This window comes from Micromonospora sp. WMMA1998 (assembly GCF_027497375.1).
Taxonomy (GTDB): Bacteria; Actinomycetota; Actinomycetes; order Mycobacteriales; family Micromonosporaceae; genus Micromonospora; species Micromonospora sediminicola.
This window is the reverse complement of sequence record NZ_CP114911.1, coordinates 150001-207671: the sequence shown is the minus strand read 5'-3', so window position 1 is coordinate 207671 and position 57671 is coordinate 150001. Positions and strand designations below refer to the sequence as shown.

Genomic DNA, 57671 nt, shown 5'->3' with positions numbered 1-57671 from the left:
CGAGTGGCCACCGGTTGCCGCGCGGGCCGGCGTTAGCGCCGCCACCAGACGGGTAGCCGACGACCCACGCGGAGCGGCAGCGAGGAGGCACGGGTGACGTCGATCGACGCCTTCTTCGACCGTCTGCGCCGTAACGGCGCAGACGACCGGCTCGTCAAGGTCAGTGGCAGCGTGCGGTTCGACATCCACGACGACCGGGGTGTGCGCCACTGGCGGCTCGACATCGACCGCGGGCGGCTGCGGGTCACCGAGGACGACAACCCGGCCTCGACGGTGATCAGGATGTCCCAACAGACGGCCGAGGCGCTGGCGACAGGCGAGATGAACGGACTGGCGGCGATCAACCGGGGCGAGATCATGGTCGACGGGGACCTCGCGCTGGCGCTGCGGCTCGGGCGGCTGCTACCCGCGCCGGCGACGGCGAACGGCCGGCACGGTGGAGGCGGCGCGTGAGGGACGTGCCCGGGACGGTGTCGTGCATCGACGGCAACACGTTCATCGTCTCCGACAGCAGTGGGGACATCGAGGCGTCGTCGGCCGCGCCGGTGGGTCTGTTCGCCGCCGACACGCGATACCTGTCGCGCTGGGTGCTCACCGTCGACGGCGAGCGGATGACCGCCCTCTCCGTGGACGACAGCCAGTACTTCGAGGTGGCGTTCTTCCTCGTGCCCGGCGGCCGGATGGACTACGTGGAGGCCGACGTGTCCGCGATCCGACGACGCCGCATCGGCGCCGACCTCGTGGAGGTCGTCACCGTCTTCAACTACGGCGAATCGGATCTGGACCTGTCCGTACGTCTCGAGGTGGGCGCCGACTTCGCCGACATCTTCGAGATCAAGTTCGATGCCGACACGAAGGTGGGCGAGCGCTACGCCCACGCCGCGCCGGACGAGCTGCGGCTGGGCTACCGTCGGGGCACCTTCCAGCGGGAGATCGTCCTCACGGCCAGCGAACCGGCGACCTTCACACCGGAACACCTCCACTTCCCGATCCGGCTGGCCGCCGGGTCCAGTTGGACCGTCGAGGTACGTGCCGAGATGAGGGCGCTGCGGCCCGACGGCGTCGACCTGCGGTCCGGGCCCCGGGCCCTCCGACCCGACGCGTCGACCCTGCCGGACAGCGCACGGGCCTGGGTGGCGGCGGCGCCGACGCTGGACACCGACAGCCCGGTGTTGCGACAGGTCTACGAGCGCAGCCTGGTGGACCTGGCGGCGTTGCGGTTCGCGCCGCTCTCGCTCGGCGGCGCGACCGTGCCCGCCGCCGGGCTGCCCTGGTTCATGACCCTCTTCGGCCGGGACAGTCTGCTGACCTGCCTCCAGGCGCTACCGTTCACGCCGTCCCTGGCACCGACGACCCTGCGGATCCTCGCCTCGCTGCAAGGGGCGCGCACCGACGACGTGCTGGAGGAGGATCCCGGCCGGATCCTGCACGAACTGCGGTACGGCGAGTCCGCGGCCTTCGAGGAACAACCGCACTCGCCGTACTACGGGACCGTGGACGCCACCCCGCTGTTCCTGGTGCTGCTCGACGAGTACGAGCGGTGGAGCGGCGACGCGGCCCTGGTGTGCGAGCTGGAGCAGGAGGCGCGCGCCGCCCTCGACTGGCTGGACCGCTACGCCGACCTGACCGGCACCGGCTACGTCTCGTACGAACGCCGCAACCGGACCACAGGCCTGGAAAACCAGTGCTGGAAGGACTCCTGGGACAGCATCTCCTACGCCGACGGCCGGCTGCCTGGCTTCCCCAGAGCGACCTGTGAGACCCAGGGCTACGCCTACGACGCCAAGATCCGCACAGCCCGGCTGGCGCGCACCTTCTGGGGTGACCCGGCCCTGGCCGAGCGACTGGAGGGCGAGGCGGCGGCGTTGTACGACCGGTTCAACCGGGACTTCTGGTTGGCGGATCGCGGCTACTACGCGCTCGCGCTCGACGGCGACGGCACCCCGGTGGACAGCCTGTCCTCCAACATCGGACACCTCCTGTGGAGCGGCATCGTCCCACCGGAGCGCGCCGGACGCGTCGCCGAACACCTGATGAGTCCGGCGCTCTTCTCCGGCTGGGGCGTCCGCACGCTGGCCGAGGGGCAGCGCCGCTACAACCCGCTCGGCTACCACACCGGCACCGTCTGGCCCTTCGACAACTCCTTCATCGCCTGGGGCCTGCGCCGCTACGGCCTGACCGACGAGGCGGGGCGCATCGCCGAGGGCATCATCCAGGCAGCGGGCTACTTCGAGGGCCGGCTGCCCGAGGCGTTCGGCGGTTTCGACCGCCGGACCACCCGGTACCCGGTGCGCTACCCGACCGCCGGCAGTCCGCAGGCCTGGTCCAGCGGCGCGTCGCTGCTCCTCATCCGGGCGATGCTCGGTCTGGAGCCGCACGAGGACCACCTCGCCACCACTCCGGCGCTCCCACCCGCCTTCGAACGGATCACCCTGCTCGACATTCCCGGCCGCTGGGGCCGGCTCGACGCGTTCGCGCGCCACCGGCCGGGTCGTGTGGAGTCGTGACCGGGCAGCGCAGTCCCGGAATCGGCGGACGTCGCGTCCTAGCCCAGACTCAGGTTGTGCTGCTCGAGCGCGTGCTGGATGGTCCGTAGCGCCTTCGGCCCGATGCCGTGCAGCGTGGCCAACTCCGCGCGCGGCACCCCGGCCAGCTCACGCAGGGCCGTGTAGCCGGCGTCGTGCAACGCGCGCGTCGCCGGCGCACCGATCTTCGGCAGCGTGTCCAGGGGAGAACTCACGCTCTCCATGATGGCCGACGAGGAGGTCACGTACGCGTTCCTGATTCAGTCGTCCGGCGAACCGGGGCTGACCAGGCCCGTCTCGTAGGCGACCACGACGGCCTGGACCCGGTCGCGCAGACCGAGCTGACCCTGCTGCTCCTCGCGGTGGCCGCACTCGGTGTGCTCAACATGCTCGTCCTCGACCTGCGCGACCGGGTCCACGACCTCGGCGTCCACAAGGCACTCGGAATGACGCCGGGCCAGACGATCGCGATGGTGGTCGCGTCCGTCGCCGGGGTGGGGCTGCTCGGCGGGCTGCTCGGCGTACCCACCGGCATGGCGATGCACCGGCTCGTCGTCCCCCGCCATGGCCGCCAGCGGCGGACTGCGCCTGCCGGAGACGCTGCTCGACGTGTACGGGCCGGTCCTGCTGACGGCGTTGGCGCTGGGCGGGCCGGTGACGGCCCTGCTCGGAGCGCTGCTGCCCGCCGGATGGGCGGCCCGGACCCGAACGGCGACGGCGCTGCGCACCGAGTAGCGGGATCGTCCAGGATCGGGGGCGCCGCGACGCGGGTCAGCCGAGGCCGGGCCAGGCGGCGAGGTAGCCGCCGCCGGTGCCGAGGGACGGGCCGGGCCCGCGCCAGAAGCCGGCCCGGTCCACCTGCGCCGCCGCCGCCGCGACGCCGCCGGCCACGGCCACCCCGCGCACGACGCCGGCGCCGCCGTCGGTGAACACCACCCAGGTCAGCCGCCGCCGCAGGTCGGCCGAGAGCACCAGCACCCAGGCGTCACCACCGGCGTACGGGGCCAGCCGCCGGCCGCCGAGCGTCACCTGGGCGCGGCCGGCGATCTGGTACGCGGACACCCCGCCGGCGTAGATCCGACCGGACTCGTCGGCGGTGACCGCGAGCGGCGTGATGGTGTTGCCCCGGTCGCCCTTGCTGTCGATGCGGCTGATCACCACCTGACCGGCGAGCTGGCGTCCCGAGGCGGGATCGAAGCGCGCGAGGTAGGTGTAGTGCGCGTTTCCGGTGTTGCTGGCCCGGCTGAAGTCGTCGGTGACCACGTTCGGCGCGGGGCGCCCCGGGTCGGCGGCCGAGCGCGCGAAGACCGTGTTCCCGCCGGCGGTCTCCCCCGCCACGTACAACCGCCCGTCCCGGCCCATCGCCACGCGGTCGGCGCGGCTGTCCGCGCACAGGTCACCCAGCCGGTCCACGGGATGGTCGTAGGCACGCCAGCGCAGCGTGCCCCGCCGGTCGTAGGCGTGCACGTACGCGATCTGCACGGGCACGCACCGCGCGCCGCCGGTCTGCCGGAAACCGCTGACGAAGACCAGGCCGCTGCGGTCGTCCACGGCGACGTCGCTGACCGTGCGGCCACCCAGCGCGACCCGGGCCAGCGTCGCGCCGCCCAGGTCGTACACCGTGACCGTGGAGCCGGTCAGGGCCGCGACCGTGCCGGCGGATCCGACCGCGACCCGGCTGGTCGGCCCGCCGCGCTGCCAGCGCGCCCGCCCGGCGGCCGCGTCCAGCAGCACGGCGCCGCGGTCGGTCGCCACGGCGATCTCCCCGCCGCCGCGGCGTACCTCCAGGTCCTCGACCGCGCCGGCCAGCCGGACGGTACGCAGCAGCCGGCGGCCGGTGCCGTCGAGCAGCAACAGCGCGCCGGCGCCACCCCGACCGATCGTCGTCGTCGGCCCGCCCGGCAGGCCGGTGAACCGGCCACCGACCACGATCTGGCATGCCGGGGTGACGTCCACGGCGGTCGCCGTGCCGCCGGCGCGCCCCAGGTAGGACCCGCCGGTCGGGCTGAGCCGGTTCGACGACCGGGGCGCCGGCCCGGGCCGCGGGCAGTCGACCGACGCGGGTCCCAGCCCGGCCCGGCCCGCGGACGGGATCGAGGGCGGGGCGACCTGGTCCGAGTTGACCGACGTGGGCGCAGGCGTGCCGGTGCGGGCCGGCGGGTCCGCGCCGCACCCGGACGCCAGGAGCACCAGGACGACGCCGAGCGCCATCCGTCGTCGGGGCTGGGGGATCGCGCGCACGCCACTTCCTCCATCGGCCACGGCAACACGTCGGACGCTCCGGCGGCGACGCGCAGAGTAGCAATCCCCCGATGGCGGGTCCGGGCCGGCAGTCGGCGAGCCTCATCGCGGTCCGTTCCGCCAGAGGCGAGGGCGCCGGCGACGTCGCGAGCGCCTACGGCTTGCGGGCGAGCAGTCCGACGAAGGTGTGGTAGGTGTCGGTCTGCTTCGGCGCGGACGTGCCCGAATCCGGACGCCACTCGGCCAACGGCACCAGCCCCGGCTCCAGCAGCGTCAACCCGTCGGCGAAGGAGAGGATCTCCTCGTCGGTCCGCCACCGGCCGGTGCCCAGCGACTCGTTGAAGACCCGCTCGACCTCGCGGGCCTTCCGGGAGCCCTCCGGGTCCCGCTCCCCCGGATCACGGAAGTGCGAGATCGCCACGTAACTGCCCGACGGCAGCGCGTCGATCAGCTCCGCGGACACGGCTCGCGGCTCCTCGTCGTCGCCGAGATGGTGCAGGATCGCGAAGAGCAGCAACCCGATCGGCCGGTCGAAGTCGAGGAACCGGCGGACGTCGGGATCGTCGAGGATCTCCTGCGGGCGTCGGATGTCGGCCTGGATCACCGTCGTCGTGCCCTCCGCGGCGAGCAGGGCCCGCCCGTGCGCCAGGACGATCGGGTCGTTGTCCACGTAGACCACCCGGGCGCTCGGGTCGTGCGCGGTGGCGACCTCGTGCACGTTGCCCTGGGTGGGCAGCCCGGACCCGACGTCCAGGAACTGGTCGATGCCGGCCTCGCTGACGAGGAAGCGCACCACGCGGCGCAGGAAGGCCCGGTTGGCCTGACCGGCGGCCGGCCCGTCCGGCGTGATCTTCAGGGCGTGCTCGGCGACCTGCCGGTCGACCTCGAAGTTGTCCTTGCCACCCAGGAAGTAGTCGTACACCCGGGCCACGCTGGGGACCGTGCGGTCGATGCCGGGGGGTGCGGCCTTGTCGCCGGTCAATGGCCTCTCCATCCGATTCTGGTCAGCGCACGGGGCGCTGAGGACGGCTCCGGGCTTCGTCCCGGAGTCTAGCGACCGGACGATGTGGAGCGTCGCCCCGCTGGTACCGCTCCCAACGGATCGGCGGCTCCGTCCCGCCAGCGGTAGAGGTCGCGCAGCAGGGCGATCTCGGCGCCGTGATGGATCAGCTCCCGGTTGACGTGCAGGACGATGCCCTCCATGGGAAACCGCTCGGGTCCCACCGTGGGCGGACTCTCCAGGTCAGCGTCCGAGAGTTCGCGGACCCCCGCGTTCCATCTCCCGTACATCTCGTCGAGCTGCTTCAGCGCCTCGTCAGCGGTCCCCGCGTAGGCGAAGGTCCGGGAGTCGACGTCGTGGCCGCCGAAGTGCCATGCGACCCGATAGCCCAGGCAGGAGACGATGATGTGCGCCAGCCGCCAGGCAATCGTGGTCACCGGCACCGGCACCGGGGCGGGGGACGCGACGTCCATCGCCCACTCCCGCGGACGTGCCGAGTTCGGCGCGGCCGACGTGTCACGTGGGCGGACGCTCCAGCAGCCGCGCACCGGCTCCCAAAAGTACTCCGCATCGGCAAGCCCGTGCAGCCGCGGCCGCAGATTCTTCTGCCAGTGCCGGTCCAACTGGTCCGCGAGCCGCTCGCTTCTTGCCAATTCCGCACCCTACCTCGACCGAGCCCGGGCATGATCACGACCGCGGTCGCCTGACCTCCTGATCCCCCGCGTGCGGCACCACTGCCGCGCCGTCACCGGCACGGCCCTGTTCGCCGGTCCGCTCGCCGTCCGCCTCGCTCGGGACGGCCGCCGCCCGCTGTCCGGGAACGGAGCCCGCGCGCGGGGCACGGCGGATCCGGCGCAGCACGCCGTGCCAGTTCGGGACCTCGGCGCTGTCGTCGAACGCCCGGGCGACCACCACGTCGGTCGAGGAGTGGGCCAGGATGGAGATGACGATGGTCAACGCGACGAGGTGGAACACCTCGTCGGCGGCGCCGATGCCGGCCTCCAGCACGAGCAGCCCGTAGACCACCGAGGCGAAGCCCTTCGGGCCGAACCACATCGCCGCGGCCTGCTCGCGCAGGCTCAGCCCGGAGCGCAGGAACGACACCCACAGCGCGACCGGCCGGGCCACCACGATCGCCAGCACCGCGAACACCCAGCCGGTCCAGGGAATCTCGCCGAGGAACCCAGGGGAGATCAGCGCCCCGAACACCAGCAGCGCGGCCAGCTTCAGCAGCTCCGCGACGTTCTCCCCGAAGTGCTCGAACGCGGCCCGCTCCCGGGGCCCGAAGGTCGCCACCGTGATGCCGGCAGCGAACGCGGCCAGGAACAGGTTGCCGTGGGTGGCCTTGCCCAGCGCCAGCACCAGCAACCCGATGGCCACCCCGTTCAGCGGCGCGTACGCCGCCGACGCGGCGAAGAACCGGGTCCGCTCCAGCGCGATCGCGGCCAGCGGCACGAGCACCCCGATCGCCAGCCCGACGCCCAGTTCGGTCGCCAACTCGCCCAGGTGCAGGTCGTCGGAGCCGGCCGCAACGGCCAGCAGCACCACCACGAACGGCAGCGCCAGCCCGTCGTTCACGCCCGATTCCACGTTGAGCAGGTGCCGCAGCCGGGCGGGCACCTTGTCGTTGCCGACCAGCGCGGCGGCGAACACCGGATCGGTCGGCGCCAGGATCGCACCGACCAGCAGCGCCTCGGGCCAGTCCAGGCCGGCCACGTAGTGCGCCAGCACGGCGGTGACCAGCAGGGTCAGCGGCAGCCCCCACCCCAGCGCCCGGCCGGGCAGCCGCCACGCGCTGCGCAGGTCCGCCCAGCCCACCCGCATCCCGTCGGTGAACAGCACCGCGAACAGCGCCAGCTCCGCCAACTGCGCCACGATCGGCGACTCGGCCTGCAGATGCAGTACCCCGGTGGTGCCCTCACCGAGGGCGAAGCCGGCGACCAGGAACAGCGCCGCGGTCGACAGGATCGTCCGCTTGGCCAGCGCCGACACCAGCACGGCGGCGAGCAGGACGGCGGCGAAGGAGAGCAGCAGCACGGGAACCTCCGGAGGACACGGCGAAGCAGGGTGCCGACCAGACTTCACGGCGCTCCACGGATCCGGCCGATCATATCGGTCCCGTGTCCGAGGTGCCTTGCACGTGGACGGGGGCGGCTTCCGCGCCCGCCGGATCGTGAGTACGGTTACCGCTGGTGTGCCGGGAAGCCTGGTCGGCGTTCGTGATCGTCGTCGACCGGAAGGCCCCTGATGACCGCACCTGCCATCCGCACCGACCAGCTCACCAAACGCTACGGCCGGCTCCTCGCCCTGGACGGGCTGGACCTGACCGTCGACGCCGGTGAGGTGTTCGGGTTCCTCGGCCCCAACGGCGCCGGCAAGTCCACCACCATCCGGTTGCTGCTCGGCCTGGCCCGACCCACCGCCGGCCGGGCCCGCATCTTCGACGTCGACGCCGGCGACGTGGCCGCCGCGCACCGACTGCTGGCGTACGTGCCCGCCGACGTCGCGCTGTGGCCGCAGCTCACCGGCGCGGAACTGCTGGACCTGCTCGCCGCCACCGGCCCGGGCGTCGACGTCGCGTACCGGGCCGACCTCGTCGCCCGCTTCGACCTCGACCTGTCCCGACCGGCCCGCACCTACTCCACCGGCAACCGGCAGAAGGTGGCGCTGGTGGCCGCGTTCGCGACCCGCGCTCCCCTGCTGGTGCTCGACGAACCCACCAGCGGCCTGGACCCGCTGATGGAACTGCAGTTCCGCCGGGCCGTCGCCGAGGCCCGCGACAACGGACAGACCGTGTTCCTCTGCTCCCACCAACTCGCCGAGGTGGAGGCGGTCTGCGACCGGGTGGCGATCCTGCGGGCCGGCCGGCTCGTCGACGTCGCGACCGTGCCCGAGCTGCGGCGGCTGCACCGCAGCGAGGTCACCGCCCAGTTCACCGGCCCCGCACCCGACCTGGCCACCGTGCCCGGCGTCGACCTGCTCGACCAGACGGACGGGACGCTGCGCTTCACCCTGGCCGGCCCGCCCGGCGCGGCGCTGCGCGTGCTCGCCACCGCCGAGGTCACCGCCCTCACCGTACGCGAACCCAGCCTGGAGGAGATCTTCCTCGACTACTACGGGCAGGCGGACCGGTGAGCGCCGCCGCGCCCACCGCGCCGGGCCGCGCGGTCACCCGCCTCGCGGCCCGTCAGGTGCGCCGCCCGGCGCTGGTCGTCGCCGCGGTGACCGTCGGCATGTCCGCCCTCGTCGTCGCCACCTACGCCCGCACCGTGGGCGACCCCGCGGCGGCGCAGGCGCTGGCCGCGCTCGCCGGAAACCCGGCCGTCCGCACCCTGTTCGGTGAACCCGTCGCCCTGGACACCGCCGGCGGGTTCGCCGTCTGGCGCACCGGCACCGTCCTCGCCGTCCTGCTCACCACCTGGGGTGCGCTGGCGACGACCCGGCTGACCCGGGGCGAGGAGGAGGCCGGCCGCTGGGACCTGCTGCTGGCCGGCCGGCTGACCCCGGCCGCCCTGTTGGGACGGCATCTCGCCGTGCTCACCCTGGCGCTGGCGTCGACCGGGCTCCTGCTCGCCGGGGCGCTCACGGCCCTCGGGACGCCGACGGGCGGGGCGCTGCTGCACGCCAGCGGACTCGCCCTGGCCGGGCTGACCGCGGTCGCGGCGGCGGCCTGCGCCGCGCAGATCTTCCCCACCCGCGCCGGCGCCACCGGCGCCACCCTGGCCTTCCTCGGCGTCGGGCTGCTGGCTCGCATGGTCGGCGACGGCGTGTCCGCGCTGGCCTGGCTGCGGTGGCTGCCCCCGTACGGCCCGCTCGCCCTGAGCCGCCCCTACCATGACGACCGCTGGTCTCCCCTGCTGACACAGGCCGTCAGCGCGGCGGCGCTGGCCTGCGTCGCGCTGGTCCTGGCCGGCAGACGCGACGTCCGGGCCGGGCTGCTGCGTCCGCCGGCCGGCCGCGCGCCCCGACGGTGGCTCCTCGGCTCCGTCGGCGCCTTCGCCGTCCGGCGCGCGGTACGCCCCCTCGCCGCTTGGTCGACGGGCATCGGCGCCTACTTCCTGCTGATCGGCCTGCTCGCCGAGTCGCTCACCGACTTCCTCACCGACAATCCTCGGTTCGCCGACCTCGCCGCCCAGGCCGGCTTCGCCGGTCTCGGCACCGTCGAGGGATACACGGCCACCCTCTTCGCCCTGCTCGCCGTTCCGGTCGGCGCCTTCGCCACCGCCCGCCTGGCCGCGTTCGCCGCCGCCGAGAACGCGGGACGGTTGACCCTGCTGCACGCCGGACCGGTCAGCCGCGCCCGCCTGCTGACCGCCGAGGTTGTCGCCACCGTCGCCGGGACCGCCGTACTCGTGGCCGTGGCCGCCGTCGCCACCTGGGCCGGCACGACGACTGTCGGCGCCGGACTACCGCTCACCGCCGCGCTGGCCGGCACCGTCAACGTCCTGCCGGTGGCGTTGCTGGGCGCCGCGGCCGCCACCCTCGCGGTCGGACTGGCGCCGCGGGCGGTGGCGACGATCGGCATGCTGCCCACCGCGGGCGGGTTCCTGCTCACCGCGACGGTCGACAGCGTCCACGCCCCGGCCTGGGTCGGCTCGCTGTCCCCGTACGCGCACCTCGCCGCCGTACCGGCCACGGCACCGAACTGGGCGGCAGCCGGCGTCATGGTCACCGGCGCCGTCGCCGTGATGTCAGCGGGAAGCTGGGCCTTTGCCCGGCGGGACCTGCGGCTCTGACGGCCGGCACGACCTCAGCGACGCCGGCCGTCCCGCCACCGGTCGATCAGGGCCGGCAGCTCCCGCCAGAGATAGTCGTAGAAGTCGCGCATCTCGGCGAGGCGGGCGCCGGCGACGCTGTCCGCGCCTGTCGCGGTGATGCCTTCGTCGGCGGCTTCCCGCATGGTTCCGATCATCGCGTTCTGACCGGACATGAGCGTCGCCCACGCGCCCTCGCGGAGCCGGAAGTGCTCCCGGCGGCTGCCGGGGGCGGGCACCCGCTCGATCAGCCCGACGGTCGACAGCGACTTGAGCGCGGTGGACACGCTGCCGGAGCTGATGGTGAGGGTGTCGGCGATCTCGCCGGCGGTCATCGTCTCCCGCTCGGTGAACAACAGCGCCGCCAGCACGCGGGCGGTCATCCGTTGCAGGCCACCCTCGGTGAGGGCCAGCGCCAGCCGCTCCGCCGGATCGCTCAGTGCCATCCGCGTCCTCCCCTCCTCGATCAGCCGAGATCTTAACATCTCGCACTCTTCAGAATTCTTTGAAACTTCGATACTCTGCAAGACGTGAGCGATGTGATCCAGCTGGAGAAGCTGACCAAGACGTACGGTCGCCGCAGGGGCCTGGTGGACCTGGACCTCTGGGTGGCCGAGGGCGAGGTGTTCGGCTATCTGGGCCCGAACGGGGCCGGCAAGTCGACCACCATCCGCGTGCTGCTGGACCTGATCCGGCCGACCAGCGGACGCGCACTGCTGTTCGGACACGACCCGCGCCGGCACGCCGTGTCCCTGCACCGGCGCGTCGGCTACCTGGCCGGCGACTTCGTCGTCAACCCGCGGCAACGGGTGGCCGAGTGCCTGACCTTCCTGGCCGGCCTACGCGGTGACACACCGAAGGCCCGCATCGACGAGCTGGCCGGTCGGCTGGAGCTGGACCTGACGGCGCGCATCGGCACCCTGTCGAAGGGCAACCGGCAGAAGGTCGGCCTGGTGCAGGCGTTCATGCACCGCCCGGCCCTGCTGATCCTGGACGAGCCGACGTCAGGGCTGGACCCCCTGGCGCAACAGACCTTCCTCGACCTGGTCCGCGAGGCCAGAGCCGCCGGACAGACGGTGTTCATGTCGTCGCACATCATGAGCGAGGTCGAGGCGGTCGCCGACCGGGTCGGCATCATCCGCGACGGCCGTCTCGTCGCGCTCGACACGGTGGCTCGACTCCGCGACCGCAGCGTGCACGAGTTCCAGGTCACCTTCAGCGGCCCGATCGACAGATCCGCGCTCGCCGCCCTGCCGGAGGTGTCCGGCCTGACCGTCGACGGACCGACCGCGAGATTCCAGCTCGCCGGCAGCCCCGACGGACTCATCCGCGTCCTCGCGCGGCACCGGGTCGCCGCGCTGCGCGCCACCGAACCCGACCTGGAACAGCTGTTCCTCACCTACTACCAGGCCGACGCCGCGAGCAGGGAGACCACGCATGCCTGACGTCCTGACCAAGACCCTGTGGGACGGCCGGCGCGGCCTGGCCGGTTTCGCCGCCGGCACCGCCCTGATCGGCGCCGCGTACGCCGGTTTCTACCCGCAGGTCGCCGAAGGCGCGATGGGACAGACCGTCCAGGGCTTCTCCCCCGCGCTACGCGAGGCGCTGCGGATGGACGACCTCGCCTCCGCCGCCGGTTATCTCGGCTCCAGCGTCTTCGGCATCATCGTGCCCCTGGTCGCCGTCATCTTCGGCATCACCACCGGCACCCGCGCGATCGCCGGCGACGAGGAGGCCGGCTACCTCGACCTGCTCCTCGCCCACCCGGTCAGCCGAACCCGACTGCTGCTGCACCGCTTCGCCGCGCTCACCGCCGGCGCCGCCCTCATCGCCGGAGTGGTCCTGCTGGCCATGCTCGCCGTCCGGCCCGGCGCCCGGCTCGACAGCATCAGCGTCGGCCAGTTCACCGCCCAGTGCCTCGCCCTGGCGCTGCTGATCGTCGTCTTCGGAACGATCGCGATCACCATCGGCGCGGCCACGGGCAGCCGGCCCGCCGCACTCGCGGGCACCGCAGGCGTCGCCGTCCTCACCTACGCCGCCGGCACCGCAGCCACCCAGCTCAACGCCGGCGCCCTCCGTTACGCCTCCCCCTTCCACTACTACATCGGCGGAGAACCGCTCCGTAACGGCTTCCAATGGACCGACCTGGGCGTCATGGCCGCAATCGTCGCGGTGCTACTGACCATCGCGGTGACCACATTCAACCGGCGCGACCTCACCAGCTGAGACGGTCGAATCACGTGGAGACCGTCCGCGTCGGCGCCTACGGTGCAGGCCGTGATCGACATACAGGTGCGGACAGAGCGAGGAGAGACCCTTGCCCGGGGAGCGCGCGGCTTCGACTGGTCGCAGGAGCTGATCGATCTCGACCCGTCGGCCTTTCCGATGCTCAGCGGCCTCTGCGCCTTTCTGGACACGATGTTCAACGAACGCCAGCTACCACTTCTGATCGACGAGTTGGACCGTTTGCCGTCCGGCGTCGCTCTGGACGACGGCAGCAGGGCGGAGATACGCCGACTCTGTGCGATCGCCCGGACGGGATCCCACCGTTATCTGTGGTTCCTGGGCGACTGACCCTGCCGCACGAATGGCGGGCAGCGGCCATCAGCGGGATGCGGCCCGCTTGACGTCCATCAGCTCAAGCACCTCGTCACTGAGTCCGTGGATCGTGATGTCGTCACGGTGGCTCTCCCACCGTTCGCGGTCGAGCACCAGGTTGGTCTGCTCCTGACGGGCACCGTCGAAAGCCCGGATCGTGGTGCCGTTCGACTGATAGCCAAGCGACCACGAGACGCCCAGCGACGGTGCGTTGGTGGACCAGGCGGCGGACTCGGCGCGATCCGCTCCCAGCCCGGCGAACGCGAGGTGCAGGCTGGCGCCCCGCATCTCCTTGCCGTAACCACGCCGCTGGAACCGCCGCGCGATCCATGACCCCGTCGAGACGGTCTTGGTGATCCCGAAGTCCTGCGCACCGATCTCCTGCACCCCGACGCACACGCCATCGACCTTCACCGCCATCACCAGGTTCCATCTGCTCGGCCGCCAGTCCGCCAGGGATGCCCAGTAGTACCGCAGGAACGACCACTCGGCCTGGGGAGACGGTCCCGACTCCCATCCCGCTACGGGCGAACGCGCCAGAAAGCGGCTCTGCGGATCGTAGATGCCGGCTGCCGCACGGATCGCCAGTTCGGCAAGCTCGTCCTCGCCCGGCACAGCCAGCTCGAGCACGGACGTCGTCACCCGCAGACGGCGCACGGGCCAGACCTCGGCCAATGTCATCCGAGCATCATGCCGTGTCCTGCCGCCTGCCGTCGCCCGAAGGTACCGAGGTCTCCGCACAGGCGGGCGAGTCTCGACGGTCCGACCTTCGCCACGCGCGGCTTCGTCTCCTATATAGCCACTGGCTCTCCAGCCCGACAGATCGTGCGCAACGGATCCCTGACGAGTGGTGTCGCCAGTGGGGAAGCTACCCGAGGTGCGGGCGCCGGCCGACGATCGGTCAGCCGAGGCGGTGGGCTCGGCGTTGGAGGTATCGCTGCTCGACCTGGTTGTGGGTCAGGGCGGCTGCTTCGCGGTACAACGCCGCCGCGCCGGCCGTGTCACCGGTCATCTCGAGCAGATGTGCGCGGATCGCGCGTTCGCGTTGCCGGGTCAGCGGTTCCTCGTTCAGGTGGTAGCCCCGGTTGAGGTCGTCGAGCAGGGCCAACCCCCGGGCCGGCCCGTACGCGTGCGCGACTGCGACCACCCGGCTCAGCCGTACCGGCGCGGTCGGACTGAGCCGTTCCAGTCCCAGGTACAGCGCCGCGATCTGGGGCCAGTCCGTCCGGTCCGGCGCCGTAGCCGCAGCATGCACGGCCGCGATCGCCGCCTGCAGCTGGTACGCGCCGACCTCGCGCCGCCGCCAGACGCTGTCGATGAGCTCCGTGCCCTCGCGGATCAGCTCGGGATCCCACCGTGTCCGGTCCTGCTCGTCCAGCGGCACCAGTTCGTCGCCGTCGGTACGGGCAGCGCGCCGCGACTCGGTGAGCAGCATCAGGGCGAGCAGCCCGGTCACCTCGGGGTCGTCCGGCAGGGAGTCGCGGAGCATGCGGGTCAGCCGGATCGCCTCGCGGGTCAGGTCCACGCGGGTGAGTGCGTCTCCGGTGGAGGCGGTGTAGCCCTCGTTGAAGATCAGGTAGAGCACCTGCATGACGGCGTTCATCCTGCTGTCGCGGTCGGCGTCGGTCGGCGGGGTGAACCGGGCGCCGGCGCGGGCCAGTTGCTTCTTGGCGCGGCTGATCCGGGCGCCCATGGTGTTCTCGGTCGTCCCGTGCGCGTGTGCGATCTCCGCCGTTGTCAGGCCGCCGACCGCGCGCAGCGTGAGCGCCGCCTGGGAGGTGGGGCTCAGCGCGGGGTGACAGCACAGCAGCAGAAGCGTGAGACTGTCGTCGGTCTCCAGCGCAGGGCCCGCCTGGCGGGTCGGGTCCCGCATCGCCAGCTCGCTCATCCCGGCGTGCCGCTCACGGCGGCGTCGGGCCTGGTCGGTACGGAGCAGGTCGACCATCCGCCGGTACCCGATCCGGATCAGCCAGGTGCGCGGGTTCTCCGGCACACCGTCCGTGGGCCACACCCGGCTCGCGACGAGCAGTGCCTCCTGTACCGCGTCCTCGGCGATGTCGAAGCGGCCGAAGCGCCGCACCAGCGCACCGAGAACCTGCGGCGCCTCGGTGCGCAGCAGGTGCTCTACGTTCGGCGTCACGCCGGTACTGCCGTTCGGGTGCCCTCCCGGCCTGCCGCCGTCCGGCGAGGCTGGACGCGGCGGGTCATGCCGCGAAGTCCGCGCCCATTATCGGCCGGATCTCCATCGGCTCGCCCAGAACCTCGACCATCCGCGAGACGATCTCGACGGCGCGCTCCTGGTTGTCCACGTCGATCACGGCAAAGCTGGCCAGGACCTCCTTGAGCTCGACGAACGGGCCGTCGGTCGCCACCACGCCGATCGAGGTCCTGCGGACCGTGGTGCTGACCGCCGGGTGACCGAGTCCCTCGCTGCTGACGAACTCGCCGGTCTCGATCAGCTCCTGCTCGAACCGCTGGTACGCGGCGAACGCGGCCAGCGCCTCCTCGGACGGGGTGTCGGCGGTCGCGGCGTCCCAGGCGGCGGCCGGCGTGTAGCTGAGCAGCAGATACTTCATGATCATCCTTGTGTTCGCGGGCTCGGGTCACGCTACGCCGATCGGCTCGAACGGCGCAGGGAGAGGGCGACGACCGTCGTCCAGGTGAAGGCGACCAGGCCGTTCACCGCGATCTGGATGCTCATGTGGCTCGGCGACATCGGCATCAGCAGGACGAGCGCGGCGAGGCCGTTCAGCGCCGCCGGCAGGGCGGCCCGACGGCGGACGTACCGGATGGTCAGCACGATGGCGGCGACGGCCAGCGCGGTGAAGGCGATGGCCGCCGCCGCCGAGTGCGCGATGCTGTGCCAGGACATCTCGTCGACGGGCCCGTCAGGGGCCCCTACCAGAAAGCCGTACTCCGGATCCATCGTGAACACCCCGGCCGCGACGAGCCCGGCACCGAAGATCCCGATGAAGAGCGGCAGCACACGCCGACCGGTGCCCTCGGTGAGCGTACGCCGGACGCCGACGGCGAGGGCGATCCCGCCGAGGCCGGCGAGCACGAACGTGGTGATCTGGATCCAGCCGAGACTTCCGGTGGCCAACTGGCTGATCGGGTGCCGCGTGATGTCGTAGCCCTCCCGCGTGAGCATCTGCGTCACGGCCGAGGCGAAGAAGACCGGTCCGGCGAGGCCGCCGGCGAGGAGCAGGCGGTCGGACGAGCGGCGGGCAGCGGGAACGGTGGCGGCGACGGTGGCCATGACTTCCTCCTTGGTGGGTGCTTGCCGTTACCTCGTGGCCGCACCGCGAACTTTGACGTTCTACGGCGTGAGCTGGATCACGCGACGTCGAAGTCAAGGCTCGGACGTCGCCTCCGAGGTACCGGCCGAACACCTACCGAGGAGGACACGATGTCTGAGAACACCCGGCCGAGCGCCGAACTGACCGCTCTGGACCGTCTGGTCGGCACCTGGTCGGTGGCCGGCGGCGCCGAGGGAACCGTGCGGTACGAGTGGATGGCCGGCCGGTTCTTCCTGCTCCAGCACGTCGAACTGAGCCAGTTCGGCCAACCCGTCACGGGTCTGGAGGTAATCGGCAATCTGCACCCGTTCGGTGAGCCGGTCGGCGGGGACGTGGTGTCGCGGTTCTACGACACGGCCGGCAACACCTTCGACTACGTCTACGAACTCGTCGGTGACAAGCTGACCATCTGGGCCGGTGCGAAAGGCAGCCCCGCCTACTACGAGGGCACATTCAGCACCGACGACACCACGGTCACCGGCGAATGGACCTACCCCGGCGGAGGCGGCTACGCCTCCACGATGACCCGGATCTGAGAACGGAAAACCACATCGACCCGAACGGCCGGAGCGCGGTGCCTCATCGAGGAGACACCGCGCTCCGGCCGTGTCGTCCTACCATTGCGGACCTCGCGGTCCGCACACTGGTGCACCTGGCCCGGACGTCCGGATCTGCCGCCGACAGCGCGTGCGCGCTCATGCCGCGCAAACCAGATAGCCCCGTACCGGGTGGTCGAATAGCTTGTTCCCTAGCTGGTGTGCCCACGTCGTAGGAGTTCGTGTGTTCGACTCGGTCCCTGGTCTGGATCCGGACCGGGCTGCACGGCTCACCGCCCTGGTTCAGGAGTGCCGGCCGCTGTGGAACCGGGGAGAAGGCATGGTTGCCGTTCAGCGGCGCCTGGGTGACCAGAACATCGGTGTCATCGACGCCATCCTCATCACTCGGGAACTGCTGGGCGCCGGACCAGGCACTCTCGGACAGGCCAAGGCGGTCGTGCTCACCAGTCCCGGTCGCGTCTACGCCTTGCGGTCACACCAGCAGCTCGTGGACATCCTCGAACGCGCACAGGACGTCGCCGAGGCCGCGCACGGCGTTGCCCGCGCCGACGGGACGACCATCATCGCCATCGACGGCCCGGGCGGATCAGGCAAGACGACGCTGGCGGCGAGCGTCGCGGAACTGCTCAGTGGCGCGACGATCGTCCACGGGGAGGACTTCTACCGACCCATGCCAGAACATGAACGTAGTCGACTCGACCCGCAGCAGGGCTACCAGCGTTACTTCGACTGGCAACGCCTCCGCGACCAGGTCCTCATGCCGTTGCGCACCCATCAGACGGCGCGCTACCAGAGCTACGACTGGGCCACCGGACAGCTCGCCACGTGGAATGAGGTGAGGCCAGGGGCCGCAGTCATCGTGGAAGGCGTCTACTCCGCCCGTCCGGAGTTGAGCCCCTACCATCACCTCACCGCCTATGTCGACACACCCCGTGAGATCTGCCTGCAACGGATGCGAGCCCGAGGCGAGAACAGCGAGGAATGGATCGGCCGGTGGCGCGCCGCCGAGGAATTCTACCTCCGTACGACATGGCCTCAGACCAGAGTCGAACTCCTCGTCCGCGGCTACTGAGGCAGAGGTACGTAGACGCGCCCGAAGGCCGAAACGCACAGCCTGAGCGCCCACTTCTGCTGCGGAGGGCTCGCCTCGCCGAAGAGCTCATCGACGGCCACGCACCGGCGCAACCAGCACCAGCCGACACACTGCTCGCCGCGCCCTCATGACAGCTGCGGTTTATCTCACCTCGGCAGAAACCGGATCGAGCAGGAAGAGGTCTTGGTCCCCGGTATAGCCCTCTACCTCAGCAGTGATGCGACGCTTCTGCCCCACGCCAATGGTGTCGGGGATGTTCGAGCCCGTCAGGCCCAGATCGCTGGTGATGTTGACGTCATTGAACTGGAAGTTGGGCCCGGTCACTCCCGACTCGATGCGATCTCCGGCGAAGACCAGGATGTCGTACCGCGTCTTGTCATCGCCGTGATGGTTCATCGCAGCGACCGCCTGCTCAGGTCACGACGCGGACGCCGGGCCAGCGTTCGGTTGGCCGGTGACGGGTCAATCGCTGCCGGGAGATTCGCGGGCTGACCCTGGTGGGGTTGCGCCGCCAAACCCCGTCGAGCAGGTCGTCGAGGCCGCGCGGCGCACAGACCGCGATCCGGTCGTACGCGTCGAGGCGTACCGCTACGGCGGTGGCGTACTCGGGCCAGGTGGCAACGGCATCGGCGATGCTTCGCAACGGGGCCACCGGGCCGCCGCCGAAGGTGGCCGGGTACCAGGTGTGCACGGCGGCCTGGTTTTTTGCCTCCCACGGCGGCTCCGGCCAGGCCGCCACCAGCCGCCGGGTGGCTCGGTCGTCGTTGTCGCGGCTCAGGTCCGCCGCGTCGAGGAAGACGACGTCAACGTCACGCACCGATGACGGGTCGAAGCCGTCGCCGTACCGCTCGCTCCAGACCAGGTCGCGGATGGCGCCAGCGCCGATCCAGGCGTCCGGCAGGCCGGAGTCCCGGACGACGCCGAGCGCCCGCATCAGCCACGGGCTGCGCCGGAGAAGGTCCCGCAGTTCGTCTTCCCGCATTGTTTCCCCCGGTTGCCGCACTGTTGGGATTCCTGTTCAGTCGAACATCCGGCCCACGAGGGCGCCTTGTCCGGCCTGCAGGACGTGAGCGGCCCCTAACGGTATCCAGAAGCACTCGAACCGGGTGGGTTCCTGCTCGCCGTCGTGGTCTTCCTGGCTCGCCCACCGCTCGGGCGTCGCCCCGTGCAGCGCCAGCTCGAAGACGTGGCGACGTTGGATCTCGAAGCGCAGCGGGCTGATGTCGTATTCGATCTCCCCGAGCTTGCGCACGACGGCGAACCCCAGGAGTCCGGTCTCTTCGCGGGCCTCGCGCAGCGCCGCGTCCGCTGGGTCCTCACCCGGGCGGACGCTGCCGCCCGGCACCTGGATGCCCACCTCCTCGTAGCTGTAGTCGGTGTGCCGGAAGACGAGCAGGTGCCCTTCCCGCACGACGTAGCAGAGAACCTTATTGGTGATCGCCTTCTCGGGCATGGCGCCTTCGTCCACTCATTCCTGGTGCGTCTGCCCCGGGGTTGGCTGGTGCGGATCGGGCAGGCCGAAGATGGCATCCTCGGCCGCTCGGGCTAGGCGGTGTCTTCAAAGGATCTTGGTATCGGATGAGGTCACCACAGGTCCCCCGTTGATCACACGTGATGAAGTCGCCGAACTGTAGAGACCCGGATCAGCAAATGTAAAGATCCCTCACAGACCGTGAGGACGAATCGGGCAATGAGCTTCGCGACCGGCAGGCGTCTCACCTACCGTGAGCAACCGGCAGCGTCGGTGGACCGGCGATCACCGCCCCCTCAGCAGGTCGTGCATACTGCCCGCCGAAAGCCGCACCGAACGCCTCCCAGGAGCCCCGCCTTGCCGACGACCCTGCCCGTCGCCGCTCTCCGCCAGCCCGGCGGCGTGCCGCCCGTCTGCGTCAGACACGCCATCCCCGCCACCCGACGAAAGCCCGTGCTGTTCCGCTCGACCCCGCCTACCTGGTCGTTCCTCCTCATCCTGCTCGGCGTGCTGCCCTTCGTGATCGTCGCCACGATCATGCAAAAACGCGTCACCGTGCCGAACTGGCCGTTCTGCCGCGCCTGCACACACCTGCGCATCCGACGGCTGCTCGGCGGAATCGGAATGGCCGTGCTGGGTTTCATCGCCGTCATCGGCTTCTCCGCGACCATGCCACCCTCGAGCAGCCTGACCGCGGTCGTCGTCACACTCAGCTTCGCCGTACTCCTCGCTGGTGTGGTGTTCGCCAGCACCAGTGGATGGGCCACCATCGCCGCGGCGAAGCTCACCTCCGACGGCACCAGCCTCCGCCTGCGCAAGGCGCACCCAACGCTCAGCATGGAGACTGACTGACACACCCGGAGAGCCGGCCGGCGTGCACTGTCAAAACCGATGCACAGATTGGGGCTGCAGCGTGTCAAGGGCCGTTACATCTGGCAACCACCAACGCGCATGCAGCCCTACGGTCAGCGTTCCGATCGCCGGCCGCCCGCCTCGGCAACCGGGTGCAGGAGGCAAGCCGTACGCTCTGCGCCGCAGAAACCGACTTGATCAGCCTCTCGGACGCGACGTCATGACGAACATTCCCAGCAAGCCGCGGCGAGCAGCAGGCATTGCTGTCACGATGCTGTGCGCCGCGCTGCCCCTGACCGCCGGGTGCGGCAGCTCGGAACCCGAAGTGCCGCCGGCGCCGGCGGCTGCGGCACCGCTCACCCGTCCTGCGGTCGAGCGAGTGGGTGGAGCAAGCCAGATGAGTTGCGGAATCAGGATGTAACAAGCTCTTCAATCATGAAGGCGGGGCGTGGGCGCCGGGCTCGCCTGGCGGGGCGTCGAGGGCCAGCCTCAGCGCCGCCTCGACCGGATAGACCGGGCAGTACAGCGGAGTGTCCGCGGCCGGCGGGGCCGCGTCCTTCGCCTCGAACGCCTTGCGGGCCCGGCCGAGGTCCGCGAGCAGGTCGGCCACTGACGGTTCCTTCTTCGGCTCCGAGGGCGCCGCCTCGACGGGTGCCTCCGTCTCCGGCGCCGTGATCGAGACGCCGAGCGCCGCCGCAGCGGCGTTGAGCCCGTCCTTCGGCATCGCGGCGGCCAGCGCCGAGAGGCGGCCGACGGCCTGGTCGGCGTACGCGGCGTCGACCGGCACCGCCGGCAGCTCGAACCGGGTTCCGGTCTGAGCGCCGAACGGGGCGTCGCGGAACACCCGGTCGCGGTTCTCGGCGTCGACGAGCACGTGGCGGCCGTCGTGGAGGTCGGCGTACAGGTTGGCGGCGAGCACGTTCCCGTCGAGCAGCAGGTTCTGGTCGGGCACGGTCGCGCGGACGGCGATGCTGTCGGCGAAGGCGAGCACGTTGGCTTCGACCCGCATGACACCCCGGCCGGAGATGTCCAGCAGGCAGCCGGTCGTGGACTGCCCGGTCGAGGCGCGGCCGGTGGGGTCGGCGGCGAACAGGACCGTGTTGCCGCGGATGGTCCAGGGGCCCGCGCCGGGTGCCTGGATACGGACGGCGGTGCCGCTCGTGTTGACGACCACGTTGTTCTCGAACGTCCCGTACGCCGCACTGAGCTGCACGGCGCAGTACGCCGCGTTGGCGAAGACGCAGTTGCGCACGGTGATGCCACCGCTGCCGCCGCGCAGGTCGAGCAGCGCCGCCGACTGGGAATGGCCCGCGTCGAGGGCGCCGCTGTCGGCGTACGCGTTGTAGGTCGCCCCGTCGAACATGAACCCGTCAAGGACGAGGCCCTCCCCCGAGTCCTCGCCGGTCAGCACCGGATCGCCGAAGATGCCCTTCGCCTTGGTCTCCGGAGTGAGCACGAAGCGCACGGGTTGTCGCCAGGGGTCGCGCGCGGCGAACTCGGCGTCCCACCCGCCCAGCAGCGTCAGGTTGCGAACGGGGATGCGCCACGTGCCCGACCGCAGGCGGCCCGTGTACTCACCTGCGGCGACGAGGATGCGGTCGCCCTCGGCGGCCTTCTCGAGGGCCTGGAACGGGTCGCGGAACGGCGCCTCGCGGCTGCCGTCCCCGCCAGAGGATCCGGCCCGCACGAACCAGTCGCGGCCGGCCGGCCGGGGCGGATCGGGGGCCGTGACGTCGAGCACGGGCGCGAGGGAGTCGACGACGATGGTGGCGCTCTGACGCCCGCCGGGCGGCGTGAGGCGATACGTGCCGCGGAGCAGGTACGTGGACTCGACGTCGAGGCCGCGCGAATACCGTACGGCCTCCTCAGTCTGGTGATGGACGAGGCCGTAGCGCGGGGCGAGCGCCCACCACGGGCTGTTGTCGGTGCCGGGCTCGTAGACGGCGACGCCGATGTGCGTCTCCGCGAGCTCGGGGAGAATCTGCGTGTTCTGGTCGAAGCCGACCCCGGCCCGCACCTGCACCGGGGCTCCGGCGAGCGCCGGGTCGGCCTCGTAGAGCCGCGCCCAGTCGACGGCCTGGTACGCCGGACCGGCCGGGAGCTCGGTGAACGGCTCCGGCGCCGCCAGGTCGGCGGGGTGCGCGCCCGGCGCCGCGCCGACCGCGAGGGCGAGCACCTCGGCCGGGGCGAGCCGGCGCATGACGGGCCGCTGAACGTAAGGGTCTGATGTGGGCGACAGCTCGCCAAGGCCGGCCGATTTCCGCAGCGCGTTGAGGGCGGCGATCGGCGGGCACTCGTACGTGACGGCGACGTCCACCGTGTACATGTCGAGCCACGCCGCCGGGAGCCCGGTCAGCTGTGGGTCGCCGACGGTGTTGCCGGCCGCCGAGCGCAGGCCGACGTCTTCGAGCTCCGCGGCGTACTCCTCGGTGAGCTCGGCCTCCGCGCCCGACACCCGGCTGCGCACGATGTCGCGCGGTGTGGCGAAGAACAGGTTGCGGTTGATGGCGATCTGCCCGACGTCGCGCAGGCAGGAGACAGCCGCGTTGCCGCAGCCGACGAACACGTTGTCGGCGATCGCGGCAGCGCCGTCGACCCGTACGCCGACGGCCCGGTCGGCGCCGGAGCCGCGCGGCGGGTCGGAGTCGTCGTGGGCGAAGGCGAAGGTGTTGCGGCTGACCGCGGCCGGGGTCTCGGGGGCGCCGTCGCGGACGGTGAGCAGGCTGAGGCCGACGCAGTTGACGACGATGTTGTTCTCGAAGACCACAGAGTCGCCGCCGAGCTCGACGGCGCCGGAGCTGCCGTTGGCGAAGCAGCAGTCGCGGACGGTGATGCGCTCGCCGCGCAGGCTCACAAGCGGGCCGTCCCCGTAGGAGGCACGCTGCAGGCCGCCCTGCTCGTCGTAGTCGTCACGCCCGGCCCCGTCGAAGAACAGCCCGTCCAGGACGAGGCCGTCGTGGCCGCCGATGCCCTGGAGCATGTTCTGCTCGTTCGGGACGCGCAGGCCGGTCTTTGCCGCGAAGACCGTCGGTGTCTGCCAGGGGGTACGGCGGGCGAAGTCGGGGCTGTATCCGCCGAGCAGGGTCAGCTCGGGGGTGTCGACGACCCACGAGGAGCGCTCGCCACGCCCGGTATAGGTGCCCGCCGCGATGTGGATGCGGTCGCCGGGCGCAGCCTGCCGCAGCGCGAGCCACGGGTCGTGGAACGGCCGGGCCCGGGTGCCGTCGCCGACCGGACCGCCCGCCGCGACGAAGAGGTCGGTCATGACTTCTTCACCTCGTCGTCGGCTTCCTCCGTCTTGTCCGCGAGCAGCTTGAAACCCACCTTGACGGCGTCTCTGACCTGTGCGAACGCGGCGAGGCCCGTCTGCTTGTAGGGTCCCTCGGCCAGGTCCTTGACGTATTCCTCCTCGGTCGCCAGCAGCGACTCCAGGGATTCCGAGGCCTTCTCCAGCTCCTCGTTGAACTTCGCCAGCGTGCCCGGATCATCGGTCAGCTGGGCGAAGGCGTTGGTGCTCTCCTCCACGAGCGTGGGGAAGAGCTCGTCGTAGAGCTTGCTCGACTGCTCCTTGGCCGCCTCGGCCCGCGTGTCGAGCCCTCGGTCGAGGACGTTCTCCTTCATCCAGTCCCAGTCGGTGGCCCGGTAGTCGCCGGACGCGCCGATGCCGCGCCAGTTCCCCGCCGCCTCCGCGCCGCGGGCGAAGAGCTTGTCGATCCAGTCCTCGTCGAGCTGTTCGCGGGCCGCGGTCAGCAGCTTGATGTTGTCGACCACCGTCTGCTTCGCGGCACGCTTCTGCTTGGCCGCCATGAGGTTCTCCGCGGTGAGCTTCTCGAAGTTCTTGATCGCCTCGTTGGCGGCTTCCTTGGACGACGGGTCCTTCATGAAGAGGACGATCAGGCGGGCGCCCGAGGTCGGGAGGTACTTGACGAGCAGGCTCTTGACCGTGTCCTGGATGGAGCCGAAGTTCTTGAGGAGCAACTGCTCGACGATCGCGTCGTTGCTGCGCGCGTTCTTGAGGTCCTCCTCACACTTCTTGATGAGCGCGAGGTCGGCCTCCAAGACCTTGCTCATCAGCGTGGCGACCTCGGGGACGTCGAGCCGGGCGACCTGCGCCCAGATCTTGCGCTCCCCGGCGAGGAAGTCACGCGGGCCGACCGCGGTCCACCGTTCGTCGACGGACATCGCGTTGGCCTGGCTGTCCTCCAGCACCGACCGGATGTCCGACTCGAGGCGCTCCATCAGCGCCTCGGCCTGCTCGCAGTTGGTCTCCCACCGGTCGGTCAGGCCGTCATAGCCCGGTTGCTCCAGCTTGGAGACCATCTCCTCGAACAGCTTCTCCCGATCGGTGTCGAAGCGGTCCAGCAGATCCAAGACCTTGTCGAGGATGTCCTCCTCGAACCCCGTGGCGCGCATCCGCTGCTCAACGAGCTCGCGGGCGTCATCGACATCTTCCACACATCTCAGCGTAGGAGCCCTCGGTCACCCGAGGCAGTCGTGAACCCGATCCCTGCCAGATCAGGGATCCGACCTATGCCGCCGCTCGGTGAAGACTGACTCCGGAAGTCGTCGACTCTTCGGGAGTGCACCATGTCATCCCTGTTCAGCGGACCGATACTTGGTGTTCGTATGCGTCACGCAGTCGCAAGTGCTGCCCGGTCTTCGCGGTGAACCGGACGCCCTTCTGGCTCGCGTCGTTGGCGAACGCGCCAGTGACACGGCAGGCCGGGAGGGAATACCGCGGCATGGGCCGCCCCTGACCCGCTGACCGGCCGGACCGGCCCGCCGGGAACACCCTCCCCGACCGGGCCGGTCCTTTTTGTTTGTCCGGAACGCGCCTGCAACTGTCGAAATCCCGGCCCGCTCAAGGCATGCTGCCTCTGGGAGGTCCACAGTGCGAGGGCACGGGCGGACGGAAGACTGCCGTGGAGAGCTTCAGGTGCGCCTCGTGCGGGCAGGACATCAAACCCGCCGTCGTCTGCCCGCACTGCGGCGCCCATCAGCCGCAGTGGGCCGAGCACCTGGCCGACATCGAACGGTCCATCGCCGAGATGAAGGCCCGCGACCTACTACATCGCCAAGCCCGTCCAAGCCCCGGACGTGTCCGACATCCTCGAGCGACTCGGCACCAGCCGGAAGGGGCCGCAGTCACCAGCAGCACACAACGATGCACACCGATGACGAACTTGGTTGCCGTACCCCGTAAATGGGGGGTTTTCGGGGGGCGGTTCAGAACTTCATAGAAGAAAATCAAAGCCCTGACCAGCATTCTCGCTGGTCAGGGCTTCTTTGTCGGGACGGCCGGATTCGAACCGACGACCCCTTGACCCCCAGTCAAGTGCGCTACCAAGCTGCGCCACGTCCCGATGCCTCCGCGCGGTCTCCCCCGCGGCAGCCGGTACAGCTTAGCGCAGGATCTTCGCACCGTGCGCACAGGCCCCTCCCGCGCCACACCCCCTAGAGCGTCCTAGGAGGGTGGCCTGCCGGGGATGGGCCGGCAGGCCACATGCGGTGCGAGGATCAGCCGTGCGCCTTGCCTCGGCCGCCCGGGCCGAGCTTCTTGCGGGGGCGTACGGAGATGTCGATCGGGCTGCCCTCGTAGCCGAACTCCTCGCGCAGCTTGCGCTCCACGAACCGCTGGTAGCCGGCGTCCAGCGGGCCGGTGGTGAACAGCACGAACCGCGGCGGCGCCACCCCGGCCTGGGTGGCGAACAGGATGCGCGGCGCGCGCCCGCCGCGTACCGGGTGCGGGGTGGCCTGGACCAGCGCGGTGAGCCACTGGTTGAGCTGCGCGGTCGGGATGCGGGTCTCCCAGCTGGCGAGAGCCTTGCGCAGCGCGGGGGCGAGCTTGTCGACGGCGCGGCCGGTGCGCGCGGACAGGTTCAGCCGGATCGCCCAGGGGATGCGTCGCAGCTCCCGGTCGATCTCCTTGTCCAGGTAGTAGCGGCGGTCGCCGTCGACCAGGTCCCACTTGTTGAACGCGATGACCAGCGCCCGGCCGGACTCCACGACCATGCTGAGGATCCGCTGGTCCTGCTCGCTGATCACCTCGCTGGAGTCCAGCAGCACCACGGCCACCTCGGCCGCCTCGATCGCCGAGGCGGTCCGCAGGCTGGCGTAGTATTCCGTGCCGCTGGCCTTGCCGACCCGCTTGCGCAGGCCGGCCGTGTCGACCAGCTGCCAGGTCTCGCCACCGATCTCGACCAGGCTGTCCACCGGGTCGACGGTGGTGCCGGCGACCGAGTCGACCACCGCGCGCTCCTCGCCGGAGAACCGGTTGAGCAGGCTGGACTTGCCGACGTTGGGGCGACCGACCAGGGCGACCCGGCGCGGGCCACGTGGGCGGTTCTCCACGATCTTCGGCGCCTCGGGCAGCGCGTCCATGATGGCGTCGAGCAGATCGCCGGAGCCCCGGCCGTGCAACGCCGAGACCGGGAACGGCTCGCCGAGACCGAGCGACCACAGCGAGACGGCCTCCATCTCGATGGTGGTGTTGTCGGCCTTGTTGGCCACCAGGATCACCGGCTTGGCGCTGCGGCGCAGCATCTTCACCGCGGCCTCGTCCACGTCGGTCGAGCCGACCATGGCGTCCACCACGAACAGCACCACGTCGGCGGTGGCCACGGCGATCTCGGCCTGCGCCGCGATGGCGGCGGCCCGATCCTTGGCGTCGGGCTCCCAGCCGCCGGTGTCCACCACGGTGAACACCCGACCGTTCCACTGCGCGTCGTAGGGCACCCGGTCCCGGGTCACGCCGGGGACGTCCTCCACGACCGCCTGCCGGCGGCCGATGAGGCGGTTGACCAGCGTGGACTTACCCACGTTGGGGCGGCCGACGACGGCCACCACGGGCTGCGGGCCGGTCGGCTCACCGGAGTCGACCTCCGGCTCGCGCAACTCCACCCAGCCTCCGAAATCGTCGCTCATGCCACGCCCCGCTCGGTGAGCATCTGGCGCAGGCGGGCGACGACCTCGTCGATGCCCAGCTCGGTGGTGTCCAGCACCACCGCGTCGGGCGCCTGCTGGAGCGGGTTGACCTTGCGGGTCGAGTCCAGCCGGTCCCGGCGGGCCAGGTCGGCGGCGGTCGCCGCGACGTCGGCGGCGTCCTCGGCGCTGCGCCGCTGGGCGCGGGCCGTCTCGGAGGCGGTCAGGTAGACCTTCAGGTCGGCGTCGGGCGCCACCACCGAGCCGATGTCGCGGCCCTCGACCACGATCCGGCCCGCCTCGGCGATCATGCGCCGCTGCCGCTCCACGAGCAGCTCGCGGACCGCGCCCACGGCGGCCACCGCGGAGACCGCGCCGGTCACCTCGGGGCCGCGGATGTCGGTGGACACGTCGGTGCCGTCGACGGTCACCGCGTACCCCTGGGGGTCGGTGCCGAGGCGCAGGTCGGCCTCGCCGGCGACCTTGGCCACCGACTCGGCGTCGGTCAGCTCCACCCCGGAGCGCAGGACCGCCCAGGTCAGCGCCCGGTACATGGCGCCGGTGTCGAGATAGCGGGCGCCCAGGCTCACCGCCAGTCGCCGCGACACGGTGGACTTCCCCGAACCGGACGGCCCGTCCACAGCGACCACACATCGCCCGGCCGGTACGTTTTCCTCCACCGTTGTCCTCCTCAGCCCGTACCTCGCGGGTCGCCGGTGTCTCCGGCGCCGTTGAGCGGATGTCTTTCGTCGTCAATCATGCCCGCGCCGCGCGGGCGCCCCGCCGGGCGGCGCGTGCGCCGGCCCGCGGACCGCGTCGAAGCCTACCGGGAGCCGTACCCCGGTCGTCTCCGGTCAGTCACCCACGGCCTTGAACAGCGCGGCGACCTCCGCGTTGGTCAGCCGCCGCAGCCGCCCGGTGCGCAGGTCGCCGAGCTTGATCGGACCGATCGAGGTACGGATCAGCCGGGACACCGGGTGTCCCGCCTCGGCCATCAGGCGCCGGACGATGTGCTTGCGCCCCTCGTGCAGGGTCAGCTCCACCTGGGCGGTTTTGCCCAGCGTGTCGACCACCCTGAACCCGTGGACCTTCACCGGCCCGTCCTCCAGCTCGATGCCGGCGGTCAGCCGCTTGCCCAGGTTGCGCGGGATCGGCCCGGCCACCTCGGCGAGGTAGGTCTTGAGCACCTCGTACGACGGGTGCATGAGCTTGTGGGCGAGGGTGCCGTCGTTGGTGAGCAGGAGCAGGCCCTCGCTGTCGGCGTCCAGTCGGCCGACGTGGTAGACCCGCTGCTCCAGCCGCGCGCCGATGAAGTCGGCGAGCTCGGTGCGGCCCTTCTCGTCGGCCATGGTGGTGACCACGCCGCGCGGCTTGTTCATCGCCACGTAGACCAGGCGGACGTCGGCCTGGAGCCGCTCCCCGTCGACGACGATCACGTCGCGGGTCGGGTCGGCCTTGTCGCCGAGCTGCGCCACCCGCCCGTTGACAGTGACCCGCCGCCGGAAGATCAGGTCTTCACAGGCGCGCCGGGAACCCACCCCCGCGGCGGCGAGCACCTTCTGCAGGCGCTCGGCGCCCTCGTAGACGGGGGCGTCGGGCTTCGGGGCACGGTCATCGCGTCGCATCGGCAAGCTCTTCTACGTCGTCGGGAAGGAACGGGGCCAGGGGCGGCAGGTCGTCCACCGAGTTGAGCCCCAGCTTCTCCAGGAACATGGTGGTGGTCCGGTAGAGGAACGCACCGCTGTCCGCTTCGGTGCCGCACTCCTCGACCAGGCCGCGACCCACCAGGGTACGGAGCACCCCGTCGCAGTTCACACCCCGGATGGCGGAGATGCGGGAACGGGTCACCGGCTGCCGGTAGGCGACCACGGCGAGGGTTTCCAGCGCGGCCTGGGTCAGCCGGACCGACTGCCCGTCCAGTACGAACCGTTCCACGTAGGTGGCGTATTCCGGCCGGGTGTAGAGACGCCAGCCACCCGCGGCCCGACGCAGCTCGAACCCGTGCCCGGCGGCGGTGTAGCCGGCGGCGATCTCGTCGAGCATCGCGCCGACCCGCTCCGGGGCCTGTTCGAGGACCTCGGCCAGGGTCAGCTCGCTGACCGGCTGGTCGACCACCAGCAGGATGGCCTCCAGGGCGCCGCGCAGCTCCGCGTCGTCGAGCACCGGCGCGGGCGCCGGTTCCGGCGCCGCCCGCCGTCGCCCCCGCTTCGGGGGTACGCCGCCCGCTGCCGCTTCCCCGCTCCCCTGGTCCGCCGCGTCCCGCTCGGACATGCCGACGTCCGGCCGGGCGTCGTCGCCCCGCTCGGGATCGACGTCGGCGCCGGGATCGGGCTCGGCAGTGATCGCGGGCATCCCGTCGGAGCCGGTTGCCTGGCCGATGCCGGCGTCGGCCGGCGACCCGATCCACCCGTCAGCGTCACTCGTCCCGCCTCCTCCCGCGATCTTGGTACGGTCCCGCCCCTCAAGGGGCGCCCCCGTACCAAGATCCGGCCCGGTTGCGGCGATCTTGGAAGGAATTGGCCCCTCTGCGGGCCGTTCGCTTCCAAGATCTCTGGGCGGCTCGGAAGCGGAGTCGAGATCTTGAGCGGTTTCTGTTCGCGACGAATCAGAGGTGTCCGAGATCTCGGGCACCGCCTGCTCGACGGCGGAGCGGGAGTCGTCCGGGTCGGGATTGGGCGGGGACGGACGCTGCCACGGGGGGATCCAGGCAGCAGCCTGATCGGCCAGCGAGTCGTGGCGTTCCTCGTCGCTCATCCGTTCACTCCTGCGTCGGTGCGGGGTCGTCGGCGGCCTCGGTGGGCACGAGGGCATCGGCCGGCGCGGCGGGGGTGGATGTGGGCGTGGACTCGGGAGTGCCGGCGTACTCGTCGACGGTCAGCTCGGACTCCCCCTCGGCCGGGCCGGTCCAGCGCACCGTCAACTCCTCCAGCGCCTGCTCCTGCACAAACGCGACCAGCCCCTGCCGGTACAGCTCCAGCAGCGCCAGGAACCGCGCCACCACCTCCAGCGTCATCTCGCAGTCGGCGCAGAGCAGCGAGAAGGTGGCGACGCCGGCCCGGCGCAACCGGTCGGCGATGATGCCGGCGTGCTCCCGGACGCTGACCCGGACCATGTGCACGTGCGCGATGGACACCTCGGGCACCGGCTTCGGGCTCATCGCCCTCAGCGCGAGCTTGAGCAGGCGCTCCGGGCCGATGGGGAGCACCAGGTCGGGCAGCGCCTCGGCGTACCGGGGCTCCAAGGTGACCGCCCGCGGGTAGCGCCGGCCGCCGACCGCCTCCAGTTCGGCGATGTGCGCGGCGGCCTCCTTGTACGCCTTGTACTGCAGCAGCCGGGCGAAGAGCAGGTCCCGCGCCTCCAGCAGCGCCAGGTCCTCCTCGTCCTCCACCTCGGCCGACGGCAGCAGCCGGGCCGCCTTGAGGTCGAGCAGGGTGGCGGCGACCAGCAGGAACTCGCTGGTCTCGTCCAGGTCCCACTGGTCGCCCATGGCCCGCAGGTAGGCGATGAACTCGTCGGTGACCTTGTGCAGGGCGACCTCGGTGACGTCCAGCTTGTGCTTGCTGATCAGCTGGAGCAGCAGGTCGAACGGGCCGGTGAAGTTGTCCAGCCGGACGGTGAAACCGCTTGTCTCCGCGACGGTGGCCGGGTCGGGCGGCACCACACCGTCGACCTCGCCGGCCAGCTCCGCGGCGGCGGCGGGGTCGCCGGTGCCGTGCGGCGGGTCGAGGGGCGGTGCGGTCACCGGGAAACCGTAGTCGACGCGGTGGGCGGGCGGCCTGCGGCCTACCGGTCCGCCTGGGCGGCGATCACCTCTCGGGCGAGCTGGCGGTAGTTGCGCGCGCCGGAGGAGGCCGGGTCGAGGGTGGTGATGGGCGCGCCGGCCACCGTCGACTCGGGGAACTTCACCGTCTTGGTGATCACGGTCTGGTAGACCTTGTCGCCGAACGCCTCCACCACACGCTGGAGCACCTGCCGGCAGTGGGTGGTGCGACTGTCGTACATGGTGGCGAGGATGCCCTCGAGCTCCAGGTCGAAGTTGAGCCGCTCGCGCACCTTGTCGATGGTGTCCAGCAGCAGCGCGACACCGCGCAGGCTGAAGAACTCGCACTCCAGCGGAATGAGCACGCCGTGCGCGACGGTCAGCGCGTTGATCGCCAGCAGGCCCAGCGAGGGCTGGCAGTCGATCAGGATGAAGTCGTACTCCTTGCGGATGGTGCGCAGCACCCGGGCCAGGGCCATCTCCCGGGCGACCTCGTTGACCAGCTGGATCTCGGCGGCGGAGAGGTCGATGTTGGCCGGCAGCAGGTGCAGCCCGGCCACGTCGGTCTTGATCAGGACGTCCTCGGCGGTGACGTCGTCCTGCATGAGCAGGTTGTAGACCGACAGGTCGAGGTTGTGCGGGTTGACGCCCAGGCCGACGGAGAGGGCGCCCTGCGGATCGAAGTCGACGAGCAGCACCTTGCGGCCGTATTCCGCGAGCGCCGCGCCCAGGTTGATGGTGGTCGTGGTCTTGCCGACGCCACCCTTCTGGTTGGCCATCGCGATGATCCGCGCCGGGCCGTGCCGGTCGGTCGGCATCGGCTCGGGGATCGGCTTGCGCATGGTGTAGGCGGCCGGGTCGGCGGGGCCGAGGTCGGCGCCGAGCGTCGCCTGCTGCTCACGGAGCTCCGACGTCCAGGTCTCGGCACGGTCACCGTTTCCTGCCATGTCCTCGTTGCCCCCTCCCGACGACCACCCGGCGTCGGAGCCGTCCGACGTCCCTCGCGGCGCCGCTGCGCACCCCCGGTCCGTCGTACCTGGAGGCCCGCGCCGATGCCGACTGTACGCCACCGGCCAGCAGCGCGTTCGGTAGCGGGTCGGCGTGTCGGCCGCTCATGCGAGGGCGCGGGGGTGCGCGGTGGCGTACACCTCGCGCAGGCGTTCCACGGTGACCAACGTGTACACCTGGGTGGTGGTCACCGAGGCGTGGCCGAGCAGTTCCTGCACCACCCGCACGTCCGCGCCGCCGTCGAGCAGGTGGGTGGCGTAGGAGTGGCGCAGGGTGTGCGGGGAGACCGCGTCCGGGCCGTCGACCGGCAGGCCGGCCCGGGCGGCGGCGGCGCGCAGCACGCCCCAGGCGCCCTGCCGGGTGAGCCGGCCGCCACGGGCGTTGACGAACAGCGCCGGGGTGCCCCGGCCGGCGGCGAGCAGCGCCGGGCGGCCGCGGACCAGCCAGGCGCGGGTCGCGTCGGCGGCGTACCCGCCGATCGGCACCAGCCGGGCCTTGCCGCCCTTGCCGCGCAGCAGCACCGTGCCAGCGTCGGGGTCGAGGTCGTCGACGGCGGCGCCGACCGTCTCGGAGATGCGCGCGCCGGTGCCGTACAGAAATTCCAGCAGCGCCCGGTCGCGCAGCGCGCGGGGCGCGGCGTCGCCGGTGGCCCCGGCCGGGCCGGCGGCCTCCAGCAGCCGCAGGACGGCGTCGACGGGCAGCGCCCGGGGCAGCCGCCGCGGCGGCGTCGGCGGGCGGACGTCGCGGCCGGGGTCGGCGCCGGCCAGGCCCTCGCGCAGCGCGAAGCGGTGCAGGCCGCGCACCGCGCTGGCGGCGCGGGCGGTGGACGAAACGGCCAGCGGAGGGTGCGTGTCGTCGCCGGCGCGCAGCCGGGCCAGGTGCGCCTCGACCTGGGTGGCGCCGGCGGCGGCCAGGTCGGTCACCCCGACGTCGGCCAGGGTGGCGAGGTAGCGGTCCAGGTCCCGACGGTACGAGGCGAGCGTGTTCGCGGACAGTCCACGCTCGACGGTGAGGTGGTCCAGGTAGCCCCGGACCGCGCGGCGCAGGGCCGGCGCGGGTTCCGCGCCGGCCCGGTCCACCGTGGGGTCGGTCAGCTGAGCACCTCGGCCAGCGGCAGCACGTCCATGCCGTGCGCCTCCGCCACCGGGCCGTAGACGACCTTGCCGGCGTGGGTGTTCAGGCCCAGTGCCAGCGCCGGGTCGCTGCGCAGCGCCTGCTGCCAGCCCTGGTTGGCCAGTTCAAGGGCGTACGGCAGGGTGACGTTGGTCAGCGCGTAGGTGCTGGTGTTCGGCACCGCGCCGGGCATGTTCGCCACGCAGTAGAAGATCGAGTCGTGCACCTTGTAGACCGGGTCGGCGTGCGTGGTCGGCCGCGAGTCCTCGAAGCAGCCACCCTGGTCGATCGCGATGTCGACGAGCACGCTGCCCGGCTTCATCCGGGAGACCAGCTCGTTGGAGATCAGCTTCGGGGCCTTCGCGCCGGGCACCAGCACCGCGCCGATGACCAGGTCCGCGTCGAGCACGGCCCGCTCGATCTCGTACGCGTTGGAGGCGACGGTCTGCAGGTGGCCGCGGTAGATGGCGTCGGCCGAGCGGAGCCGGGCCACGTTCTTGTCCAGCAGCAGCACCTCGGACTGCAGGCCGAGCGCGATGGCGGCGGCGTTCAGGCCGGACACGCCGGCGCCGATGACCACGGTCTTGGCCGCGTACACGCCGGAGACGCCGCCGGGCAGCACGCCCCGCCCGCCGCCGGTACGCATCATGTAGAAGGCGCCCACCTGCGGGGCGAGCCGGCCGGCCACCTCGGACATCGGGGCGAGCAGCGGCAGCGACCGGTCGGGCAGCTCCACCGTCTCGTACGCGATGCCGGTGACCTTGCGGTCGACGAGCGCGTCGGTGCACTCGCGGGAGGCGGCCAGGTGCAGGTAGGTGAAGAGCACCTGCCCCTCGCGCATCCGGTGGTACTCCTCGGCGATCGGCTCCTTGACCTTGAGCACCAGCTCGGCGGTCTCCCAGACCTCGTCGGCGGTGGCCAGGATCTTCGCGCCGGCGGCGGCGAACTCGTCGTCGGTGATGCTGGAGCCGACCCCGGCGCCGGCCTCGACGAAGACCTCGTGGCCGTGGCGGGTGAACTCGTTGACGCCGGCGGGCGTGATCGCCACCCGGTACTCGTGGTTCTTGACCTCGCGGGGGATTCCGACCTTCACGATGCAGACACCTTCCTCCGGGGCGGCTCACCCCCGACTGAACGGCGCCGCGACGGCTCCGTTGCCGACGCGGTCCACCGGTCCCGCCGGCGGCAGTCTAGGCGCGTGGGAGGCCCGGGGACGCCAACACAGTGACATCCGGTGCCCGGTGGTGCTGACGATCTGTCAGGCGTGGACCGGGCTGCCCGGTGGAGACGACCTCAGCCGACAGGACAGACTTCGGTAAATATCTTCCCACCGGCGGGCGCCGATGCGGACAGGACGTGAGTGGATCACTATGGTGTCCGCTCATGACCACTCCTTACCAGCAGTACCCGCAGGGCGTCTCGGACAAGAGCAAGGTCGTCGCGGGCGTTCTCCAGATCCTCCTCGGCGGCCTCGGCGCCGGCCGGTTCTACATGGGCGACACCAAGACCGCCGTGATCCAGCTCGTCGTCTCGTTCGTGACCTGCGGCCTGGGCAGCATCTGGGGTCTGGTCGACGGGATCCTGATCCTGGTCAACGGTGGCGTCGACGGGCAGGGCCGCCCGCTGCGCGACTGAACGCCGACACACGCCAAGGGGCCGCGCGGTGCGTCACACCGCGCGGCCCCTTCGTCGTCCGTCCCGGATCAGCGCGGCAGCGGCGCCTCGGGGCGGCGCAGCTCGGTGAAGCCGGTCTCCCGCGCCCGGGCGGCGGCGAGCAGCCCGGCCACGCAGGACGCGTTGGTGATCTCGCCGACGAGCACCATCCGGACCGCCTCGTCGAGGTCGACGCGAACCACCTGCAGGTCGGCCTCCTCGTCGTGCCGGTCGTGGCGCTGCTCGGCCGGCACGTCGCCGAGGTCGCGGGCCAGGAAGACCCGGACCACCTCGTCGGAGAAACCGGGTGAGCTGTGCAGGTCGACCAGCACGTCGACGCGTCCCGCGGTGAGGTCGGCCTCCTCGGCCAGCTCCCGCGCCGCCGCGGCGGCCAGATCCTCCCCGCTGACGTCCATCAGACCCGCCGGCAGCTCCCACAGGTGCCGGCCGACCGGGTGCCGGTACTGGCGGATCAGCACCACCTGGCCGGCGTCGTCGAGCGCCACCACGGCCACCGCGCCCACGTGCCGGACGTAGTCGCGCGCGGCGGTGCCGCCGCCGGGCATGGTCACGTCGTCGCTGACCACCGAGAAGATCCGGCCGGACCAGACGTCCCGGCGCGCGGTCACCTCGTACCGGTGCTCGACCCCGCTCACGCCGACGCCTTCGCCGCGCCGCCGCGGCCGGTCTTCTTCGCCGTGCCGTCCAGGTCCACCGGGAGCTGATCGGCCTCGGAGTAGGCGACCGCGGCGCCGACGAACGCGGCGAACAGCGGGTGCGGCCGGGTCGGGCGGCTCTTCAGCTCCGGGTGCGCCTGGGTGGCCACGAAGAACGGGTGCAGCTCGCGGTCCAGCTCGACGAACTCGACCAGCCGCCCGTCGGGCGAGGTGCCGGAGATGGTCAGGCCGGCCTTGGTGAGCTGGTCGCGGTAGGCGTTGTTCACCTCGTAGCGGTGCCGGTGCCGCTCGCTGACCTCGGTGCTGCCGTACGCCTCGGCGACGATCGAACCCTCGGCCAGCTTCGCCGGATACGCCCCGAGCCGCATGGTGCCGCCCAGGTCGCCCCGGCCCGCGACGATGTCCTGCTGGTCGGCCATGGTGGCGATGACCGGGTGCACGGCCTCCTCGTCGAACTCCAGGGAGTTCGCGCCGTCCAGGCCGGCCAGGTGGCGGGCCACCTCGATGGTCATGCACTGCAGGCCGAGGCAGAGGCCGAGCAGCGGGACTCCGTTCTCCCGGGCGTACCGGGCGGTGCCGACCTTGCCCTCGATGCCGCGCACGCCGAACCCGCCGGGGATGACGATGCCGTCGACGCCGGCCAGCGCGGCGGCCGCCCCGGCCGGGGTGACGCAGTCGTCGCTGGGCACCCACTTGAGCTGCACCCGGGCGCGGTGGCCGAAGCCGGCGGCCCGGATCGCCTCGCTGACCGACAGGTACGCGTCGGGCAGGTCGACGTACTTGCCGACCAGCGCGACGGTGATCGTGTGGCGGGGCTGGTGCACCCGCTCCAGCAGGTCGTCCCAGCTGGTCCAGTCCACGTCGCGGAACGACAGGCCGAGCCGGCGCACCACGTACGCGTCGAGGCCCTCGCGGTGCAGCACCTTCGGGATGTCGTAGATGCTCGGCGCGTCCGGGGCGGCGGTGACCGCCTCCCGGTCGACGTCGCAGTACAGCGACAGCTTCTCCTTGACCTTGTCCGGGATCTCCCGGTCGCAGCGCAGCACCAGCGCGTCGGGCTGGATGCCGATGCTGCGCAGCTGCGCCACCGAGTGCTGGGTCGGCTTGGTCTTCAGCTCACCCGAGGGCGCCAGGTAGGGCACCAGCGACACGTGCAGGTAGAAGCAGTTGTCCCGGCCCAGGTCGTGGCGGATCTGCCGGATCGACTCCAGGAACGGCAGCGACTCGATGTCGCCGACCGTGCCGCCGACCTCGGTGATCACCACGTCGGGGACCTGGCCGTCGGCGTCCGGGTCGGCCATGCCGAGGATCCGGGCCTTGATCTCGTTGGTGATGTGCGGGATGACCTGGACGGTGTCGCCCAGGTATTCGCCGCGTCGCTCCTTGGCGATCACCGCCGAGTAGATCTGCCCGGTGGTGACGTTCGCCTTGCCGGAGAGGTCCCGGTCGAGGAACCGCTCGTAGTGCCCGACGTCGAGGTCGGTCTCGGCGCCGTCCTCGGTGACGAAGACCTCGCCGTGCTGGAACGGGTTCATCGTGCCGGGATCGACGTTCAGGTACGGGTCGAGCTTCTGCATCACCACGCGCAACCCGCGCGCGGTCAGCAGGTTGCCGAGGCTGGAGGCGGTGAGGCCCTTACCCAGCGAGGAGGCGACGCCCCCGGTGACGAAAATGTGCCTGGTCGTCCGTGCTGAAGGGGCCAAGGCCTGCTCCCGTGTCGTCCGTAGCGGTCGTGCGAACCGCCGTGCCGATCAGCCAAGTGATCACGCGATCCACGGGATTCCACGGTAACACCTTCCGGACGGTGAGCCGGCGTCGCACCCGCTGTCGGTGCACGTGGGGCCGCATCCGCCGCGCGTCGGGGGCCTGGCGCATGATCCACTCCGGTGCGCCGCGACGGCGGGACCGTCCGTCCCCGGATGCCGCCACCCCCGCCTAACCGCCGCCCGGGCGTGCCCCTCGGGCGTCAGCCCGCGGGGATCTCGGTGGGGGTCGCGGTCGGCTGCGTGGGCACCCGGGGGCCGGCTGAGGGCTCCTCCCCCGCCGCCGGTGAGCCGCCCGCGGCCCGCGTCGCGCTCGCGGAGGACCCGGCGGGCCGGTCCACGTCAGTGGCGGGGCCGGAAGCTCCCGACGGCACCTCGCCGCCGCCCGACGCCGCGCCACCGCCGGCCGGGCCACCGCCGGACGGGGCCGCGCCGACCTCGCCCCCGGGACGTCCGCTGTCGGGCCGGGTGCGGTCGGTGGAGTGGTCGAGCACCCGAAGCGCGGCCAGCGCCGCCATCGGCACCACCAGCGCACCCGCCGCCCCGGCCACGTCCAGCGCCGAGCCGCCCAGCACGCCGCCGAGGCCGGCCGCCACGCCGGTGCCGGCCATCGCCGCCCGGATCGCGGGGTAGATGCCGAACAGCCGCATCAGCCCGCCCCAGGGCTGGAGCAGGGCCAGCCAGACCAGCGCCGCCCCGGCCAGGGCCAGCACGGTCAACGGGCTGTTCACCAGCGTCTGGAAGTTGGAGGTGCTGGACCGGTGCACGGTGAGCCCGCCGGTGCCGTCGCCGAGCGCGGCCAGGAACCGGCCCAGGCTGCCCCGCTCCACCGCCGGACGGCCCAGGTCGACCAGCGCGAACCCGATGGTGACCGCCAGCCCGGCCATGGTGGCCCAGGCCAGACGGCTCACGGTCAGCCACCCGCCGGTGCAGATCGCGGCGGCGACGCTCACGCCGGCGGTGAGCGCGATCGCGCCGATCGAGTCGGCGCCCAGATAAGGGCTGCCGACGATCACCACCGCGACACCGCCGACCGCGACCATGACGATCGGCCGCCAGGTCCGCCGGACCCGTTGGGCCAGCCAGCCGCCGCACAGCAGCGACCCGGCGATGAACACGCCCAGCCCGACGGTGCCCAGCCCGGCGTACCGGCCGCCCTGCAGGGCGGAGTAGCCGACCACGCCGTTGAGCTGCAACCGGGAGCCGGTGAGCACGTCCACGCCGACCACCAGGGTGGCCAGCCCGGCGACCGCGCCCAGCGGCCCGAGCGTGCGGTCGTGCCCGGGGGTGAACCGGACCGCCGCCGTGCCGCCGACGATGAGCAGGGCTGTCACCGAGGCGAACCACCAACCGGCGTGGTGCCCCCGCCACCAGGGCGCGGCGTCGGCCAGCAACGCCGCCGGCACGGCCAGCGCCGCGGCGATCAGCAGCAGCTCCACCACGGCGACCACGCGCCGGGACACCGGTGCCGGACCGTGTGGGCCGGCCAGTCGGCGGGCCCGGCGCAGCAGCGGCAGCACCGCCACCGCGAGAGCCAGCTGGGCGGCGGCCAGCAGCGTGAAGAACCAGCCGGCGACCCGCCGCTGGGCGGCGGCCTCCCGGTCGGCGTCGGCGGGCGCCTCGATCGCGGTCCGCAGGTCGTCGGGCCGGTCGTCGACCGTCACGGCGGGCCGGCCCAGGAACGCCCGTTCCGGCATCGGCCGGCCGAGCGCGGCGAGCGCGGTCGGCGCCAGGTCGACCAGTTGCAGGTAGCCGGCCCGGGCGGTGCTCGCGGAGGTCAACCACCCGCCGTCCCAGCCGGGCCCGTCGGCGACCGCGACGTGCAGCCGCGCCGGCGAGTCGGTGTCGGAGACGCCGGCGACCAGCACCAGCGAGTTCGGCGGCCGGGCGGCGAGCACCCGGGCCAGCCGGGCGTCGGCCTGGCGCGCCTGGCCCGCGCGGACGGCCGGGTCGTCGTCGTCGACGGTGCCCACGTCGACGATGCTCAGCACGCAGGAGCCGAGCAGTTCCGCCGGGTCCTCGGGCAGCGCCGGCGCGTACCGGTCGACCCGGCCGAACGGCCGGGCGGCGGCCACGGCGGCGCCCGGGCCGACCGCCACCGAGCAGCGCACCGACTCGGCCAGCGCCCCGGGTGTCGCGCCCCAGGCGAGCTTGTCCTGGTTGTGCGCGACGACGGCCTCCTGGTCGGGCAGGTTGGCGCCGATCCGGTCGGGCTGCTCGACGCTCACGCCGGTGGCCGGGCAGCCGCCGCCGGTCCGGGTGCCGTTCCAGGCGGCGAAGTTCCCGGCGCCCAGGGTCAGCCACCCGTCGACCGGGCAGGTGGGGCGGTGCGCGGAGCGCACCGAGAGGGAGCCGATCGCGCCCTGCTCGGCCATCCGCCACAGCGTCGGGGTGTTCTGCGGGTCGACGTCGTCCCAGCGCAGGCCGGCGGCGCCGACCAGCACCACGAAGTCGGCGCTGCGCCGGGGCGTGCCGTCGTCCGGGCGGGCGGCCAGCGCGGTGATGCCCAGCGCCACCACCACCAGCGTCAACAGCACCGGGACGAATCGGCGCAGCATCAGCGGTTTCCCGTCGAGTGCTGGGGCGTCAGCTCCGCGTAGAGGGCGGCGAGAGCGGCCACGGTGTCGGCCTCGGTGGGCCAGGTCGCGGACCGGGCCGCGCCGCGCCGGCTCAGCTCGGCCCGGCGCGGTGGATCGTCGAGCAGCTCGCGCACCGCCGCGTCAACGGCGTCCACGTCGCCGGGCGGCACCAGGACCGCGGCGTCGCCGACCAGCTCCGGCAGGCCGCCGACCGCGGTCGCGACCAGCGGTACGCCGGCCCGCAGCGCCTCCTGCGCGAACAGCTGCCGGGCCTCCCAGTCGCTGGTGACCACGGCGAGGTCGGCGCCGGCCAGCAGGTCCGCCACGTCGGTGCGGTGCCCGAGCAGGGTCACCGGCGCCCGGGCGGCCGAGATCCGCGCGGCCAGCGGCAGGTAGGCGGGCCCGCTGCCGGCGATCACCACCGCCGGGGCGGGGGTCCGGGTCCGCCACCGGGCGGCCGCGTCGATCAGCACGTCGTACCGCTTCTGCGGGTGCAACCGGCCCACCGAGAGGATCAGCGGGCGGTCCCCGGTGACCCCGAACTCGGCCCGCACGGCGACGCGGCGGCGACGCGGCGCGGGCAGCGTGGGCGCGGCGACCGGCGCGAGCCGGGCGTCGGTGGCGCCCAGCGCGGCGGCCCGTTCGACCAGGTCGGCGGAGGCGCCCAGCGCGACCCGGACGGAGCGGGCGACGACCCGCTCGACCAGCCGGGACACGGTGCCGCGCAGCCCACCGGCGAGCACCGCGTTGTGCCAGGTCACCACCAGCGGAGCGGCGGGGCGGGCGAGCGCGGCGACCAGCCCGGCGCGCAGGCCGTGCGCGTGCACCACGTCGACCGGCGTCCGCGCGAGCGCCCGGCGCAGCGCGGTGACCGCACGCGCGTCGCCCGGGGTGGGGCTGGCCGGGATCTCCACCGGCGTGAACCGGGCGCCCGCCCCGGTGAAGTCGAACTGGTCCTGGGTGGCGGTCGGGCCGCAGACCAGCACGGCGGCACCGGCCTCGGTCAGCCCTCGGGCGACCGAGCGGACGTGCTGCCCCACCCCGCCGGTGCTGGAGGCGAGCACCAGGGCGACCGACCCGGGCCAGCGCGGTGCCGGCGAGGCGTCCGTCATGAGGAAACGGTCTCCTTTCCGTCGCCCCGCTCACCGGGGTGCTGGTCGGTCCGCGGGCCGTCGGCCCCGTCGGCCGGGCGCCGCCGGCGTATCCGGCGGGCCAGGGCCGCGAGCAGCGGCCGCAGGTCGCGGGCGTCGGTCAGCCAGGCGACGGCGAGGAACAGGACACCGACCACGACCCCGGACAGCATGCCCTGCGCGAGGGCCGCGAGTGTCGTCGGGGTCCCGTCGCCGAGCCCGGCGAGTCCCCGGGCGGTGGCCACTCCGCCAGCGGCGGCGACGGCGGCGGCCAGCAGCCCGGCGGCCCCGGCCCGGCCGACGCCGGCCAGCGCCGCCCGGCCGGCGGCCCGGCCCACGGCGGCGAGCAGCAGGCCGCCGAGCAGCACCATCCCGGCGGAGGTGGCCAGCGTCACCGCGAGCACCCGGTCGGCCAGCGGCAGCGCCTGGCCGAGCACGACCGCGAGCGCGGGCACGCTCAGCCAGCCCAGCGCGGTGGCGACGCTGGCCGCGCGGGTCTCGCCCCGCGCGTAGAGGGCCCGGGTGAGCACCGCGAACAGGCCGTAGCCGAGCAGGCCGGGAGCGAAACCGGCGATCCCGACCGCCGCGGTCCGCGCGTCGAGCGCGCCGCTGAAGAAGAAGTGCCCGACCGGGATCGCGGTGCCGACCAGCGCGGCGGCGCCGAGCAGGCTGAACAGCACGATCCCGCGCACCGCCGGCGCGAGGGTCTCCCGGTAGGCCCGTTCGTCACCGCTCGCCCGGGCCGCCACCAGCGTCGGGTACGCGGCGACCGCGAGCGGCACCGCCAGCACCGCCCAGGGCAGGAAGTAGACCGTCTGGGCCAGGTTGTAGACACCGACGTCGGCGACCCGGCCGTAGGTGACCTGGTTGAGCGTGACGGCCAGCGCGATCTGCTGGGCGGCGACGGTGACCACGCCGGCGGCCACCAGCCCGCCGACCCGGGCCCGGGCGTCGGCCGGGAACCGGTAGCCCGGCCGGATCGGCAGCCGCAGCCGGCGCAGCGGGATCAGCAGGGACAGCGACAGCACGACCACGCCGAGCGTGGTGCCGCCGGAGAGCAGCAGCTCGCCGCCGCGCCCGGCCGCGCCGATGGTGGCCAGCCGGCCCTCGACGGCGGTGAAACCGAGGTAGACCGCGATGACCGTGATGCTGGACAGCAGCGGCGCGATGACGGGCCAGGCGAACCGCCGGTGCGCTTGGAGCACGCCGGTGAGCACGATCCCCACGCCGTAGAGCGGCAGCTGGGGGGCGAAGATCCGCAGCATCCGCGCGCCGGACGCCTGCCGGACCTCGCCCAGTCCGGGCCCGAGCAGGCCCATCAGCGGGTCGGCGAACAGCGCCACCAGCACCGCCAGCGGCACCAGCAGGCTCAGCGTCCAGGTCAGCAGCGCGCCGGTGGTGGTGGCCACCGCCCGCCGGTCACCCGCCTCGACCGGGCCGGCCAGCAGCGGTACGACGAGACTGGCCAGCGCCCCGCCGGCGACGATCTCGAAGATGAAGTTCGGGACGTAGTTCGCCACCAGGTAGGCGCCACCGAGGTCGGTGGGGGCCAGCGACCAGGTGAACACGGCGGTGCGGCCGAACCCGGCAAGCCGGCTGACCACGGTGAGGACGGCGATGAGGGCGGCCGCGCCGGCGACGCGGCCGGCGGCGGCGGCGAGGGGTGCCGGTTTCGTCACGTCAGTCGGCGAGCCGGCCCAGCTCGTCGAGGTGTCGCAGCCCCGGGGTCCGCTGGATCACCTGGGTGAAGCTGACCTTCTCGCTGGCCGCGGTCAGCGCGGCGAGCACGGCCAGCACGGCGGCGCGCCCGAGCGGCCCGGTACGCGCGGCGAGGCTGACCCCGAGCACCGCGCCGAGGGCGTTGGCGCCGCTGTCGCCGAGCATCACCCGCTCGTCCAGGTCCTCGCGGACCAGGCCGGCGGCGGCGCCGACGGCGCCCGCCGCGATGCCGCCGTAGGGGCCGGTGGACAGCGGCGCGCCGAGCAGCATGCCGGACTTCAGCGCCCGGCCGGGGCGCAGGTCGAGGAGGTTGACCAGGTTGGCGGTGCCGGCCACCACGCCGGCGCCGAGCAGCACGTCGAGCCCGCGCCCGAGCGTGCCGGCCCGCTGCCGACGCGGGTGGGCGGCGACCCGCCGGTCGGCGGCGAGCAGCGCCGCGGCGCCGAGCCCGGCCGCGCCCACCCCGGCGACCTTGACCAGCCCGGCGGTGACCTGCCCCTCGCGCAGCGCGGCGAGGTGCCCGGCGAAACCCTTGGCGGCCTTCTGTTCCGGGCGGGCGCCGACCACGTCGTCGTAGAGCCCGACCGCGCCCGCGCCGACCCCGGCGAGCAGGGCGGCCGCGCCGGCCGGCGCGCTGCCGGCGCCGAGCGCGCCCGCGGTGGCGGCACCGACGGCCAGCGCCGGACCGGCGGCCAGGCTCACGGTGCGGCCCCGGTAGTTGGTGCGCTCCAGCGCGGGCGCGCTCGGCCACATCCGCACCTCGCGCAGCACGTAGCGGGCGGTCAGCACCCCCGCGCCCACGGCCAGCAGCCGACCCAGTCTCACGCGACCCCTCCGATCCGGACTCCGAACGCGGCGCGGCACGGACCGGACGGCCCGGGCGCGTTCACTGGGGCAGTTTAGGCAGCAGGCCGGCGGCGTTGTCGCCCACGCCGTACTGGCCGGTCTTCTTCTCGGTCAGCTGCTGCGCCAGTGCGAGACTGGTGACCAGCTGCCCCTGCACGGTGTTGGCGTTGTCGACGGTGGAGATGGTCTGCGACAGCACCGGGTCGCCGCGGACCACCGCGACCAGGTTGCCGCCGGTGGAGCCCATGCCGGCGACCACCAGCGCCCCCGCCCGGTCGAACTGCTCGGCGATCTTCACCACCGACTCGTCCTTCTTCGCCGAGTCCTTGTCCACGTACGGCTGGCCGGTGACCAGCACGACGGCCTCGGCGGCGCCGGAGATCTTGTCCTCCGGGGTGAGGTAGCCGGCGGTGGCGTACTGCTGGAGCACGCTGCTCCGGTCGGCCTCGCTGACCGGGGCGCTGCCCGCCGGTCGCTCCACCAGGACGTTGGCCAGCAGCGCGCTGGAGGTCTCGACGCCGTGCCCGTTGCCGGGCAGGTTGGCGGTGGGGGCGCTGTTCGGGCGGGCGGCGGTGACCGCCAGCTCCAGCAGGTTGTTGTTGCTGTCCGGGTTGATGAACTTGTCCTGCACGTCGATCCGGCCGGTGACGTCGGCCCCGGCGGTGCGGAGCATCTTGATCACGCCCTCGGTCTGGTCCCGGCCGCTGGGCAGGGTGAGCACCAGCACCCGGCGGCCGGTGAGCTTGCCGGGCAGGACGAGCTGCGCCATCTCGGCGGCGAAGTCCTCCTCGGTCTCCAGTTGCTTCTGCATGTCGTTGACCGACTGGCGCATCAGCGAGTTGTCCTTGCGCAGGCCGTTGACGTTCTCCCGGAGCGAGTCGGCGACGGGCCCGTTGAGGGCGGCCGTGCCGACCACCAGGCCGATCGCCAGCGCGAGGAAGACCGCGGTCAGGGACACCACGTGGTAGCGGAAGTTGATCACGCTTGCAGCCTCTTGATCGTCGGGGGAGCTAGAAGAGCTGGCCGAGCTGGAACACGAAATTGTCCCACCATTCGGAGACCACGCCCAAATACGCCTTGCCGACGGTGGAGACCGCCACCGCGGAGGCCATCGCGGCCACCGCCGAGAGGACCAGCAGCAGCAGCGAGGAGCCGGAGATGCTCTGCCGGTAGAGCCGGCTGACCCCCTTGGCGTCGACCAGCTTGCCGCCCACCTTCAGCCGGGTCAGGAACGTCGACGCCATGCCGCCGCGGCCCTTGTCGAGGAACTCCACCAGGGTGGCGTGGGTGCCGACGGCCACCAGCAGCGAGGCGCCCTTCTCGTCGGCCAGCAGCATGGCCAGGTCCTCGCTGGTGGCCGCCGCCGGGAACGTGATCGCGGGGACGCCCAGACCGTTGACCCGGGGCAGGCCCGGCGCGCGCCCGTCCGGGTAGGCGTGCACGATCACCTCGGCGCCGCAGCGCAGCACGTCGTCGGTGACCGAGTCCATGTCGCCGATGATCATGTCGGGGGTGTAGCCCGCCTCGACCAGCGCGTCGGCCCCGCCGTCGACGCCGATCAGCACCGGCTTGAACTCGCGGATGTAGGGCCGCAGCACGTCCAGGTCTGCCTTGTAGTCGTAGCCCCGGACCACGATCAGGCAGTGCCGGCCCTGGATCTGGGTCTGGATCTCCGGCACGCCGACGCCGTCGAGCAGCAGGTCGCGTTCCTGCTTGAGGTAGTCCATCGTGTTGGCGGCGAACGCCTCCAACTGCACCGAGAGACCCTCCCGGGCGTCGGCCATCGACTTGGCCACCGTCTCGGCGTCCTGCAGCGCGCCGTGCGCGACCGGTTCGTCGCCGACGAACACGGTGTTGCCCTCGATCCGCACCAGGTCGCCCTCGCGGACCTGTTCGAAGACGCTCTCCCCGAGGTCGTCGAGCAGCGGGATGCCCGCCGCGACAAGCACCTCGGGGCCGAGGTTGGGATAGCGGCCGGAGACCGACGGCTTGGCGTTGAGCACCGCCGCGACCCCCACCGCGACGAGCGAGTCGGCCGCCACCCGGTCCAGGTCGACGTGGTCGATGACCGCGATGTCGCCGGGACGCAGGCGGCCGACCAGCCGTTTCGTCCGGCGGTCGAGGCGCGCGGTGCCGAGGATCGAGCCCGGTTCCGCGTTCCGGTTCCGGCGCAGTGTGGGTAGACGCATCGTGACCATCCTGGCATGTGGGGCAGGTAATGCTGTCGCGACATGCCTGAGCAGGGCCGCCTACCCAGGGAAGCACACCGGGACGCGCCCCGGTGTGCTTGCGCTCACAATCGGGGCATCACGGACGCCTTTCCTTGGCCGCCACGGCCAGGAGTTCCTCGGCATGAGCGATACCCAGATCGGAATCCGGCAAACCGGCGAGCATCCTGGCCAGCTCACGGGCCCGCTCGGTGTCCTCCACCATCCGCACGCCGCTGGTGGTCACCGCGCCGCCGGTGTCCTTCGCCACCACCAGGTGCCGGTCGGCGAACGCGGCGACCTGGGGCAGGTGGGTGACCACGAGCACCTGGTGGCTGCGGGCCAGCCGGGCCAGCCGGCGGCCGATCTCCACCGCGGCCTGGCCGCCGACCCCGGCGTCGACCTCGTCGAAGACCAGCGTGGGCGGGCCACCGGAACCGGCGAACACCACCTCGATGGCGAGCATCACCCGGGACAGCTCACCGCCGGACGCGCCCCGCTGCAACGGCAGCGCCGGCGCGCCCGGGTGGGCGAGCAGCCGCAGCTCGACCTCGTCGGCGCCGTCCGCGCCGACGCCCGCCTCGACGCCGTTGACCGGCAGGCTCGGCTCGGACCGCCCGGCCGGCCGGGACAACACCGCCACCTCGATCCGCGCGTGCGGCATGGCCAGCCCGGCCAGCTCGACGGTGACCTGCTCGGCGAAGCGGACCGCGGCCTCGTGCCGGGACGCGGAGACCCGCCCGGCGAGGTCGGCCACCTCACCGGCCAGCCGGGACGCCTCGCGGTCCAGCTCGTCCAGCAGCTCGTCGGAGGTGTCCAGGTCGGACAGCCGGGTCCGGGCCCGCTCGGCCCAGGCCACCACCCCGTCGACGTCGTCGGCGTACTTGCGGGTGAGCGCGCGCAGCGCGGCCCGCCGCTCGTAGATGGTCTGCAGGCGGGCCGGATCGGCGTCCAGCGCGGCCAGGTAGGTGGACAGCTCGGCGGCCACGTCGGTGACCAGCGTCGCGGCCTCCTCCAGCCGGGCCGCCAGCTCACCCAGCGCCGGGTCGGTGCCGGCCTGCGCCTCCAGCGTGCGCCGGGCGGTGCCGAGCAGCGCGGTCGCGTCCGGCGCCTCGTCGGTGGCCTCCACGCCGCCGGCGACGCACTGCTGCGCCACCTGCGCCGCGGTGCGCAGCCCTTCGGCGTGCTCCAGCCGCTGGGCCTCCGCCTTCAGCTCGTCGTCCTCCCCCGGCTGCGGGTCGACCCGGGTGATCTCGTCGAGGCCCAGCCGCAGCAGGTCGGCCTCCTGATGGCGCTCGCGGGCGTTGCGCCGCCGGTCGGCCAGGTCGTCGACCACCGTCCGCCACCGGCCGTACGTCTCGCGCAACGCCTCGAGCAGCTTCTCGTGCTCCGGGCCGGCGAACCGGTCCAGCGCGGCCCGCTGCTCGGCCGGGCGCAGCAGCCGCAGCTGGTCGGACTGCCCGTGCACCGCCAGCACCTGCTCGCCCACCTCACCCAGCGTCGACACGGGCATGCTGCGCCCGCCCAGGTGGGCGCGGGAGCGGCCCTCGACGGTGACCGTGCGGCTCAGCAGCAGCGAGCCGTCCTCGTCGGGCTCGCCGCCGGCGTCGATGATCCGGGCGTGCACCGCCTCGGCCACCCGCCCGCGCAGCCGCAGCCGCCCCTCGACCACCGCGCGGCCCGGCTGGGCGCGCACCCGGCCCGCGTCGGCCCGGCCGCCGAAGAGCAGCCCGAGGCCGGTCACCACCATCGTCTTGCCGGCGCCGGTCTCGCCGGTGATGACGTTCATCCCCCCGGCCAACGGCAGCGTGGTGTCCTCGATGACGCCCAGTCCGGTGATGCGCAGCTCTTCCAGCACAGCACCCGACAGTAGCCCCGCCGTGTGACAGTTGACCAGCCGGCACGGTGGCCTGTGGACGCCGTACCGTTCTCGACGGTCGGTCCGGCGCCGGCCAGCGCGGGTGGTCGGGGCGCCGGACGTCACGTCGTCGCCCCAGCTCGTGCGCCGCCGCTTCCTCCGGCGGCGGCTCGACGAGCTGTCGGCCCGACCGGGGTCGACACCCGACCGGGCGCGGCGCGCCGGTCCACCCGCCGTGGCCCGGCCGCGAACGCTCCGGCGTCCCGACCGTCGCGGTCCGACCACCCCCTGGCCGGGCCCGCGACCGCCGGGTCACGCGTCCGGAAACCGGCGGGCCTCACCGCCGTGCCCGGACTCACCTCGACGTGACCCGTGCGCCCACCGTAACGCGCGCCGGGGCGGAGCTGGCCGGATCGGAGCGGCCGATCAGCGCCGGTTGCCGCGCCAGCCCTGCACGGGCAGGTCGAACTTGGCCACCAGCCGGTCGGTGAACGGACGCGCCCGCAGCCGGACGATGCGCACCGGCAACGCGCCCCGCCGCACGGTGACCCGGGCGCCCGGCGGCAGGTCGTAGACCCGCCGGCCGTCGCAGCAGAGCACCGCGAGCGTGGTGAACGGGTCGACCGTGATGGCGAACGTGGACGTCGGCGCGGTGACCAGCGGGCGGCTGAACAACGCGTGCGCGCTGATCGGCACCAGCAGCAGCGCCTCCACCTCCGGCCAGACCACCGGGCCGCCGCCGGAGAACGCGTACGCCGTGGAGCCGGTCGGGGTCGCGCAGACCACGCCGTCGCAGCCGTAGCGCGACAGCGGCCGGCCGTCCACGTCGACGAGCAGCTCCAGCATCTGCGCGCGTTCGCCCTTCTCCACGCTGATCTCGTTGAGCGCCCACGACTCGATGGTCGGCCCGCCGTCGAACTCGGCGGTCACGTCGAGGGTGAGCCGCTCGTCCACTGTGTAGTTGCGTCCGACCACGTCACGCACCGCGGTGTCCAGGTCGTCGATCTCCGCCTCGGCGAGGAAGCCGACCTTGCCCAGGTTGATGCCGAGCAGCGGCGCCTTCGCCGGGCGGGCCAGCTCGGCGGCGCGCAGGAACGTGCCGTCCCCGCCGAGCGCGAAGACGATCTCCGCGCCCTCGGCCGCCTCCGGGCCGGTCACCGGCACCACGCCGGGCAGGTCCAGGTCGTCGGCCTCCTCGGCCACCACCCGCACCTCGAACCCGGCCGCGATCAGGTCGGCGGCCACGGACCGGGCGTGCTCGGTGCTGCGTCGACGGCCGGTGTGGGTCACCAGCAGCGCGGTACGGCTCATCCGGACGCCTCCTCGGTCGTGGCCGCCGTCGCGGCGGCTCCCTGCGGGCCCGCGGCCACCACCGTGCGGACCCGGTCGGGATCGGCGGCGGGCGCGCCCCGGCGCAACCATACGAAGAACTCGACGTTGCCGCTCGGCCCGGGCAGCGGGCTGGCGGCCACGTCGGCCAGCCCGAGGCCGAGCCGCGCGGCGGCCGCGGCCACGTCGAGCACCGCCTCGGCCCGCAGCGCCGGGTCGCGCACCACGCCACCGGCGCCGACCCGCTCCTTGCCGACCTCGAACTGCGGCTTGACCATCAGCGCCAGGTCGCCGTCGGGGCCGGTGCAGCCGGCCAGCGCCGGCAGCACCAGGCGCAGTGAGATGAACGACAGGTCGGCCACCGTCAGGTCGACCGACCCGCCGATCGCCTCCGGCGTGAGGGTGCGCACGTTCGTGCGCTCGAACACCCGGACCCGCTCGTCGGTGCGCAGCGGCCAGGCGAGCTGCCCGTAGCCGACGTCGACGGCGACCACCTCGGCGGCGCCGGCGCGCAGCAGCACGTCGGTGAAGCCGCCGGTGGAGGCGCCCGCGTCCAGGCAGCGCCGGCCGGTCACGGCCAGCCCGCCCGGGGCGAACGCGGCGAGCGCGCCGGCCAGCTTGTGGCCGCCCCGGGAGACGTAGTCCTCGGTCGGGTCCTCGCCGGTGACCAGCAGCGGGTCCGCCGGGTCGACCATGGCGGCGGCCTTGCGGGCCGGCACTCCGCGCAGCTGCACGCGACCGGCCTCCACGAGCGCGGCGGCCTGTTCCCGGGAGCGGGCCAGGCCACGCCGGACGAGTTCGGCGTCCAGCCGGGTACGACGAGCCATCGGTGTCGTTCTCCGCCTCTGCTCAGGCCTGGTCGATGCTGGCGAGCGTCTCGCGCAGCGTCTCGTACGCCGCCTCGTACTGGGCGATCTGGTCGGCCGGGGCGAGCGCCTCGGCGTTGGCCATGCCCCGCACGGCGGCGTCGACCGCCGGGTGCCGGGCCTCGCCGACCTCCTCGACCGGCGCCGCGCGGACACCCGGCGGCGGGCCGGGACGCGCGGGCGGGCCGGGGCGCGGCCCGGGCGGCGGACCGGGACGGAAGGGCGCGCTCACGAGTCGGCCGCCCGGCGTCCGGTGGTCTTCTTCGCCGGCCGCACCGGGGCGGCGGGCGAGTCGTCGGCCGGTGTGCGCGCCACGGTGGCGGCCGGCTTGCGCGCGATCGCCTTCTTGGCCACGGCCTTCTTCACGACCGCCTTGGACCGCGCCGGGGCCGGCGCCGCTCCGGTCGGCTCGGCCTCGGACGGCGCGGGCTCGGTCGAGGTGCCGCTCGACGGCGTGGGCCGCTCGGGGCCCACACCGGCCGGGACGGTGCGCGCCTCGCGCAACTGCCGTTCCAGGTCGTGCACCCGCCGGGTCAGCTCGGCTACCTCGTCGGCGGTGGCCAGGCCGACCGCGCCGAGTGCCCGGTCCACCTCGAAACGCACCAGCTTGGTCAGCGCCTCCCGGTTCGACAGGCCGGTGGCGACCAGTTCCTCGGCGAGGGACTGGAGCTGCGCGGCCGTCGCGCCGCCCTGGCCGACGACGCGCATCACCGCGTCCTGCGCCTTCTTCCGGGGCGCCTCCGTCAGGCCCATGGCCAGCTCGAGGTAGGCGCGCCACGCGTCCTGCATGCCTGAGTCCTTCCGCGGGGCGAGGTGTGCAGGTGCCACGCTACCGGGCGCCTGGGACGTCCCATTGCGGTACGGTGCCGGGAAACGGCGTGGCTCGTGGTGAGGAGACGATGTGGCCAGCGTGGACGAGTGCCGGCAGGCGTTGCAGGACCTGGCGACCCGGCTGGACCAGCACGCCGAGGCGCAGGGGAAGATCGACCTCGACCGCACCCTGGCCTGCCGGATCACCGACCTGGGCACCGCCTTCCACGGTCGGCTGGAGGGCGGCCGGCTGGTCGACCTCGCCGACGGCGACGACCCGAAGGCCAAGATCGCGCTGAGCACCGGCAGCGACGACCTGGTCGCCCTGGTGCACGGCAAGCTCGACATCATGTCGGCGATGGCGTCCCGGCGGGTCTCCATCAAGGCCAACCCGTTCGACCTGATGAAGCTCCGCAAGCTGCTCTGAGCGGCCGGCGACTCAGCCGGCGAGACCGAACGCGGCGAGCGCCTCCGCCGCCTGCGCCGAGCCGGCCCGCACGCGCGGGTCGGCCGGCGTCGACCAGGCCACCGCGCACAGCGCCGCGAGCGCGTCCAGCGGCCGTCCCGCGCCGTCGAGGACCAGCTCCCCGCCGGTCACGGTCACCGACCAGCCGCCGGCGTCCGGCCGGCCGGGCACCGCCACCACGGCCGCCGGGTCGAAGAGACCCGCCAGGTCGAAGGAGACGTACGCCGGCCGGCGCGGCTCGGGCGCGGCCAGCAGCTCGGCGGCGTCGCTGACCCCGGTGAGCACCAGCAGGCTGTCCAGCCCGGCCCGGCGGGCGCCCTCGATGTCGGTGTCGAGCCGGTCGCCCACCACCAGGGTCCGCCCGCTGCCGGCGCGCCGGGCGGCGGTGTCGAACAGCGCCGGCTCCGGCTTGCCCACCACCACGTCGGGATCCCGGCCGAGCGCGGTGCGCAGCACCGCCACCAGCGAGCCGTTGCCGGGCAGCGGTCCACGCGGGCTGGGCAGCGTCCGGTCGGTGTTGGTGGCATACCAGGGCGCGCCCGCGCGGACGGCCAGGGACGCCTCGGCCAGGTCGGACCAGCCGACCTGCGGCCCGTAGCCCTGGGCCACGGCGGCGGGCTCCTCGTCGGCCGTGGACACCGGCCGCAGGCCCACCGCGCGCAACTCCGCCCGCAGCGCCTCCGCGCCGACCACCAGCACCGGCGCGCCGGCCGGCAGCCGGTCCCGGAGCAGCTCGGCGGTGGCGGCCGCCGAGGTGAGCACCTCGGTCGGCCGGGCCGGCACGCCCATGCCGGTGAGCAGGTCGGCCACCTCACTGGAGCGGCGGGAGGCGTTGTTCGTCGCGTACGCGACCGCCCGCCCCTCGTCGTGCAGCCGGGCGACCGCCTCGACCGCGCCGGGGATGGGCCGGTCGATCAGGTAGATGACCCCGTCCAGGTCGAAGACGACCAGGACGTACCCGTCGACCAGCCGGCCGCCCGCCCCGGCGCGGTCGGGTGCACCCCGGTCCGCGCCGGAGGCGGTGTCCCCGGCGGGCGCTGTCACCGGCGCTCCGCCGCCTCGTCACCGCCGGCAGGCGTGCCACCGGACGCGGGCGGGGTGTCACCGGCGAGCGACTCCGCCTCGGCGTCGGTCAGCTCGTCGTCTCCCAGGTCGCCGGCGTCGCGGTCGCGGTAACCGGCCCGAGCCGCGTCACCGGCGTCCGCCGTGTCGGCGCCGTGGGCGCGCGGACGGGTGTCGCCGTCGAGATCGTCGTCGTCCTCGTCCTCGTCCTCGTCGTCGAGGTCGCCCTCGTCGTCGTCGAGGTCGTCGTCGTCTTCGTCTTCGTCTTCGTCGTCGAGGTCGTCCTCGTCGTCGTCGAGGTCGTCCTCGTCGTCGAGGTCGTCTTCGTCTTCGTCGTCGAAGTCGCCCTCGTCATCGTCTTCCTCGTCGTCGAGGTGGCCGTCGGCGCCGTCGGTCTCGTCGTCGGGGCTCGCAGCCGCCGGGCCGGTGCCGTCCTCGTCGTCCGCCGGCTCGTCATCCTCGTCGTCACCCTCGATGACCACGCCGTCGAGCTCGAGCAGCCGCTCGGCGGCGTCGGTCTCACCCTCGGAGTCGACGTCGGCCGCCCGGGAGAACCACTCCCGGGCCTCCTCACGTCGGCCCACGGCGAGCAGCGCGTCCGCGTACGCGTAGCGCAGCCGCGCCGTCCACGGCTCGGGCGAGTCGGTGGTCAGCTCGCGGACCTGCAGCATCGCCACGGCCGCGTCCTTCTGCCCCAGGTCGCCCCGGGCACCGGCGGCGACGATCAGCAGCTCGACGGCGACGGCCTGGTCGAGCTTCTCCCGGTCCGCGCCACGGAACAGGTCGATCGCCCGTTCCGGCCGGCCCAACGCCCGCTCGCAGTCGGCCAGCACCGCCAGGTGACTCTGCAGGCCACTCATCCGGTGGTACGTCCGCAGCTCGGCGATGGCGGTCTGCCACTCCCCCGCGTGGTACGCGGCCAGCCCGACCGCCTCCCGCACCGCGGAGATACGCGAGGCGAGCCGGCGGGCCGCCATGGCGTGCGCCAGCGCCAGCGTCGGGTCGTCGTCGATCAGCAGGCCGGTCGCCACCAGGTGCCGGGCGACCGTCTCCGCGACCGGCTTGGCGAGCGAGAGCAGCTCCGCGCGGACGGTCGAGTCGAGGTCACTGGCGACCACCTCGTCGGGCAGCTCCGGCGCCTCGCCGGTACGCCCCTCGCCGCGCTCGTCCTGACGCTCCCGCTGCGGCCCGTAGTTGCCCGGCCGGTCCTCGTAGCCGCGACGGTCCCCGTCCCGGTCGTCACGCCCACCCCGGTAACCACCCGGGGCCCGGTCCTCGCGGCGGAAGCCGCCGTCGCGGTCGCCGCCCCGGAAGCCGCCCTCGCGACGCTCACCGCCGCGGAAGCCGCCCTCACGGCGGTCGCCGCCGGGCCGGTTGTCGCGGTCGCCCCCACGGAAGCCGCCTTCACGACGGTCACCACCGCGGGAGCCGCCCTCACGGTCACCGCCACGGAAGCCGCCTTCGCGACGGTCGCCGCCGCGGAAGCCGCCTTCGCGGCGTTCGCCGCCGCCGGGCCGGTTGTCGCGGTCCCCGCCACGGAAGCCGCCCTCACGGTCACCCCTGCGGAAACCGCCCTCACGACGGTCGCCACCGCGGAAGCCGCCCTCACGGCGCTCACCGCCGCGGAAGCCGCCTTCGCGGCGTTCGCCGCCGCCGGGCCGGTTGTCGCGGTCCCCGCCACGGAAGCCGCCCTCGCGGCGTTCGCCGCCGCCGGGCCGGTTGTCGCGGTCACCCCCGCGGAAACCGCCCTCGCGACGCTCACCACCGCGGAAACCACCCTCGCGGTCACCGCCACGGAAGCCGCCCTCGCGACGCTCACCGCCACGGAAGCCACCCTCGCGGTCGCCCCCACGGAAGCCGCCCTCGCGACGCTCACCGCCACGGAAACCACCCTCACGGTCGCCCCCACGGAAACCGCCCTCACGACGGTCACCACCGCGGAAGCCACCCTCACGACGGTCACCACCGCGGAAGCCACCCTCACGACGGTCACCACCGCGGAAGCCACCCTCACGACGGTCACCACCGCGGAAGCCACCCTCACGACGGTCACCACCGCCGGGCCGGTTGTCGCGGTCGCCCCCACGGAAGCCGCCCTCGCGACGCTCACCACCGCGGAAGCCGCCCTCACGGTCACCGCCGCGGAAGCCACCCTCGCGACGGTCGCCGCCGCCGGGCCGGTTGTCGCGGTCACCGCCACGGAAGCCGCCATCGCGGTCGCCACCGCGGAAACCACCCTCGCGACGGTCGCCACCGCGGAAACCACCCTCGCGACGGTCGCCGCCACCGGAGCGGTTGTCGCGGTCGCCCCCACGGAAGCCGCCCTCACGACGGTCGCCGCCACGGAAGCCGCCATCGCGGTCGCCACCGCGGAAACCACCCTCGCGACGGTCGCCGCCACGGAAGCCGCCATCGCGGTCACCGCCACGGAAGCCACCCTCACGACGCTCACCGCTCCGGAAGCCACCCTCACGGTCACCGCCACGGAAGCCACCCTCGCGACGCTCACCACCGCCGGCCCGGCTGTCGCGACGGAAACCGCCGTCGCGGTTCTCGCCACCACGGAAGCCGCCGGCGCGGTCCTCGCGGCCACCCCGGTACGAAGGACGGTCGTCGCGGCGGGCGTCGTTACGCCCCCGGCCGCGGTCGGCGCTGTCCTCGTGACGGCGGGGCCGGTCCCCGCCCTGCGGTCCTGAACTCACAGGTGCATCCTTCCTGATGGCGTTTCCGCCGTAACGCTAACGCAGTCGAGGGCCGACCCTGCTGGGGCGGCCCTCGACTGAAAGATTGTCCGGCGGTGTCCTACTCTCCCACACCCTCCCGAGTGCAGTACCATCGGCGCTGGAGGGCTTAGCTTCCGGGTTCGGAATGTTGCCGGGCGTTTCCCCTCCGCCATGACCGCCGTAACTCTATGAACATGTCAACCAACCCACACAGGTGGATGGTGTTTGTTCAGAGTTGCACAGTGGACGCGTAGCAGCTTGGTAGTCAAGTCCTCGGCCTATTAGTACCGGTCAACTGAACCCGTTACCGGGCTTACATTTCCGGCCTATCAACCCAGTCGTCTAGCTGGGGGCCTTACCCCACAAAGTGGGTGGGATACCTCATCTTGAAGCGAGCTTCCCGCTTAGATGCTTTCAGCGGTTATCCCTTCCGAACGTAGCTAACCAGCCGTGCCCCTGGCGGGACAACTGGCACACCAGAGGTTCGTCCGTCCCGGTCCTCTCGTACTAGGGACAGCCCTTCTCAAGTATCCTACGCGCACGGCGGATAGGGACCGAACTGTCTCACGACGTTCTAAACCCAGCTCGCGTACCGCTTTAATGGGCGAACAGCCCAACCCTTGGGACCTGCTACAGCCCCAGGATGCGACGAGCCGACATCGAGGTGCCAAACCATCCCGTCGATATGGACTCTTGGGGAAGATCAGCCTGTTATCCCCGGGGTACCTTTTATCCGTTGAGCGACACCGCTTCCACATGCCAGTGCCGGATCACTAGTCCCGACTTTCGTCCCTGCTCGACCTGTCAGTCTCACAGTCAAGCTCCCTTGTGCACTTGCACTCAACACCTGATTGCCAACCAGGCTGAGGGAACCTTTGGGCGCCTCCGTTACCCTTTAGGAGGCAACCGCCCCAGTTAAACTACCCACCAGACACTGTCCCTGAACCGGATAACGGTCCGAAGTTAGATACCCAAATCAACCAGAGTGGTATTTCAAGATTGCCTCCACCCATACTGGCGTATGGACTTCACCGGCTCCCACCTATCCTACACAAGCTAATTCAGATACCAATGTCAAGCTATAGTAAAGGTCCCGGGGTCTTTCCGTCCTGCCGCGCGTAACGAGCATCTTTACTCGTAATGCAATTTCGCCGGGCCTGTGGTTGAGACAGTGGGGAAGTCGTTACGCCATTCGTGCAGGTCGGAACTTACCCGACAAGGAATTTCGCTACCTTAGGATGGTTATAGTTACCACCGCCGTTTACTGGCGCTTAAGTTCTCCGCTTCGCCCCGAAGAGCTAACAGGTCCCCTTAACGTTCCAGCACCGGGCAGGCGTCAGTCCATATACATCGAATTACTTCTTCGCATGGACCTGTGTTTTTAGTAAACAGTCGCTTCCCCCTGCTCTCTGCGGCCATACAACGCTCCACCCGCGCGGGGCTTCACGTCTCCGGCCCCCCTTCTCCCTAAGTTACGGGGGCAATTTGCCGAGTTCCTTAACCACAGTTCGCCCGATCGCCTCGGTATTCTCTACCTGACCACCTGTGTCGGTTTGGGGTACGGGCCGCTCAGAACTCGCTAGAGGCTTTTCTCGGCAGCATAGGATCACTGACTTCACCTGAATCGGCTCGGCATCACGTCTCAGCCTCAATGCACCGCGGATTTGCCTACGGTACGGCCTACACGCTTACCCCGGCACAACCACCGGCCGGGATCAGCTACCTTCCTGCGTCACCCCATCGCTTGACTACTACCCGCCAGGTTCCCACGCTCCCCACCATCAGTCCGAAGACGTCCGGCAGCTCGGGTGGTTAGCACAACGAGGTTCATCAGGGTCGCTCTTTCGCGGGTACGGGAATATCAACCCGTTGTCCATCGACTACGCCTCTCGGCCTCGCCTTAGGTCCCGACTCACCCAGGGCGGATTAGCCTGGCCCTGGAACCCTTGGTCATCCGGCGGAAGGGTTTCTCACCCTTCTTTCGCTACTCATGCCTGCATTCTCACTCGTGCCGCGTCCACAACTAGGTCACCCCGTTGCTTCACCCCCGGCACGACGCTCCCCTACCCATCCACACACCTGCACGGCACATCAAGGCGCCGCGAAGTAAAATGTGAATGCCACAGCTTCGGCGGTGTGCTTGAGCCCCGCTACATTGTCGGCGCGGAACCACTTGACCAGTGAGCTATTACGCACTCTTTAAAGGGTGGCTGCTTCTAAGCCAACCTCCTGGTTGTCTATGCGATCCCACATCCTTTTCCACTTAGCACACGCTTAGGGGCCTTAGCTGGTGATCTGGGCTGTTTCCCTCTCGACTACGAAGCTTATCCCCCGCAGTCTCACTGCCGCGCTCTCACTTACCGGCATTCGGAGTTTGGCTGATTTCGGTAAGCTTGTGGGCCCCCTAGACCATCCAGTGCTCTACCTCCGGCAAGAAACACGCGACGCTGCACCTAAATGCATTTCGGGGAGAACCAGCTATCACGGAGTTTGATTGGCCTTTCACCCCTAACCACAGGTCATCCCCCAACTTTTCAACGTTGGTGGGTTCGGCCCTCCACGCGGTCTTACCCGCGCTTCAGCCTGCCCATGGCTAGATCACTCCGCTTCGGGTCTAGAGCATGCGACTGAATACGCCCTATTCAGACTCGCTTTCGCTACGGCTCCCCCACACGGGTTAACCTCGCCACATGCCACTAACTCGCAGGCTCATTCTTCAAAAGGCACGCCGTCACCCCGCAAGGCTCCGACGGATTGTAGGCGAACGGTTTCAGGTACTATTTCACTCCCC

Annotated in this window: 53 protein-coding genes, 1 tRNA gene, 2 rRNA genes and 1 pseudogene (1 of these 57 running past the window's edge); 15 read left to right on the top strand and 42 right to left on the bottom strand. The window is 72.3% G+C overall.

The features are described 5' to 3' along the window. Nucleotides 1-93 precede the first annotated feature (93 nt). Together O7600_RS00995 and O7600_RS00990 are read left to right on the top strand one after the other, a co-directional pair. A complete protein-coding gene (locus O7600_RS00995) occupies nt 94-453 on the top strand; it encodes an SCP2 sterol-binding domain-containing protein (protein ID WP_281591829.1) in 360 nt (119 codons plus the stop codon). 5 nt (nt 454-458) lie between these two features. Next, the gene (locus tag O7600_RS00990) at nt 459-2507 is read left to right on the top strand and encodes a glycogen debranching N-terminal domain-containing protein (protein WP_281594043.1); all 2049 of its coding nucleotides are present in this window, start codon (nt 459-461) and stop codon (nt 2505-2507) included. 38 nt (nt 2508-2545) lie between these two features. Here O7600_RS00990 and O7600_RS00985 read toward each other — a convergent pair whose 3' ends face one another. Continuing rightward, nucleotides 2546-2749 (bottom strand): helix-hairpin-helix domain-containing protein, encoded by a 204-nt coding sequence (locus tag O7600_RS00985; RefSeq protein WP_281594042.1) that lies wholly within the window; start codon nt 2747-2749, stop codon nt 2546-2548. Nucleotides 2750-2785: 36 nt separating this feature from the next. After that, entirely contained in the window at nt 2786-2944 is a 159-nt protein-coding gene (locus O7600_RS30095) for a hypothetical protein (protein WP_348651364.1), read from the bottom strand. On the opposite strand from O7600_RS30095, the pseudogene O7600_RS30090 reads away from it, so the two are divergent. Next, nucleotides 2912-3019: pseudogene (locus O7600_RS30090) on the top strand (ABC transporter permease); the annotation flags it as partial. The gene O7600_RS30095 and the pseudogene O7600_RS30090 sit on opposite strands and share 33 nt — an antisense overlap. Nucleotides 3020-3089: 70 nt before the next feature. Next, entirely contained in the window at nt 3090-3260 is a 171-nt protein-coding gene (locus tag O7600_RS00975; protein WP_281591827.1) for a hypothetical protein, read from the top strand. A gap of 36 nt (nt 3261-3296) precedes the next feature. On the opposite strand, the gene O7600_RS00970 is transcribed toward O7600_RS00975, so the two are convergent. The 4 genes from O7600_RS00970 to O7600_RS00955 all read right to left on the bottom strand — a co-directional run bounded on the left by O7600_RS00970 (nt 3297) and on the right by O7600_RS00955 (nt 7803). After that, complete coding sequence (locus O7600_RS00970; protein WP_281591826.1) at nt 3297-4766, bottom strand: hypothetical protein; 1470 nt, start codon at nt 4764-4766, stop codon at nt 3297-3299. Nucleotides 4767-4920: 154 nt separating this feature from the next. After that, the gene (locus O7600_RS00965; RefSeq protein WP_281591825.1) at nt 4921-5748 is read right to left on the bottom strand and encodes an SAM-dependent methyltransferase; all 828 of its coding nucleotides are present in this window, start codon (nt 5746-5748) and stop codon (nt 4921-4923) included. Between the two features lie 68 nt (nt 5749-5816). Further along, a complete protein-coding gene (locus tag O7600_RS00960) occupies nt 5817-6419 on the bottom strand; it encodes a DinB family protein (protein WP_281591824.1) in 603 nt (200 codons plus the stop codon). A gap of 34 nt (nt 6420-6453) precedes the next feature. Next, nucleotides 6454-7803 (bottom strand): cation:proton antiporter, encoded by a 1350-nt coding sequence (locus O7600_RS00955; protein WP_281591823.1) that lies wholly within the window; start codon nt 7801-7803, stop codon nt 6454-6456. A gap of 210 nt (nt 7804-8013) precedes the next feature. Here O7600_RS00955 and O7600_RS00950 point away from each other — a divergent pair, with 210 nt between their 5' ends. Beyond that, a complete protein-coding gene (locus O7600_RS00950; protein ID WP_281591822.1) occupies nt 8014-8901 on the top strand; it encodes an ABC transporter ATP-binding protein in 888 nt (295 codons plus the stop codon). Further along, on the top strand, nt 8898-10502 hold the full coding sequence (locus O7600_RS00945; RefSeq protein WP_281591821.1) for a hypothetical protein: 1605 nt from the start codon (nt 8898-8900) through the stop codon (nt 10500-10502). Before O7600_RS00950 ends, O7600_RS00945 begins: the two co-directional genes overlap by 4 nt. Nucleotides 10503-10516: 14 nt before the next feature. Here O7600_RS00945 and O7600_RS00940 read toward each other — a convergent pair whose 3' ends face one another. Beyond that, nucleotides 10517-10966: a MarR family transcriptional regulator gene (locus O7600_RS00940; RefSeq protein ID WP_281591820.1), complete on the bottom strand. Its 450-nt coding sequence runs from the start codon at nt 10964-10966 to the stop codon at nt 10517-10519. Between the two features lie 84 nt (nt 10967-11050). Here O7600_RS00940 and O7600_RS00935 point away from each other — a divergent pair, with 84 nt between their 5' ends. Genes O7600_RS00935 through O7600_RS00925 form a run of 3 tightly spaced genes read left to right on the top strand, consistent with a single transcriptional unit; the run spans nt 11051 to nt 13094 of the window. Continuing rightward, on the top strand, nt 11051-11965 hold the full coding sequence (locus O7600_RS00935; protein WP_281591819.1) for an ABC transporter ATP-binding protein: 915 nt from the start codon (nt 11051-11053) through the stop codon (nt 11963-11965). Further along, nucleotides 11958-12746, top strand: coding sequence for an ABC transporter permease subunit (locus tag O7600_RS00930; protein WP_281591818.1), 789 nt, complete (start codon nt 11958-11960; stop codon nt 12744-12746). The genes O7600_RS00935 and O7600_RS00930 overlap by 8 nt, the downstream gene beginning before the upstream one ends. A gap of 51 nt (nt 12747-12797) precedes the next feature. Beyond that, nucleotides 12798-13094, top strand: coding sequence for a hypothetical protein (locus O7600_RS00925; protein ID WP_281591817.1), 297 nt, complete (start codon nt 12798-12800; stop codon nt 13092-13094). Between the two features lie 30 nt (nt 13095-13124). Here the strand turns inward: O7600_RS00925 and O7600_RS00920 are convergent, their stop codons facing one another. From O7600_RS00920 to O7600_RS00905, 4 genes are all read right to left on the bottom strand, one after another. Further along, nucleotides 13125-13799 carry a GNAT family N-acetyltransferase gene (locus O7600_RS00920; protein WP_281591816.1) on the bottom strand — a complete coding sequence of 225 codons (675 nt, stop codon included), beginning with the start codon at nt 13797-13799 and terminating at the stop codon, nt 13125-13127. Nucleotides 13800-14019: 220 nt separating this feature from the next. Further along, nucleotides 14020-15258: a sigma-70 family RNA polymerase sigma factor gene (locus tag O7600_RS00915; protein ID WP_281591815.1), complete on the bottom strand. Its 1239-nt coding sequence runs from the start codon at nt 15256-15258 to the stop codon at nt 14020-14022. Between the two features lie 64 nt (nt 15259-15322). Next, nucleotides 15323-15694: a YciI family protein gene (locus O7600_RS00910; protein WP_281591814.1), complete on the bottom strand. Its 372-nt coding sequence runs from the start codon at nt 15692-15694 to the stop codon at nt 15323-15325. A gap of 32 nt (nt 15695-15726) precedes the next feature. Continuing rightward, entirely contained in the window at nt 15727-16377 is a 651-nt protein-coding gene (locus O7600_RS00905) for a DUF998 domain-containing protein (RefSeq protein WP_281591813.1), read from the bottom strand. 150 nt (nt 16378-16527) lie between these two features. Here O7600_RS00905 and O7600_RS00900 point away from each other — a divergent pair, with 150 nt between their 5' ends. Then, complete coding sequence (locus O7600_RS00900) at nt 16528-16953, top strand: hypothetical protein (RefSeq protein WP_281591812.1); 426 nt, start codon at nt 16528-16530, stop codon at nt 16951-16953. Between the two features lie 244 nt (nt 16954-17197). Continuing rightward, complete coding sequence (locus O7600_RS00895; RefSeq protein ID WP_281591811.1) at nt 17198-18046, top strand: (d)CMP kinase; 849 nt, start codon at nt 17198-17200, stop codon at nt 18044-18046. 162 nt (nt 18047-18208) lie between these two features. Here O7600_RS00895 and O7600_RS00890 read toward each other — a convergent pair whose 3' ends face one another. From O7600_RS00890 to O7600_RS00880, 3 genes are read right to left on the bottom strand one after another with little or no spacing between them, the layout of a single operon-like run. Beyond that, nucleotides 18209-18463 carry a DUF4839 domain-containing protein gene (locus tag O7600_RS00890; protein ID WP_281591810.1) on the bottom strand — a complete coding sequence of 85 codons (255 nt, stop codon included), beginning with the start codon at nt 18461-18463 and terminating at the stop codon, nt 18209-18211. A gap of 16 nt (nt 18464-18479) precedes the next feature. Further along, the gene (locus tag O7600_RS00885; RefSeq protein WP_281591809.1) at nt 18480-19049 is read right to left on the bottom strand and encodes a nucleotidyltransferase family protein; all 570 of its coding nucleotides are present in this window, start codon (nt 19047-19049) and stop codon (nt 18480-18482) included. Nucleotides 19050-19085: 36 nt separating this feature from the next. Continuing rightward, entirely contained in the window at nt 19086-19520 is a 435-nt protein-coding gene (locus tag O7600_RS00880) for an NUDIX domain-containing protein (RefSeq protein WP_281591808.1), read from the bottom strand. Between the two features lie 375 nt (nt 19521-19895). On the opposite strand from O7600_RS00880, the gene O7600_RS00875 reads away from it, so the two are divergent. Then, nucleotides 19896-20390 (top strand): hypothetical protein, encoded by a 495-nt coding sequence (locus tag O7600_RS00875; protein WP_281591807.1) that lies wholly within the window; start codon nt 19896-19898, stop codon nt 20388-20390. 433 nt (nt 20391-20823) lie between these two features. Here the strand turns inward: O7600_RS00875 and O7600_RS00870 are convergent, their stop codons facing one another. The 11 genes from O7600_RS00870 to ald form a co-directional block, all read right to left on the bottom strand. Then, the gene (locus O7600_RS00870; RefSeq protein WP_281591806.1) at nt 20824-23655 is read right to left on the bottom strand and encodes a right-handed parallel beta-helix repeat-containing protein; all 2832 of its coding nucleotides are present in this window, start codon (nt 23653-23655) and stop codon (nt 20824-20826) included. Next, nucleotides 23652-24845 (bottom strand): hypothetical protein, encoded by a 1194-nt coding sequence (locus O7600_RS00865; RefSeq protein ID WP_281591805.1) that lies wholly within the window; start codon nt 24843-24845, stop codon nt 23652-23654. Before O7600_RS00865 ends, O7600_RS00870 begins: the two co-directional genes overlap by 4 nt. Before the next feature lie 834 nt (nt 24846-25679). Then, nucleotides 25680-25753, bottom strand: a tRNA-Pro gene (locus tag O7600_RS00860). 154 nt (nt 25754-25907) lie between these two features. Next, nucleotides 25908-27314 carry a ribosome biogenesis GTPase Der gene (gene der / locus O7600_RS00855; RefSeq protein WP_281591804.1) on the bottom strand — a complete coding sequence of 469 codons (1407 nt, stop codon included), beginning with the start codon at nt 27312-27314 and terminating at the stop codon, nt 25908-25910. Beyond that, nucleotides 27311-27991 carry a (d)CMP kinase gene (gene cmk, locus O7600_RS00850; protein ID WP_099161476.1) on the bottom strand — a complete coding sequence of 227 codons (681 nt, stop codon included), beginning with the start codon at nt 27989-27991 and terminating at the stop codon, nt 27311-27313. The genes der and cmk overlap by 4 nt, the downstream gene beginning before the upstream one ends. 174 nt (nt 27992-28165) lie before the next feature. Next, entirely contained in the window at nt 28166-28936 is a 771-nt protein-coding gene (locus tag O7600_RS00845) for a pseudouridine synthase (RefSeq protein ID WP_281591803.1), read from the bottom strand. After that, nucleotides 28923-29714 (bottom strand): SMC-Scp complex subunit ScpB, encoded by a 792-nt coding sequence (gene scpB, locus O7600_RS00840; protein WP_348651375.1) that lies wholly within the window; start codon nt 29712-29714, stop codon nt 28923-28925. The genes O7600_RS00845 and scpB overlap by 14 nt, the downstream gene beginning before the upstream one ends. Before the next feature lie 355 nt (nt 29715-30069). Then, the gene (locus O7600_RS00835) at nt 30070-31053 is read right to left on the bottom strand and encodes a ScpA family protein (RefSeq protein WP_281591801.1); all 984 of its coding nucleotides are present in this window, start codon (nt 31051-31053) and stop codon (nt 30070-30072) included. A 41-nt stretch (nt 31054-31094) separates the two neighbouring features. Further along, nucleotides 31095-32018, bottom strand: a complete 924-nt coding sequence (locus O7600_RS00830; RefSeq protein ID WP_013285595.1) for an AAA family ATPase — start codon at nt 32016-32018, stop codon at nt 31095-31097. Nucleotides 32019-32183: 165 nt separating this feature from the next. Continuing rightward, nucleotides 32184-33158 (bottom strand): site-specific tyrosine recombinase XerD, encoded by a 975-nt coding sequence (locus O7600_RS00825; RefSeq protein WP_281591800.1) that lies wholly within the window; start codon nt 33156-33158, stop codon nt 32184-32186. 11 nt (nt 33159-33169) lie between these two features. Continuing rightward, on the bottom strand, nt 33170-34285 hold the full coding sequence (gene ald / locus O7600_RS00820) for an alanine dehydrogenase (protein ID WP_091577845.1): 1116 nt from the start codon (nt 34283-34285) through the stop codon (nt 33170-33172). Nucleotides 34286-34575: 290 nt separating this feature from the next. On the opposite strand from ald, the gene O7600_RS00815 reads away from it, so the two are divergent. Next, nucleotides 34576-34827 carry a TM2 domain-containing protein gene (locus O7600_RS00815; RefSeq protein WP_281591799.1) on the top strand — a complete coding sequence of 84 codons (252 nt, stop codon included), beginning with the start codon at nt 34576-34578 and terminating at the stop codon, nt 34825-34827. A gap of 68 nt (nt 34828-34895) precedes the next feature. Here O7600_RS00815 and O7600_RS00810 read toward each other — a convergent pair whose 3' ends face one another. The 13 genes from O7600_RS00810 to O7600_RS00750 form a co-directional block, all read right to left on the bottom strand. Further along, the gene (locus O7600_RS00810) at nt 34896-35501 is read right to left on the bottom strand and encodes an NUDIX hydrolase (RefSeq protein WP_281591798.1); all 606 of its coding nucleotides are present in this window, start codon (nt 35499-35501) and stop codon (nt 34896-34898) included. Beyond that, nucleotides 35498-37225, bottom strand: coding sequence for a CTP synthase (locus O7600_RS00805; protein ID WP_281591797.1), 1728 nt, complete (start codon nt 37223-37225; stop codon nt 35498-35500). The genes O7600_RS00810 and O7600_RS00805 overlap by 4 nt, the downstream gene beginning before the upstream one ends. 263 nt (nt 37226-37488) lie before the next feature. Next, the gene (locus tag O7600_RS00800; protein WP_281591796.1) at nt 37489-39843 is read right to left on the bottom strand and encodes a hypothetical protein; all 2355 of its coding nucleotides are present in this window, start codon (nt 39841-39843) and stop codon (nt 37489-37491) included. Then, complete coding sequence (locus tag O7600_RS00795) at nt 39843-40976, bottom strand: glycosyltransferase family 4 protein (RefSeq protein ID WP_281591795.1); 1134 nt, start codon at nt 40974-40976, stop codon at nt 39843-39845. Before O7600_RS00795 ends, O7600_RS00800 begins: the two co-directional genes overlap by 1 nt. After that, nucleotides 40973-42673: a lipid II flippase MurJ gene (locus O7600_RS00790; protein WP_281591794.1), complete on the bottom strand. Its 1701-nt coding sequence runs from the start codon at nt 42671-42673 to the stop codon at nt 40973-40975. Before O7600_RS00790 ends, O7600_RS00795 begins: the two co-directional genes overlap by 4 nt. Nucleotide 42674: 1 nt before the next feature. Next, nucleotides 42675-43538, bottom strand: coding sequence for a hypothetical protein (locus O7600_RS00785; RefSeq protein WP_281591793.1), 864 nt, complete (start codon nt 43536-43538; stop codon nt 42675-42677). A 61-nt stretch (nt 43539-43599) separates the two neighbouring features. Next, the gene (locus O7600_RS00780; RefSeq protein WP_281591792.1) at nt 43600-44541 is read right to left on the bottom strand and encodes a copper transporter; all 942 of its coding nucleotides are present in this window, start codon (nt 44539-44541) and stop codon (nt 43600-43602) included. A gap of 28 nt (nt 44542-44569) precedes the next feature. Further along, complete coding sequence (gene steA, locus O7600_RS00775; protein WP_174530780.1) at nt 44570-45748, bottom strand: putative cytokinetic ring protein SteA; 1179 nt, start codon at nt 45746-45748, stop codon at nt 44570-44572. Nucleotides 45749-45866: 118 nt separating this feature from the next. Further along, the gene (gene recN / locus O7600_RS00770; RefSeq protein WP_281591791.1) at nt 45867-47624 is read right to left on the bottom strand and encodes a DNA repair protein RecN; all 1758 of its coding nucleotides are present in this window, start codon (nt 47622-47624) and stop codon (nt 45867-45869) included. A gap of 426 nt (nt 47625-48050) precedes the next feature. Continuing rightward, nucleotides 48051-48935, bottom strand: coding sequence for an NAD kinase (locus O7600_RS00765; protein WP_091577872.1), 885 nt, complete (start codon nt 48933-48935; stop codon nt 48051-48053). Continuing rightward, entirely contained in the window at nt 48932-49780 is an 849-nt protein-coding gene (locus tag O7600_RS00760; RefSeq protein WP_281591790.1) for a TlyA family RNA methyltransferase, read from the bottom strand. Before O7600_RS00760 ends, O7600_RS00765 begins: the two co-directional genes overlap by 4 nt. A 22-nt stretch (nt 49781-49802) precedes the next feature. Then, a complete protein-coding gene (locus tag O7600_RS00755) occupies nt 49803-50051 on the bottom strand; it encodes a hypothetical protein (RefSeq protein ID WP_281591789.1) in 249 nt (82 codons plus the stop codon). Continuing rightward, entirely contained in the window at nt 50048-50608 is a 561-nt protein-coding gene (locus O7600_RS00750; protein WP_281591788.1) for a hypothetical protein, read from the bottom strand. Before O7600_RS00750 ends, O7600_RS00755 begins: the two co-directional genes overlap by 4 nt. 112 nt (nt 50609-50720) lie before the next feature. Between O7600_RS00750 and O7600_RS00745 the strand changes: the two genes are divergently transcribed. After that, nucleotides 50721-51056 carry an SCP2 sterol-binding domain-containing protein gene (locus tag O7600_RS00745; protein WP_281591787.1) on the top strand — a complete coding sequence of 112 codons (336 nt, stop codon included), beginning with the start codon at nt 50721-50723 and terminating at the stop codon, nt 51054-51056. 12 nt (nt 51057-51068) lie between these two features. Here the strand turns inward: O7600_RS00745 and O7600_RS00740 are convergent, their stop codons facing one another. Both O7600_RS00740 and O7600_RS00735 read right to left on the bottom strand, forming a co-directional pair. Next, nucleotides 51069-52064 (bottom strand): HAD-IIA family hydrolase, encoded by a 996-nt coding sequence (locus O7600_RS00740; RefSeq protein WP_281594041.1) that lies wholly within the window; start codon nt 52062-52064, stop codon nt 51069-51071. Between the two features lie 71 nt (nt 52065-52135). Further along, nucleotides 52136-53188, bottom strand: a complete 1053-nt coding sequence (locus O7600_RS00735; RefSeq protein WP_281594040.1) for a tetratricopeptide repeat protein — start codon at nt 53186-53188, stop codon at nt 52136-52138. 3 nt (nt 53189-53191) lie between these two features. On the opposite strand from O7600_RS00735, the gene O7600_RS00730 reads away from it, so the two are divergent. Beyond that, on the top strand, nt 53192-54853 hold the full coding sequence (locus O7600_RS00730) for a hypothetical protein (protein ID WP_281591786.1): 1662 nt from the start codon (nt 53192-53194) through the stop codon (nt 54851-54853). Between the two features lie 93 nt (nt 54854-54946). Here the strand turns inward: O7600_RS00730 and rrf are convergent. Next, a 5S ribosomal RNA gene (gene rrf, locus O7600_RS00725) occupies nt 54947-55063 on the bottom strand. A 78-nt stretch (nt 55064-55141) separates the two neighbouring features. Further along, nucleotides 55142-57671 (bottom strand): 23S ribosomal RNA (locus tag O7600_RS00720); it runs 578 nt beyond the window's last position.

What these genes read in the sequence shown, in the direction of transcription:
- O7600_RS00985 (WP_281594042.1), bottom strand. Translation starts at nt 2,749, where the DNA reads ATGGAGAGCGTGAGTTCTCCCCTGGACACGCTGCCGAAGATCGGTGCG.
- O7600_RS00975 (WP_281591827.1), top strand. Translation starts at nt 3,090, where the DNA reads ATGGCCGCCAGCGGCGGACTGCGCCTGCCGGAGACGCTGCTCGACGTG.
- O7600_RS00950 (WP_281591822.1), top strand. Translation starts at nt 8,014, where the DNA reads ATGACCGCACCTGCCATCCGCACCGACCAGCTCACCAAACGCTACGGC.
- O7600_RS00940 (WP_281591820.1), bottom strand. Translation starts at nt 10,966, where the DNA reads ATGGCACTGAGCGATCCGGCGGAGCGGCTGGCGCTGGCCCTCACCGAG.
- O7600_RS00930 (WP_281591818.1), top strand. Translation starts at nt 11,958, where the DNA reads ATGCCTGACGTCCTGACCAAGACCCTGTGGGACGGCCGGCGCGGCCTG.
- O7600_RS00920 (WP_281591816.1), bottom strand. Translation starts at nt 13,799, where the DNA reads ATGACATTGGCCGAGGTCTGGCCCGTGCGCCGTCTGCGGGTGACGACG.
- O7600_RS00910 (WP_281591814.1), bottom strand. Translation starts at nt 15,694, where the DNA reads ATGAAGTATCTGCTGCTCAGCTACACGCCGGCCGCCGCCTGGGACGCC.
- O7600_RS00905 (WP_281591813.1), bottom strand. Translation starts at nt 16,377, where the DNA reads ATGGCCACCGTCGCCGCCACCGTTCCCGCTGCCCGCCGCTCGTCCGAC.
- O7600_RS00900 (WP_281591812.1), top strand. Translation starts at nt 16,528, where the DNA reads ATGTCTGAGAACACCCGGCCGAGCGCCGAACTGACCGCTCTGGACCGT.
- O7600_RS00890 (WP_281591810.1), bottom strand. Translation starts at nt 18,463, where the DNA reads ATGAACCATCACGGCGATGACAAGACGCGGTACGACATCCTGGTCTTC.
- O7600_RS00885 (WP_281591809.1), bottom strand. Translation starts at nt 19,049, where the DNA reads ATGCGGGAAGACGAACTGCGGGACCTTCTCCGGCGCAGCCCGTGGCTG.
- O7600_RS00880 (WP_281591808.1), bottom strand. Translation starts at nt 19,520, where the DNA reads ATGCCCGAGAAGGCGATCACCAATAAGGTTCTCTGCTACGTCGTGCGG.
- O7600_RS00870 (WP_281591806.1), bottom strand. Translation starts at nt 23,655, where the DNA reads ATGACCGACCTCTTCGTCGCGGCGGGCGGTCCGGTCGGCGACGGCACC.
- der (WP_281591804.1), bottom strand. Translation starts at nt 27,314, where the DNA reads ATGAGCGACGATTTCGGAGGCTGGGTGGAGTTGCGCGAGCCGGAGGTC.
- O7600_RS00845 (WP_281591803.1), bottom strand. Translation starts at nt 28,936, where the DNA reads ATGCGACGCGATGACCGTGCCCCGAAGCCCGACGCCCCCGTCTACGAG.
- O7600_RS00830 (WP_013285595.1), bottom strand. Translation starts at nt 32,018, where the DNA reads ATGGCAGGAAACGGTGACCGTGCCGAGACCTGGACGTCGGAGCTCCGT.
- O7600_RS00815 (WP_281591799.1), top strand. Translation starts at nt 34,576, where the DNA reads ATGACCACTCCTTACCAGCAGTACCCGCAGGGCGTCTCGGACAAGAGC.
- O7600_RS00800 (WP_281591796.1), bottom strand. Translation starts at nt 39,843, where the DNA reads ATGCTGCGCCGATTCGTCCCGGTGCTGTTGACGCTGGTGGTGGTGGCG.
- O7600_RS00795 (WP_281591795.1), bottom strand. Translation starts at nt 40,976, where the DNA reads ATGACGGACGCCTCGCCGGCACCGCGCTGGCCCGGGTCGGTCGCCCTG.
- steA (WP_174530780.1), bottom strand. Translation starts at nt 45,748, where the DNA reads ATGCGTCTACCCACACTGCGCCGGAACCGGAACGCGGAACCGGGCTCG.
- O7600_RS00765 (WP_091577872.1), bottom strand. Translation starts at nt 48,935, where the DNA reads ATGAGCCGTACCGCGCTGCTGGTGACCCACACCGGCCGTCGACGCAGC.
- O7600_RS00760 (WP_281591790.1), bottom strand. Translation starts at nt 49,780, where the DNA reads ATGGCTCGTCGTACCCGGCTGGACGCCGAACTCGTCCGGCGTGGCCTG.
- O7600_RS00750 (WP_281591788.1), bottom strand. Translation starts at nt 50,608, where the DNA reads ATGCAGGACGCGTGGCGCGCCTACCTCGAGCTGGCCATGGGCCTGACG.